Origin of the sequence: Thermoactinomyces vulgaris, assembly GCF_005886755.1 — a bacterium.
Lineage (GTDB): Bacteria > Bacillota > Bacilli > Thermoactinomycetales > Thermoactinomycetaceae > Thermoactinomyces > Thermoactinomyces vulgaris.
On the sequence record NZ_CP039710.1, the window covers coordinates 20,001 to 74,641 of the forward strand.

Here is a 54,641-nt window from a genome sequence, read left to right on the forward strand (position 1 = left end):
GTCCTTCATCGGCTCCTGGCGCCAAGGCATCCACCGTGTGCCCTTAGTAGCTTACCCTACTGGCTCTCTTGGAGATTACTTCTCCCGGTGATTGCAACTTGACAAGCGACGTGTGAAGATTCTCGTCAAACGAGCTTCTTCAACCTCGTCTTGCTTCTTCCATATCTCATTTTCAAGGTGCGTCGTTTTTTCATTGTTTCCATCGCCTCGCGGCGACATTTAGTAATATATCATGCATAAAAAATAAATGCAACCCTTTTTTTGTTCTTTTTTATTTCCTATAAAAAATTGTTGCCAGCAAATGAAAATCCGCCAGAAAACTGGCGGATTACTGGCTATAAGGAAGGAATTTCCCAATCAATGGGATCCTCATTTATTTTTTGTAATATCTCATTGGTTTTAGAAAAAGGTTTGCTTCCAAAAAAACCTTTCCGGGCAGAAAAAGGACTGGGATGCGCCGACTCAATCACATAATGCCGCTTGGTATCGATCCATTTTTTCTTCTCTTGGGCATGTCTTCCCCATAAAATAAAAACAACCGGCTTTTCACGTTCATTCAGTTTTTTTATCACTTGATCGGTAAATTGTTCCCAGCCTTTCCCTTTATGTGAATTCGGCTTTTTCTCTCTCACCGTGAGCACCGTGTTTAACATCAGAACCCCTTGTTTCGCCCATTTTTCCAAATAGCCGTGATTTGGAATATCATAACCCAGATCATCATTCAATTCTTTAAAGATGTTTTTCAAAGAAGGCGGTAATTTTACGCCTGGTTTCACGGAAAAGCTGAGCCCGTGCGCTTGTCCCGGACCGTGATAAGGATCCTGGCCAAGGATCACCGCTTTTGTATCCTGGTAAGAAGTTAATTGCAATGCAGAAAAAATATCTTCTTTTTTCGGATAAACAACCTGCTCTTGATACTCTTCCATCACAAATTTCCACAGTTTTTCAAAATACGGCTTTTCAAACTCTTCCCGCAACACGTTGCCCCAGTCAGTATTCAAGACTTCAACCATTCAGTTTTTCCTCTCCACTTTCTATAATATTTCTATTTGTTTATTTTAAACGGAATTTCTTCCCCTGCAAAGAAAAAAACAAAAAACCTCTGTTATCTTTTGATAACAGAGGTTTCCGTGTATTCCTTCGTATTCCTTCAAAACTAAAGAGTGTGAGACATGACTCTTTGAAACGTTTTTGCTCGAAATGAGCTCCTTAGAAAGGAGGTGATCCATCCCCACCTTCCGGTAGGGATACCTTGTTACGACTTCACCCCAATCATCTGCCCCACCTTCGGCGGCTGGCTCCTAAAAGGTTGCCTCACCGACTTCGGGTGTTGCAAACTCTCGTGGTGTGACGGGCGGTGTGTACAAGGCCCGGGAACGTATTCACCGCGGCATGCTGATCCGCGATTACTAGCGATTCCGGCTTCACGCAGGCGAGTTGCAGCCTGCGATCCGAACTGAGACTGGCTTTTTGGGATTGGCTCCCCCTCGCGGGTTCGCTGCCCTTTGTACCAGCCATTGTAGCACGTGTGTAGCCCAGGACATAAGGGGCATGATGATTTGACGTCATCCCCACCTTCCTCCGGCTTTCACCGGCTGTCTCGTTAGAGTGCCCATCCGAAATGCTGGCAACTAACGACAAGGGTTGCGCTCGTTGCGGGACTGAACCCAACATCTCACGACACGAGCTGACGACAACCATGCACCACCTGTCACCGCTGTCCCGAAGGAAACCTCCATCTCTGGAGGGGTCAGCGGGATGTCAAGCCCTGGTAAGGTTCTTCGCGTTGCTTCGAATTAAACCACATGCTCCACCGCTTGTGCGGGCCCCCGTCAATTCCTTTGAGTTTCAGCCTTGCGGCCGTACTCCCCAGGCGGAGTGCTTAATGGGTTACCTTCGGCACTGAGGGGCGTAGCCCCCCAACACCTAGCACTCATCGTTTACGGCGTGGACTACCAGGGTATCTAATCCTGTTTGCTCCCCACGCTTTCGCGCCTCAGCGTCAGTTACAGGCCAGAGAGCCGCCTTCGCCACTGGTGTTCCTCCCGATCTCTACGCATTCCACCGCTACACCGGGAATTCCGCTCCCCTCTCCTGCACTCAAGCTGACCAGTTTCAGGTGCCGCTCTGCGGTTGAGCCGCAGCCTTTCACACCTGACTTAATCAGCCGCCTGCGCGCGCTTTACGCCCAATAATTCCGGATAACGCTCGCCCCCTACGTATTACCGCGGCTGCTGGCACGTAGTTAGCCGGGGCTTTCTCCTTGAGTACCGTCAACCTTCCAGGCTGTTCGCCTGGAAGGAATTCTTCCTCAAGAACAGAGTTTTACAACCCGAAGGCCGTCCTCACTCACGCGGCGTTGCTCCGTCAGGCTTTCGCCCATTGCGGAAAATTCCCTACTGCTGCCTCCCGTAGGAGTCTGGGCCGTGTCTCAGTCCCAGTGTGGCCGATCACCCTCTCAGGTCGGCTACGCATCGTCGCCTTGGTGAGCCGTTACCTCACCAACCAGCTAATGCGCCGCGGGCCCATCCGCAAGTGACAGCCGAAGCCGCCTTTCCCCTTTTCCCCATGCGGGGAAATGGCCTATCCGGTATTAGCCCCGGTTTCCCGGAGTTATCCCGGTCTTGCGGGCAGGTTGCCCACGTGTTACTCACCCGTTCGCCGCTGGATCCTCATCCCGAAGGATGATTCTCCCGCTCGACTTGCATGTATTAGGCACGCCGCCAGCGTTCATCCTGAGCCAGGATCAAACTCTCCAAAAAAGTTTGATGTGAACTCTCAAGAATTAACGAGTCATGTCTTCACTCTTCAGTTTTCAAGGAACACTTCATTTCGCTTTATGTTTGCCGCTCTCTCGCGGCGACAAATACGATATTATCACCTTCACCGACATAAGTCAACACTTTTTTAAAAATAAAATCGAAAAAAATGGCGGGGACCTCAAAATCCCCGCGACCAAGCGGCCAACTCAATCCATTTCATATCTTTTCCCATTGATTTCAAAACTGGAAGAGATCCGGGCATTTAATGAATTGGAAACCGAGCAATACTTCTCAACGGAAAGCTGTACAGCCCGACGGACTTTTTCTTCGGGAAGATCCCCTTTTAACACATAATGCATGTGCACTTTGGTGAAGCGGCGGGGATGATCTTCTGCCCGTTCCCCTTCCACCTCCATTGCGAATCCTTCCACATTTAAACGCATCTTCCGCAGAATATCGACAATATCAATCGCGGAACAGGTTCCTACTGCCGACAAAACCATTTCTGTCGGTCGGGGGCCTTTGTTTTCCCCGCCGACTTCCGGTGCGGCATCCATTGTCACCGTATGTCCGGACGGCGTTTCCGTTTCAAACCGCATCTTTCCTTGCCATGTCACATTCACTTTCATTTCTATTCCTCCTAGGATATTCCATATATAATCAAGGCCGCCTCAACAACAGCCGCTAAAAACAGCAGTACCACAATGGCCGTAAGATTGGGCACCAGCCGGCTTCGAATCCTTTTCCATTCAGCAATGCTGGCCTGCATCCGTTCGCTTGAAAAGACCGATAAAACCCGCCTCAACACTGCCATTCCCAAATGAATCCCCAAACCGGCAGCCATAAACAATGCCGGCAATTCCATAATACCATGGGGCAAGATCGACTGGACAAAGATGGCCCAGGGATTTTGTCCCGAATCATGGGATGCGACGTGAAGGGTGGTTCCCAACAGCATTCCGTTCATCAGCATGGCCGAAAAGGGATAGATTCCGAAAAACAAAGCGCCCAATAAAATGATCATCATCGTGGCAAACAAGTTATTCAGAAAGATCGAGACAAATGCATTCAAAAACGTCGGCTGACTTTGGATGGATTGCACCACTTTTTCAATTTCCTCAAACACCCCGGCTTGTTTCAGAAAGGTTGTCAACGAATCCCCTTGGAAGTAACCGGTCACGGCACTGGTGACAAACACGACAGCCATCATCGTAAAATATCTTCTTTCTTCACGAATGGCGGACCACCACTTTTTCATATTTCCACTCCTTTTTATGGACAAACAATCATAACCCTCGTCCTCACGCATACATTTAGGATAGATGTTGATTCGGGGGAGGGACCGACACAATGAATTTTTTTCTTGTGCTTTCAGGCAAACGTCTGAAACGGAGTATTCTTATCCTTCTTGTTCTATTCTTTGCAGCCGGGATCTTTTATGCGGAAAACAAAAACATTCAGGTCTTTGTGCCGCTGGATCCGGGCCCGTCTGCGATTTACAGCGTTGACACAGATAAAAAACAAATCGCCTTAACCTTTGATATCAGCTGGGGGGAAGAACGCACCGGCCCCATTTTGGACGTTTTGGAACAAAAAGGGCTGAAAAAAGCGACGTTCTTCTTATCTTCTCCGTGGGCAGAAAGCCATCCCGACCTGGTCAAACGGATTGTGAACATGGGGTATGAAATCGGAAGCCACGGTCACCGGCATGATAACTACAGCCAATACAACGAAGAACAAATTCGCACTCAAATTTTAAAAGCAGACCAGATTTTGCAAAAAGCCACAGGCAAAAAACCGAATCTGATCCGTTTTCCGAACGGGGACTTTGACAAAAGGGTCCTCAAGATTGCCGACAGTCTCGGTTATAAAACCATCCAATGGGACACCGATTCCCGCGACTGGATGAATCCCGGGAAAGATGAAATTGTCAAACGTGTTTTAACCAAAGCCCATCCCGGAGACATCGTTTTGTTGCACGCCAGCGATTCTTGTCGCCAAACCCACGAAGCTTTGCCGGAAATCATTGACGGGTTGCGATCGAAAGGATATGAATTTGTCACGGTGTCTGAATTGATCTCCGGTTCCGAGGTGGATACCCAATCCGTTGAATAACGTTGCACCTACATAAGCATAGCATAAGATCAGCGTTTTCCCCATGAAAAAAGAGTCGATTCCGTTCGCTTGAACGGCAACCGACTCCTTTATTTTTTCTTTTTCTGTTTATGGGTGTTTTTTGCACCGGCCTTCGTGCTCTTGGCAAACTTCCCCTTCTTCCCCCTTTCAGCGGGCGAAGGTTGCACCCACCGGTGCAGCTGCAAAATTTGCCATGCATTGCAAACCAAAAGAACCAACACCGTGTGCATTATGATCAGAAGCGGGACTTCCCCTTCCTTGGGATTGATGGAAGGAATCGCTTCAATCGTTGTTGCGGCGATGACAAAAAAAAGCGTGGGTATGTATGCGCTTTGATTCGTCCACTTTTGTTTCAGGCCGGCAATCAGGATGGCCGACAAAACAATGACCGTGGGAACGAGCAAGTGGAGCCAGAATTCTTCTCCCTGATATTTCGCGAAATTCAAGTACAGCAAATTTCCGGTCAGAATCAGGATCAATAAAAGCATCACCGTGTCATAAACTGTCTTTTTTCTTAACAATCCCTTGGCCAACCAATTAAACACCAGATAGGCAAAGAAGCCGAGTTCCGCAACGGCCGCCAGGGTCAAGCCAAGCAAAAGCTGACTGGTCAAGGAACCGAACAACACTTCACCCGCCGCCTGTTCAAAAAGAAAACCCAAAATAATTGCCGTAACACATCCGAGGATCAGTGTCGAGAAAAACCAATAAATCAATTTCCTTAAAGTCATAACGGTCTCTCCTGTTTTGTTTTCTTAACCGATTGTACCAAAATTGATTCTGATTTGACAGTCAGGCATAAAGCCTCCGGCAAACTCGCATATTAAAAAAGAGTAAGCTCGCGAAACGGAGGAACAAAGAAGATGCAGAAGATAAAATGGATCGTAGCAATCATCCTTCCTGTGTTGACGGTCGTATCATGCAGTTCCAATCAGTCCCAGCCATCCGAGCCGGATTATCAAAAAATCAAGGAAATCACGCTGGACGTATTGCATACGGGAGAAGGAAAAAAAGTGCTGGAGGATCTGATGCAGGAGCCTGAATTCAAACAAAAAATCATGATGAAATCGCAAGAAATGGAAAAGGCTCTGGCCCAATCCCTTACCGATGCCAAAATGAAAAAAGAGTGGGAAACCATTTTGCAAAAGCCGGAAGTGGCCAACAATTTGTTTCAGGTCACGGAAGAACAAAACAAAAAGCTGATGAAAACCTTGTTGAAAGACCCGGAATATCAAAAAATGCTGATCGAGATCTTCAAAGATCCGCAAATGTCCAATCAAATCCTGCAAATCCTGAAAAGCCAGCAATACCGGGAAGAAACCAAAAAAATCATGGAAGAACTGATCCAAGTGCCGAGCATCCAGAAAAAGCTCGGTGAACAAGCCCAAAGCAAAAAACAAGACAGTCAAGAAGGCGGCGGTGAAGACGAAGGCGAACAAGGTGGCGGCGGCAATCAGGAAGGCGGACAGTCCCAACAATAATGAAGAGGCGGTGAAAACCGCCTCCCGTTATCCGGCAACCGGTGCCTTTTCCAACAATTTTTCAGCCAAATCCCCGTACCTTTTGCCATTGGGGTGATCGGCATCATAGATCGCCGGGGCAAAATCCGGATCATCCATGTCTTTATACTCCGGAGCCCCGAGCGGAATCTGGGCCAACAGATCCACTTTTAACTCTTCGGCCAACTTCTTGCCTCCGCCGTGGCCGAAGACGTATTCCCGCTCCCCGTATTTATTTTGGTACCAGGACATGTTCTCGACGACGCCGAGAAGCTCATGTTTGGTCGTATTCAGTGCCATGGCACCTGCCCGTGCAGCAACAAACGCCGCCGTTGCGTGGGGAGTCGTCACGAGGATTTCTTTGCTTTGCGGGATCATTTGGTGAATGTCCAGCGCCACGTCCCCCGTTCCCGGAGGCAAATCGATCAACAAATAATCAAGGTCTCCCCAGTAAACTTCACTGAAGAAGTTTCTCAGCATTTTCCCCAACATGGGTCCGCGCCAAACCACCGGCGAATTGTCTTGAACAAAAAATCCCATGGACATGACTTTCACGCCGAAACGTTCCACAGGCAAAATCATCTCACCAATCACCACGGGACGCGTTTCGATGCCCATCATGTCCGGAACGCTGAATCCGTATATATCGGCATCAATAATGCCCACTTTTTTCCCTTTCCGGGCCAATGCCACGGCCAGATTCACGGTCACGGTCGATTTTCCGACACCGCCTTTTCCGCTGGACACGGCGATAAACTGCGTGTTGGAGGAAGGATCCAACAACGGGGGAACCTGGCTCTGGCGGTCTTTCTGTCCTTCCTGGCGCAAACTTGCCGCCAGTTTTTGCCGTTCTTCATCTGTCATCGATCCGAAGCACACATTCACCTTTTCGGCTCCCAGCTGATAAATGGCCTTCTCCACATCTTCCTGGATTTTAAATTTTAAAGGGCAACCCTGAATGGTCAAAATTACATCCAGCGAAACTTCTTTCCCTTTTATCCGGATATTTCGAATCATGTCCAATTCGACAAGACTTCGGTTAATTTCAGGATCTTTCACATTTTTTAATGCTTCTAATATTTTTTCCTGGGTTAGCATGGCTGACACCTCAATCGAAAGCGATTTCTTGTCCATTATAACACACTACTGATCAACGATTGGAGGTGGTTCTTTTCCTGTGTAATATTGGAGAATCCCCAGATAAATGGATGCCGCCACTTTTTTTTGGTACTCCGGCTGCGACAAAAGTTCGGCTTCCGCGGGGTTGGACAAAAACCCAACCTCCACCAAAGCCGTCGGAACCGGGGAATGATTCAAAATATACACATCCCCTTTTTGTTTCGCCAAACGCTTGGTGTTGCCCAGCTGTTTCACCAATTCAGACTGGATAAAAACCGCCAGCCTTTTGTTTTCTTCTTTCGCCGGATGATAGAACGTTTGGGCTCCTGACCATCTGGGCGAAGGAATGGCATTCAAATGGATGCTGATCAAAGCATCCGCTTTTTTCTCTTTGACCAAATGAATCCGGCGCATGAGATCCTCTGCTTTCCGGGAACGGAGCCTGCCTGTGTCCGGGGAAGCCAGATCCCGGTCACTCTCCCGGGTCAGATAAACCAAGGCCCCTGCTTCTTGCAAATAATCCCGCAAATAAAAAACCATTTGCAATGTGATGTCTTTTTCGATGAGCCCGGACTCGCTGACCGCTCCTCCGTCCGCTCCCCCGTGCCCGGCATCCAATACAATGACTTTTCCGTTTAATGGCATGGACCATGTGGATACAATAAGATTTTTCGACATGAAAAACAAAGCCGGCAACAGGAGCAAAAGCAAAACGATTCCCGCCCACACCCAATGTTCTTTCAACCATTTTTCCATCCATTTCGCCTCACTTGATTAAACCTGTCTATCTTCATGTATATGGGCGAAACGGACAGTTATGTACAAACCATCGCTCACTCACTCCAGCCTTGCTGGAACCAGATGCGGCTCAATTCTTCCAGCAAAATCATCACCGATTGCACATTCCATTCATCCAACCACCGGAAGATGGAAAATTCCTTCACCAGTTGATCCGTCAATTGGCGGCATATTTTTTCGCGGTTGGTGATAAAAACATCCACCGGGTCGTTTTGGGTGACGATCAGGCAAAGCGATTCGGACAGAGAAATCGTTTTCTGCTCCGGTTGGTTGTTTTGGGGAGTACGGGAAGCAGCATCAACCGGTTGGGAAAACGTCACTTTTCGCCTCCCCGCCTTTTTCCGCTCGATCATCCCGGCCGCATATGATTCAAAAACCATGCGGTACACCAATTCCAACAACATAATTTTGCGCAACTCGGGCCAATAATGGGTAAACGGGTCTACAAAATCTTCCTTGATTTTTTTCAATTGGGACCAGGGAAACTGATTCAATGCTTTTAACCGAATTTGTTCTTCTCTTTTAATCTGCCATTCATCCCAGTAAAAAATTTGTGCCACCGGTGGTTTGCTCCTTTGTCCAAACTCTCTTTTTCTTCATTCTTGACAAAGAAATGTAAGAAAAAACAAGAACCGGGAAAGAACAGCAGATTGCCTCCGGAAAGAAAAGCGGATCCAACCTCTGTGGATTCCGGGCAAACCATCCTGGCTCAGCCGAAAGTGACATCCAAAATCATCATCACAACAAAACCGACCATCAAGCTCATGGAGGCCAGGTCTTTATTCCCTCTTTCCTGCGAGCTTGGAATCACTTCTTCCGCCACCACAAAGATCATCGCGCCCGCCGCAAAACCTAAGGCATAGGGCAACAGCGACCCGATGAACGTGACAAAAAATGCGCCGATGACGGCGGCAACGGGTTCAACCATTCCCGAGAACTGTCCGTAGAAAAAACTCTTTCTGCGGGACATTCCTTCTCCCCTGAGCGGCATGGAAACCGCAATTCCTTCGGGGAAATTTTGGATTCCAATCCCGACGGCAAGTGTCACGGCGGCTGCCAGAGAAGCTTCCGTTCCCCCGCCTGCGATGGAGCCGAAAGCAACCCCCACCGCCAGTCCCTCGGGAATGTTGTGCAACGTGATGGCAAGCACCAACAAGGTGCTTTTTTTCACTTCCTTTGAAAAATAACCTTCCGCTTGGCCGAGGGGCGCGTTTGGGTGGAGATGGGGCAATATTTTATCGATGGCCCCCAAAAAAAACCCGCCGGCCATAAAACCGGTTGCCGCCGGGAACCAATCGGCAATCGCATGGCCCCGGGACATTTCAATGGCCGGGGACAACAGCGACCAATAACTGGCGGCAATCATCACGCCTCCTGCAAACCCCAACATGCTGTCCATCAACTTTTCGTTGAACGTCTTGGTAAAAAAAACCAGAGAAGCTCCCAATGCGGTCATGAACCAGGTGAACAACGTGGCAATCAAAGCCTGCATCACCGGATGAAGAGCATAAAACGCGTCAAACATGGCGAAAAGCAAACTCCTTTATGCGTTTTACTTAATAAATCCCCGAAAAATCATGAAGGTATTCCTGCTTTAACAAAGAACAAACACCGATGTTCCACACAGAAACCTTTTGTTTGAAGAAGAATTTAATGATAAAACCGTCTCTCAATTTTTTGTTTTATGCCGTGAGGAGGGAAATGCAATGTCGGGGATTCAAGCGGTAATTTTTGACTTGGATGGCACACTGATTGACAGCGAGCCCAATTATTTTGAAGCGGAGAAAAAGTTGTTGGCGGAATACGGAATCACCGGTTTTGACTTTGAGATGAAAAAGCCGTATGTGGGCATTAGCACAAAAGAAATGCTGGAAGATTTGAATAAAAAGTACCCTTTTTCAGATCCCGTCGATGTGTTGATCGAGAAAAAGAACAGGGTTTACACACGTTTTTCCTGTAATGAAAAAGTTTTTGCACATCCTTCAGGAAAACAAGGTTCCATTGGCCCTGGTTTCGGGGTCTTCACCGGACATCATTGAGGAGATCTTGTCGGTGACCCGGTTGTCCCCTTTCTTCGATGCGGTGGTTTCTTCGGAAAATGTCAAGAAAGGCAAGCCGGAACCGGATGTGTTTTTGGAAGCCGCCAGACAGCTCGCCATCCGCCCGGAACACTGTTTGGTGGTGGAGGATTCCCCATACGGGGTTGAGGCCGCCAAACGGGCCGGAATGTATTGTGTGGCGATTCCTTATCTGGCGGAAAAGCCTTTGCCTGACGGTTTCCAAAAAGCCGATTACCTTGTCAAAGAGGGAATGCGCTGTTTTTCGGCTGAAAAAACTTTTGCGTGGTTGAGACAAATCGCCATTCTTCATGAGAAATCAAAGGGAACTCCTTTGGAGCAAGGAAGTTCTTTTAATACGTTCCCCTGATTTCCATCTTTCCGAAGCCATCAGTAAGGATCCGCTTCATGGCTTTTCTGCACGGCTTCTTTGGTTGCCTGGTTGGCGGAAAGCGTCCCTTGGCCAAATTTGGTGCGTCCGGCTTCACGTCCCGGCAGCGTGATTTTTTCTCTTTCTTGCTTTGCCAACTCTTTCATTTTCTTTTCAATTCCTTTCTTCACACGACGCCCGTAATCTTCGTCCGCCTTTGTAAAGTGTTCAATCATTGCATCCTGAATCCGCTTGTCACAAACCGCAAGCGCATCCGACAAGTTTTTGATCAATTCGTCACGCTCCCAGTCTTCAAAACTCCGGTATGTCTGTCCCGCTTGTCCGTAATCGTTTGTACGCTCAATCGGTGCACTCATTGCGGCTGCATTGTACATCGGCTGATGCGGAACGCTTCCTTCTCTGGCGGCTTCTTCCAGCCCCCCCAGCAAAGAAGGTTCGTAATTGATATGCGGATTTCCACCGGATTCACGGGGGTCACGGCGATCCATTTGACCCCGGTGCTGATTGGTTCGGATCGGAACCCTCGGGGCATTCACCGGTAATTGTAAATAGTTGGCCCCGATGCGGTAACGCTGGGTGTCCGAATAAGAGAACGTGCGTCCTTGCAACATTTTATCGTCGGAAAAATCCATTCCGTCCACCAGCACTCCGGTTCCGAACGCCGCCTGTTCAATCTCTGCATGAAAGTCCACCGGGTTTCGGTTTAGCACAAGCCGGCCGACTGGCAGCCACGGGAACTGATCCTCCGGCCAAAGCTTTGTGACATCCAGTGGATCAAAATCAAGTTCGGGATGGTACCCGTCCTCCATGATTTGGACAAACAACTCCCATTCGGGATAATCTCCCCGCTCGATGGCTTCATACAGATCTTGTGTCGCATGTTCCACGTTTTTCGCCTGGATTTTTTCCGCCTCTTCCTGCGTCAGGTTTCGGATTCCTTGTTTTGGTTCCCAGTGATACTTCACCAGAACCGCTTTTCCTTTGTCATTGACCCATTTGTACGTATTTACCCCGGAACCTTGCATGTGCCGGTATGTTGCGGGAATCCCCCATGGGGAAAAGAGAAACGTAATCATGTGAATGGATTCCGGTGAACGGGCAACAAAATCAAACATCCGTTGAGGATTTGGCACATTGGAAACAGGATCCGGTTTAAAAGCGTGAATCATGTCCGGAAATTTCATGGGATCACGGATAAAGAAAATTTTAAGATTGTTCCCGACCAAGTCCCAGTTCCCATCCTCCGTATACATTTTCACTGCAAATCCGCGTGGGTCCCTGGCTGTTTCCGGTGATCCTTTTGCACCGGCCACGGTGGAAAAACGAACCAATACGGGGGTTCTTTTTCCCGCTCCGGAAAACACTTTGGCACGGGTATACTTTTCAACCGGTTCATCCCCTACTTTCCCGTAGGTTTCAAAATATCCAAATGCTCCGGTGCCACGTGCATGCACCACCCGTTCCGGAACTTCTTCCCGGTCAAAGTGAGAGATCTTTTCGATGAAATGATAATTTTCAAGGGTTGCCGGTCCCCGGTTTCCAATCGTTTTAATGTTTTGATTGTCAAAAACCGGATGCCCTTGGCGGGTGGTCAGTATTCCGCGAACGATTTTATGATTCATATCATCTTTCCCAGACAAATCAAGCTCCTCCTTTGAAAATGGATTCACCCCTATTTTCAATCCAAACCGAATTTTTATTCGCTTTCATCCATGCTGCGGCCATTGTCGTAAAAACCGGAAAAGGAATGGAAAACACGGCGGCTGCCACCGCCTTGGCCATCGAGAAGTACCATCCTGTTGCCATCATCAACCAAGGAACCGATCCATTCACATGGAAACCGATGGACCAGATGGCCTCGGAAGGCAGTGCCGGGGAAGTCAAGAGCGCGGAAAAGATCCGTTATTATGAAGACGATCCGAAATTGCTGAAAGCGGCTCTGTCCGTCAAAGACAAATACAAAAACGGCAAAGTGGTGGAAGGCACCATCGGTTCGGCCGACCTTTGGAACAATGAGGTGAACCGGATCCAATAGTATCATGAAAAATACGGAACCTCCGTCGAGGAAATGGAAAGCGCCTCCGCCGCGCAAATTGCCGATGCCTATGGGGTTCCGTTCTTGGGTATGTCCAACAATAAGACAAACGCGGGAAAATACCACCTTGATACCGCTGAAACCTTGTGTATCATGTGGTAAACGAATATATTTCCACGCTGAAAAACAAATAATCCCGTTGTGAAAGAGGCGTATGGATGGTTATTTCACCCACAGGCCTCTTTCTCTTAAGTGTCCATCACCGACTTCCCTCCGTTTCCCCATATATCGCAAAAGGAGAATCAATGATGAACAAACCCCGGATTTACCAAATGAGTTTTTCAAAAATTGATCCCCTGTATGTAAAAAAAAGCGGAGAAAAAAAGGACAAACCAAAGAAGAAGTCGATGAAATCATCCGTTGGTTGACAGGATAACGCCAAGAAGAATTAGAGGCGCACTTGGAAAAACAAACTGACCTTGAGACCTTCTTTTTGGAAGCTCCTCAATTGAATCCTTTGCGGTTCTTGATCAAAGGGGTGATCTGCGGTGTCCGGGTGAAAGACATCGAAGAACCAACAATGCAGGAAATTCGCTACTTGGATAAACTGATCGATGAGTTGGCCCGTGGAAAATCAATGGAGACCATTTTGCGCACATGAAAAACGAAGAAGCACTGATTCCAAAAAGGAGCAGTGTTTCTTCGTTTTGGTTTGAATGTAAAAAACCCTTTCCCGGACAATTCGGGAAAGGGCCTTGTAAACGTTGAGATATAAAGCTTAACGTTTGGAGAATTGGGGTGCACGGCGAGCGCCTTTGAGACCGTATTTTTTACGCTCTTTCATCCGTGGGTCACGTGTCAGGAAACCGGCTTTTTTCAAAGCTGGACGAAGTTCCGGATCAACTTTCAACAAAGCCCGTGCAATTCCGTGACGAATGGCTCCGGCTTGTCCTGTGAAGCCGCCGCCATGAACATTGACCAGAACATCATAACGATCTTGTGTATCCGTCAGCACCAACGGTTGGCGAACAATGGCTTTCAAGGTTTCCAAACCAAAATAATCATCAATGCTGCGGCCGTTGATCACGATTCGTCCATCTCCGGCAACGAGGCGAACTCGAGCGACCGATTCCTTACGGCGACCGGTTCCGTAAAATTGAACTTGTGCCAAATCGGTTACCTCCTTTTATTATCCACGCAGTTCCCACTCAACCGGCTGTTGTGCCTGATGAGGATGCTCGGAACCTGCATATACTTTTAATTTTTTGAGTTGCTTGCGACCAAGGCTTCCTTTTGGAAGCATTCCTTTGACTGCCAATTCGATCATACGTTCCGGATGTTTGTCACGCATTTCGTGTGCCGGAGTCGCTTTCAATCCGCCCGGATAACGGGAATGGCGGTAATAGATCTTTTTGTTCCATTTTTTACCGGTCAATTCAATTTGACTTGCATTGATCACAATCACGAAATCCCCGGTATCGACATGCGGGGTAAACTCAGGCTTATGTTTTCCGCGAAGCAATGCCGCAACTTCCGATGCCAAACGACCCAAGGTTTTGCCTTTGGCATCAACCACATACCACTTCCGTTCCACTTCATTGGGTTTCGCCATATAGGTGGTACGCATCCGTATTCCCTCCTCTATCAACAAACGGTAAACCGTTAATCATTTTCAAGTTTTAGAAGCATTTATCAGTGACTGATTTTGCGCCGAACATAACTCCACCGGGGCATGGAGTGGAAAATACCAAGCGTTATAATATCGCAAATGAGGTGCGATGTCAAGAAGGAGACGCGGTGGGATCGGAATTTTTCCAAGGTGTATAGCCGACTTTGACCAGGACCAGTCCTTCCGGCGGAAACGTGGGTCCCGCTTTTTGCCGGTCTTTTGCCAGAATGATTCCGGGAACCGCCTCCGGCCGGATTCTCCCTTTCCCGACTTCCACCAGCGTCCCTGCGATAATCCGCACCATATTATAAAGAAAACCGTTGCCGGTCACTTCGATGGCCAATCCGCCCGGCTCCTTTTCCAAGCGGCATTGGTAAATCGTGCGGACCTTATCTTCGATCTCGGTTTTGGCGGAACAAAAAGAGGTGAAATCATGGGTGCCCACCAGATGATCCGCCGCATCCTGCATTTTCCCCACATCCAACGAAACCGGGACATGAGTGCGAAACCGGCGCTCAAACAAATCGGGGATCGGCCTCAAATCCAACCGGTAGCGGTATGTTTTCCACTTTGCGCTTTTTCGGGCATGAAAGTCCATGGGGACTTCTTCCGCCGAAAGGGCCAATACATCCCGCGGCAAGGTACGCCTTAAGATATAAGGATATTTTTCAACCGGGATCGGACTGGAAGTCATAAAATGACAAACTTGGTGAAGGGCGTGAACCCCCGCATCGGTCCTGCCGGAACCATGAACCGAAACCGCCTCACCGGTCATCTTCCGCAATGCTTCTTCCAGTGTCCCTTGAATCGTTCTTTGTCCAGGTTGGCTTTGAAAACCGGAAAAATCCGTTCCGTCGTAAGCGATGACCAGTTTAATCTTTTTCAATCCGGGCTTTGCACCTCCCTATTGGCGAAAAATCCACACAATGCCCCCCAACAGGATCAAGACGGCAACCAGCCACCCATCCCTCCAGGTGAGCTGAAGCCGGCGCCATTTCGTTCTCCCTTCCGCTCCCCGGTAACATCTGGCTTCCATGGCCAGTGCCAGATCTTCCGCTCTCCGAAAAGAAGACACAAATAACGGGATGAGGATCGGAAAATATTTTTTCAACCGTTTCAGCAGATTCCCCTCTCCAAAATCCACTCCGCGCGCCATTTGCGCCTTGCGGATTTTCTCCGTTTCCTCCCACAGCGTCGGGATGAACCGGAGTGCGATGGACATCATCAAAGCCAATTCATGTGCGGGAACCCCGACTTTTTTAAACGGAGACAAAATCTTTTCAATCCCGTCCGTCAAGTCCATCGGAGACGTCGTAAACGTGAGCAGCGAAGCAATGGAGACCAGCAAGGAAAGCCGGCTGGCAATGATCCCGGCTTGGCGGATGCCCTCTTCATAAACGGTGATGAAAGAAAAAGACAAGACCACATCCCCGCCTTTGTTCATCCATAAATGCAAAAAGGAAGACAACAGAATGATCCAAAGGACGGGTTTCAGTGCGCTGAAAAAAAGCTTGTATGAAATCCCGGCCGCACGGACGGCGGCAAGCGTGAACAAAAGGAACACTATGCTCGGCAAAACAGCTTCCAAAAAGAAAACATAAATCATAAAGACAAAAACAAATCCCAGTTTGGCCCGGGGATCCAGCCGGTGAACAAAAGAATCGCCGGGAAAATAGGACCCCACCACAAACCCTTTCATTTTGCATTCACCCCGGAAGCAAACCGTTTTTCCAAAGCTTTTTCAAGCGCATCCAAGGTAAAAATGGATAAAGGAAGCGGCGGATCCAGTTTCCGGTTCATTTTCAGGATCAACTGCGTGACATGCGGCAATGCCAAAGAAAGTTCCTGCCACTTTTGCTCCCGGCTGAACACTTCTTCCGGCGTTCCGGACAAGACCAGCTTTCCATCTGCCAGCACAAACACCCGGTCGGCACAGCGCACGACGTGATTCATGTCATGGGTCACCAGGACAATGGTTTTCCCCTGCTGATGCAGCTTTTTAAGCAAAGCAAACAGCTCTTCTTCCCCTTCCGGATCCAATCCGGCCGAGGGCTCGTCCAGAATCAGTATATCCGGTTCCAAGGCCAAGACCCCGGCAATCGCCACCCTCCTCATCTGTCCGCCGCTTAAGTGAAAAGGAGAACGATCGCATAATTCCGGCGCAAGCCCGACCAAGTCCATGGCCCATCGGACCCGGCGACTTCGTTCCGGTTCCTCCACCCCCCGGTTTTTCAAGCCGAAGGCAATATCAGCCGCTACGGTTTCCGCAAATAACTGGTGTTCCGGATATTGAAAAACCAACCCGACATGCCGTCTGAGGGCCGATCCCGATTGGCTCCGGGCGTCCCAAACCAGGTCCCCCACTTGGACGTGTCCCGCACTGGGGCGGATCAGCCCGGCGATACACTGGATCAATGTCGATTTTCCAGAGCCGGTTCCACCGACCACAGCAGCAAAACTCCCTTTCGGAATGCGAAGGCAAACCCGGGACAAAGCTTCTCTCTCAAAAGGAGTATTCGGCAAATATTTCACGCTCAGGTCTTGGATAACAATCTCCATATTTCACTCACCAGATCTTCTTTGCCGGTGATCTCTCCCAGCGGCCAGCCTTTTTTCTGGAGCCGGTGTTTCAACTCCACTTCGAGCGGAACCGCCAAACCCCATTGTTTCAAACAATGTGCCCGGGGATACAATTGCTTCACCGGTTGATCCAACTTGCATTCTCCCTGATGCATGACAATCACTCGATCCGCCTGAAAAGCTTCTTCCGCGGAGTGGGTGATGTGAATAATGGTGGTTCCCCGATCATTTAACGATTGCATCAAATGGAGCAACGTCCTCCGTCCAACCGGATCAAGCATGGACGTGGATTCATCAAAAATGATCACATCCGGTTCCAACACCAGCACTCCGGCAATGGCCAATCTTTGCTTCTGTCCGCCCGAAAGGTGATGGGGCTGTACGCGTTCCAACCCCTGAAGTCCGACCGCTTTCACCGCTTGATCGATTTTGTTTTTCATTTCCGGACGCGGAACACCGATATTTTCCAATCCGAAGGCAATATCGTCTTCCACGGATGTCGCAACGATTTGGTTATCCGGGTTTTGAAACACCATCCCGACTTTCCGGCGGATATTCCACAGATCTTCTTCCGACCGGGTATCCATGTCCGCCACCCGGACCCGGCCCTTTACCGGAAGCAACAATCCGTTTGCCAACCGGGCCAGTGTGGACTTGCCGGAACCGTTACTTCCGACAATGCTCACATATTCCCCGGAACCAATGGAAAGCGAGACATCTTTCAACACCCAAGGGGAATCTGATTCCTGTTCGTAACGAAACCATACTCGTTCATACTGAATGATCGGTTCCATTTTTTCTCCTTAAAAGAAAAAAGGGTAAACGTCAGGACCAAGTGCTGGATCCTGCCTCACCCTTTCCAACAAAAAAAGATTATTTTACCAATTCAAGGAAGACCATGGGTGCACCGTCTCCACGGCGAGGTCCTAATTTGAGAATGCGTGTGTAACCACCATTCCGGTCTTCATAACGGGGAGCAATCTCATCAAACAGCTTTTTCACTGCGTTCACTTTTTGATGTGTGACTTCTTCTCCCTCTTTCACCGTGTAAGAACGATCGGTACGCACATAGGCAGCGGCTTGACGACGTGCGTGCAAATCGCCGCGCTTTCCGAGCGTAATCATTTTTTCAACGATCGAGCGCACTTCTTTTGCTTTTGCTTCCGTGGTTTCGATGCGTTCATGAATGATCAGATCGGTAACCAAGTCACGAAGCATTGCTTTGCGTGCGCTGCTGTTTCTGCCAAGTTTTGCGTATGCCATGCTTTTCCCTCCCCCTTCAGAGATTAGTCTTCTTTACGCAAAGACAAACCAAGCTCAGCCAATTTGCTTTGTACTTCTTCCAAAGATTTGCGTCCAAGGTTACGCACTTTCATCATGTCTTCTTCCGTTTTTTGCGTCAGTTCCTGAACCGTATTAATGCCGGCCCGTTTCAGACAGTTATAAGAGCGAACCGAAAGGTCGAGCTCTTCGATTGTCATTTCCATGACTTTTTCTTTCTTGTCTTCCTCTTTTTCAACCATGATTTCCGCGTCTTTTGCTTCTTCGGTCAAGCCGACAAACAACATGAGATGTTCGTTCAGGATTTTCGCACCAAGGCTTACCGCCTCGTCCGGTTTCAAGCTTCCATCGGACCATACTTCCAATGTCAGCTTATCATAGTTGGTGACTTGTCCAACCCGTGTGTTCTCCACTTGGTAGTTAACCCGTTCAATCGGCGTGTAGATCGAATCGACCGGAATCACACCAATCGGTTGATCTTCACGTTTGTTTTTATCAGCAGATACATATCCGCGGCCACGATTCGCCGTCATCCGAATGCGCAAATGAGCATCATCACTCAATGTGGCAATGTGCAAATCCGGGTTTAAAATTTCCACATCGCTGTCCGCGCGAATGTCGCCTGCGGTTACATCTCCAGGGCCTTCCACATCGATCTCCAAGATTTTTTCTTCATCCGAATGAATCTTCAGAGCCAACTGCTTCAAGTTTAAAATAATTTCCGTCGTATCTTCCACAACTCCGGGAATTGTGGAAAACTCATGCAATACCCCATCTATCTGGATGGAATTAACGGCCGCTCCTGGCAATGAAGAGAGCAGGACACGGCGCAGAGAGTTGCCCAGGGTAGTGCCGTATCCGCGTTCAAGAGGTTCCACCACAAATTTTCCATATCGATGATCTTCACTGATCTCCACAGCTTCGATCTTCGGCTTTTCAATTTCAATCATACGGCTCACAAACCCTCCTTCAGAACGTCGCGTTCCGGGCGAAATCCAACCTCATGATTGCACGGATTTGGTATAACAGGATAAAAGAATTAGTCTTATCCAGTATACACCATCTCATGCAAAAATAAACAATGGAACAGATTGGAAGCAAAAATTAAACACGGCGACGTTTCGGCGGACGACATCCATTGTGAGGGATTGGTGTTACGTCTTTGATCAGACTTACTTCCAAACCTGCCGCTTGCAAAGAACGAATCGCTGCTTCACGACCTGCTCCCGGCCCTTTCACCAGAACATCCACAGATTTCATTCCGTTTTCCATCGCTACTTTCGCAGCTTGTTCCGCAGCCATTTGAGCTGCAAAAGGCGTGCTTTTACGGGAACCTTTGAATCCCATCGTACCGGAGCTTGCCCATGCAACGGTGTTTCCGCGCGGATCGGTAATTGTTACGATGGTGTTGTTAAAAGTGGAACGAATGTGAGCCGTACCGGCTTCAATGTTTTTTCTTGCACGGCGTTTGACACGTTGAGTTGTCGTTTTACGTTTAGCCACAATTTTCCCTCCTTGCTATTCTTATTTTTTCTTGTTCGCTACAGTGCGGCGAGGACCTTTGCGTGTGCGTGCATTCGTTTTGGAGCTTTGACCGCGAACAGGCAGCCCGCGACGATGACGAATTCCGCGATAACATCCGATTTCGATCAACCGTTTGATGTTTAATGCCACTTCACGACGAAGATCCCCTTCGATGACCAGGTTTTTGTCAATGAAGCTGCGCAATTTTGCTACTTCATCTTCCGTCAGGTCACGAACCCGGGTATCCGGATTAACACCCGTCTCTTTCAAAATTCTTTTCGATTGGGAACGACCGATTCCGTAGATATAAGTGAGGGCAATTTCTACGCGTTTTTCACGTGGTAAATCGATTCCGGCAATACGCGCCATACTTTACACCTCCCGTCATTAACCTTGTTTTTGCTTATGCTTCGGATTTTCACAAATTACCATGACTGCCCCTTTGCGACGAATCACTTTGCATTTTTCGCAAATGGGCTTCACTGAAGGTCTCACTTTCATTTCAGCACCCTCCTGTCTTAAGCGTCTTTCAGCAACTGCTCACAGGTCTTTACTTGTAACGATAAGTGATCCGTCCACGGGATAGATCATAAGGAGAAAGTTGAACAGTTACTTTGTCTCCCGGCAAAATACGAATAAAGTGCATGCGAATCTTTCCGGAGACATGGGCCAGAACTTCATGACCATTTTCCAACTCTACACGAAACATCGCATTCGGTAAAGGTTCTTTTACAATCCCTTCTACCTCGATCACATCTTCTTTGGCCATCGATTCACACTCCTTTATGCTCTTTCTTGAGCAAATATTGGTTCAGGGCGTATCGTAACTTCGCATTATCCACTCGACGATACTTTTTTAAATCAGCTGCGATCTCCTGATTAATCGTATTCGTCACTTGAATGTGCTTGACATTCTTCTTTTTCGGGCATTCCATCTTTCGCCGGTCCCCGTCCGCCAGAAGAACGAAATACGGTTCTTGACAGCCGACCACGATTGCGAAGTTCCCTGCATCACGTCCGCGCAAAATGCGTACAATCTGTCCGGGACTCGGGAGACAATCCACATCTGTCACGTCCATCACCCTTCACCTGGATTACGCTTTGGTCAGAATCTCATAGCCGTCATCTGTGATCGCGATGGTATGCTCAAAGTGCGCGCAGAGAGAACCATCCACCGTTACGACCGTCCAATTGTCAGAAAGTGTTTTGACAAACCGTTTCCCATAGTTGACCATCGGCTCGACCGCAATGGTCATTCCGGATTTCAAACGGGGGCCTTTTCCGGAAATCCCGTAATTCGGGATGCTCGGACCTTCATGTAAGTTCCGGCCCACACCATGCCCGACATACTCCCGTACGATGGAAAAACCGGCTTCTTCGGCAACGGTCTGGATGGCATGCGAAATATCACCCACTCTGGCCCCGGCTTTGGCCTGCTCCAGTCCTTTATATAAAGATTCTTCCGTAACCTTCAGCAATCTTTCCGCTTCCGGACTGATCTTTCCAACCGGATAAGTCCAAGCCGAATCTCCGTGATATCCTTCATAACATGCACCGATATCCAGAGAGATAATATCTCCTTCTTTTAATTCGCGGTTTCCAGGAATCCCGTGTACCAACTCATCGTTGACGGATGTGCAGATACTGCCTGGAAAGCCATTATACCCCTTAAAGGAAGGCGTCGCACCATATCCGCTAATCACTTTTTCCGCCAGCCGGTCAAGCTCTTTGGTGGTAATCCCGGGCTGAATGGCCTTTTTTAACTCCTGATGAGTCAAATATACGATCTTTCCGGCTTCTCTCATGCGTTCGAGTTCATTGGCCGATTTGATGATAATCATGACTTCGCCCCTCGAATCACGGACATAATCTCTTTGGTTACATCTTCGATCGGCTGCTTCCCATCGACACGATGAAGTTTGCCAGTTGATTCATAATAACGCAGTAACTTTTGGATCTGCTCCATGTTGATTTTGAGACGTTCTTTCACTGTCTCAATTTTGTCATCATCCCGCTGGTAAAGTTCTCCGTTGCAGCGGTCACAAACTCCATCCACTTTTGGCGGAGCAAAAACGACATGATAAGTCGCGCCACACTCGCGGCAAATGCGTCGACCCGTCAGACGTTTCAGGAGTTCCTCCTCATCAACATCAATATAAATCACATAATCGATGGGACGATTCAACTCTTTCGTCAATTCATCCAGTGCTTCAGCTTGCGGAACCGTTCTGGGAAAGCCATCCAACATAAATCCGTTTGCACAATCATCTTTGCCCAAACGTTCACGCACAATACCGATCGTCACCTCATCAGGGACCAATTTTCCCTGATCCAGGTAAGTTTTTGCCTCCAGGCCAAGCGGCGTTTCCTCTTTCACTGCCTGGCGGAACATATCTCCGGTCGAAATATGCGGGATCTTCAACTCATCAATAATGTGCGCTGCTTGCGTCCCTTTCCCGGCCCCGGGTAAGCCCATGAGTACAATATTCATCAATATCCCTCCCGGTTCAACTGTCTACGGGTTTGGTCCGCACTTACAGAGAAAAATGGATTTGCATGCCCATATCATAGCCCCGGAAATCAATCCGGGGGATGGACAATGCTCATTTATGCATAAACCCTTTATAATGGCGTCTGATCAACTGACTTTCGATCGTTTTCATCGTTTCAAGTGCCACACCGACCACGATGAGAAGCGAGGTTCCACCAATCTGAACGGTACTGGGCAGACCCGAAAAGTTGATGAAAAAGATCGGCAAAATGGATACGGCTGCCAAAAACACAGAACCTGTCAAGGTTAAGCGATTCATCACCTTGGTCAGGTAGGTCGAAGTGTTTTTTCCAGGCCGGATCCCCGGAATAAAGCCGCCATTTTTCTTCATCTGATCAGCCAATTGAATCGGATTGATTTGCACGAAAGTGTAAAAATAAGAGAATCCGATGATCAGGATGACGTACAGAACCATCCCCAAACCAAATTGGGTGTAGGTGAAATTGGCCTGAATCCAATCAGCAACCGGATGTCCTTGCCAGAAGCTGGCGATCGTCACCGGGAACATGAGCAAAGCCAGTGCAAAGATCACCGGAATCACGCCGGCTGCATTGATTTTCATCGGAATGTGCGTCGACTGACCGCCGTACATTTTACGGCCAACCACCCGTTTGGTGTACTGTACCGGAATTCTGCGGACACCTTGTTGAATGTAAATGACCCCGATCACAACCAGGATCACGACCAGCAAAATTCCAACGGCTTTCAAAATTCCAAGGAACAGTTGGTCTTCCTGAACAAACAATGTGTTGTAAATCGCACCCACATGAGACGGGATGGCAGCCACAATTCCGGCAAAAATCAAAATGGAAATTCCATTTCCGATTCCTTTTTCCGTGATTTGTTCGCCCATCCACATCAAAAATGCGGTACCCGCTGTCAGTGTGAGAGAAATCAAAGCATAGGACCAAACGCTTTGGTCTTCAATAAAGCCGGTAATATAACGGTTGAAACCAATGGACAATCCGATGGATTGAATCAATCCCAACACAATCGTAAAGTAGCGGGTAAACTGTGCCAATTTACGGCGACCCACTTCACCTTCCTTCGCCCATCGTGCAAAGGCCGGAATGACATCCATCGTCAAAAGTTGCACAATGATCGAAGCAGTGATGTAGGGCATAATCCCCATCGCAAAAATGGAGAAGTTCGTGAAAGCTCCCCCGGAAAACGCATTGATGAGACCAAAAACACCTTGTGCTTGATCCATCAACATTTGGAGAGCCTCGGCGTTAGTGTTCGGAACCGGAATAAAACTTCCGATCCGAAATATCACTAACATCATCAAAGTATATAAAATACGCCGACGAAGATCTTCCACCTTAAAGATATTGCCCAGGTTCCGAATCATTAGATTACCTCCGTCGCTCCACCAGCGGCGTTAATTTTCTCCTGCGCTGAAGCAGAGAATTTGTGAGCTTTTACAGTCAGCTTTTTCTCCAGTTCGCCATTGCCAAGAACTTTCAATCCGCTTTTCAGGTTTTTAACAACGCCTTCTTTAACCAAGAGTTCCGGTGTCACAACGGTTCCTTCTTCAAAACGGTTCAACGTGTCCAAGTTGACGATCGCGTATTCCACACGATTCGGGTTTGTAAAACCGCGTTTCGGCAAGCGGCGGTAAATCGGCATTTGACCCCCTTCAAAACCAGGGCGTACACCGCCACCAGAACGTGCATTTTGTCCTTTTTGACCACGTCCCGAAGTTTTTCCCTGACCCGCTGCAATACCACGTCCAAGGCGTTTTTTCGCTTTACGAGCGCCGGTAGCTGGCTTTAATTCATGCAATTTCATCCCTCGCACCTCCTCTTCAGCATGTCATCCCAAAATCACTCATTGATTTCTTTGACTTCTACCAGGTGTTGCACCTTGTTCAACATCCCGCGAATCGCCGGATTGTCTTGATGCGTAACGGTTTGTTCACGTTTTTTCAAACCCAGCGTACGCAAGGTTACGCGTTGGCTTTCCGGGCGGCCGATCATGCTGCGCTTGAGGGTAATCGCCAGTTTTTTAGCCATGGTCATCCCCTCCTTATCCCAACAGTTCCTCTACGCTTTTACCGCGCAGTTTTGCTACGTCTTCCGGACGTTTCAAGTTTTCAAGTCCATTCAGTGTAGCGCGTACCATATTGATCGGGTTGTTTGAACCTGTCGATTTTGTCAGAATGTCACCAACACCCGCAGCATTCAACACGTCACGCACAGGACCTCCGGCAATAACTCCGGTACCTTTCGATGCCGGCTTCAAAAGAACTTTCCCGGCACCAAAACGGCCGATCATTTCGTGCGGAATCGTGCTTCCCAAAAGGGGCACACGAATCATATTCTTTTTCGCATTCTCAATTCCTTTGCGAATCGCTTCCGGTACTTCAGCCGCTTTTCCGATCCCTGCGCCAACTTTGCCTTTGCCGTCGCCGACAACGACAAGAGCGCTGAAACTGAAGCGACGTCCGCCTTTTACAACTTTTGCCACACGGTTAATGCTAACCACTTTTTCGATAAACTCTGATTGCGCAGCATCTCTTTTGCGCGGCTTTTCTTGTTTGCTCAAAAGTCCAGACCTCCTTCCCGTGCTCCTTCAGCCAAAGCTTTCACACGACCATGATAGATGTATCCACCGCGATCAAAAACCACTTTATTGAATCCTTTGTCCGCAGCTCGTTTCGCAATCAATTTGCCGACTTCGCGTGCCGCATCCACTGTTCCGCCATTGACACCTTTTTCTTTGATTTCTTTATCCAAGGTCGAAGCAGCTGCCAATGTGTGTCCGGCCATGTCATCAATCAATTGAGCGTAAATGTTTTTGGAAGAACGGAAAACATTCAAACGAGGACGCTCAGCGGTACCAAACACTTTGTTGCGAACACGCAAATGGCGTTTTTTCCGTCTCTCGTTACGACTTACTTTACGAATCACGGTCTAGTTCACTCCCTTCTTGATCATGCTACGGTTTACTTCCCGGTTTTCCCTTCCTTACGACGAATCACTTCATCGCTGTACTTGATTCCTTTGCCTTTGTAAGGCTCAGGCACACGGACTTTCCGGATGTTGGCGGCCATTTCACCAACAACTTGTTTGTCGATCCCTTTGACTACGACTTGTGTTTGGGAAGGGACGTCAATCTCGATTCCATCCATCGGAGTAATCTCCACCGGATGAGAATAACCGACGTTTAAGACCAGTTTGTTTCCTTTTTTCTGAGCCCGATAACCGACACCAACCAACTCAAGAGTTTTGGAGAATCCTTTGCTTACGCCTTCCACCATTCCGGCGATCAAGCTGCGGGTGGTTCCGTGTAAAGCACGGTAGGTCCGATGGTCGTTCGGACGTTCCACCACGACTTGATTCTCTTCCACCTTGATGCTGATATCGGAATGGAAGTCACGGGACAAGGTGCCTTTCGGGCCTTTCACGGTAACCTTGTTCCCTTCAACGTTTACTTCAACCCCGTTTGGGATTTCAATCGGTTTTTTCCCGATACGAGACATCACATTCACCTCCATCCGTAAACCAATTACCAGATATATGCAATGACTTCTCCGCCGACTTTTTGCTCACGGGCTTCTTTGTCCGTCAAAATCCCTTTGCTGGTGGACAAAAGAGCGATGCCCAAGCCACGCAAAACACGCGGAATTTCATTGGCTTTTACATAAACGCGCAACCCGGGTTTGCTGATCCGTTTCAATCCGGTAATCACTTTTTCATTGTTTGGTCCGTACTTCAAGAAAATCCGAATAATGCCTTGTTTGTTGTCTTCGATATATTCCGCGTCGCGGATAAAACCTTCACGTTTCAAGATCTCGGCGATTTCCCGTTTCATACGGGATGCCGGAAACTCAACACTTTCATGACGAACCATATTGGCATTCCGAATTCTTGTCAGCATATCTGCAATCGGGTCTGTCATCACCATGTGAAACCCTCCTTCCTATCCTATTACCAACTTGCTTTTTTCACGCCGGGAATCTGCCCTTTGTAGGCCAATTCTCGGAAGCAAATACGACACAGACGGAACTTACGCATCACCGAATGCGGGCGACCGCAACGTTCACAGCGCGTATAAGCACGAACTTTGAATTTCGGTTTGCGTTTCGACTTCACGATCATCGATTTTTTGGCCAAGTGATTCCCTCCCTTCAAAGTTTTGCCGTCCCGTTATTTGCGAAAAGGCATTCCCATCAATGCCAACATTTCACGCGCTTCTTCATCCGTATCGGCTGTCGTCACGATCACGACATCCATTCCACGAACTTTGTCCACTTTGTCGTAAGAGATTTCCGGGAAAATCAATTGCTCTTTCAAACCGAGGGTGTAGTTTCCGCGTCCGTCAAAGGATTTCGGAGACACCCCGCGGAAATCGCGAACCCGTGGCAGAGCCACATTGATCAGTTTGTCAAGGAAATGATACATCCGTTCACCACGAAGCGTTACTTTTGCACCAATGGGCATTCCTTCACGGAGTTTAAATCCGGCAATTGATTTTTTCGCCCGTGTCACAACAGGCTTTTGACCGGAAATCAATGTGAGGTCTTCCACTGCACCGTCCAAAGCTTTGGAGTTTTGTACAGCTTCACCCACACCCATGTTGATTACGACTTTTTCCACTTTGGGTAATTGCATGGTTGATTTGTATCCGAATTTTTTCATGAGGGCAGGAGTTACCTCATTGATATAGTGCTCTTTCAAGCGTGCTGCCATCAGGGTTAACCTCCCTTCATCAAACATTACTTGTCAAGAATTTCTCCCGATTTTTTCGCATAGCGCACTTTTTTCTTCTCGCCGTTTTTGCCTTCCACAAACTTGTAACCGACACGGGTCGGCTCTTTGGTTTTCGGATCTTCGATCATCACATTGGACACATGAATCGGTGCTTCCTGTTCAACGATCCCGCCTTGTGGATTGGCTTGGGTCGGGCGAGTGTGCTTTTTGACCATGTTGACACCTTCAACCAGCACACGGTTTTCTTTCGGCATTGCTTTAATCACACGGCCGCGAGTGTAAACTTTTTTGCCATCTGCGAAGTACGGAGCTTCTTTACCTCGCATCACAATGACCATATCACCCTTTTTGATGTGCATACCGGGCACCTCCTTACCTGCAGAAGTGTTCTGTTTTCATCTTCATGAAATCCTTAGAGTACTTCCGGTGCTAAAGAGATGATTTTCATGAAGTCGCGGTCACGCAGCTCACGGGCAACGGGTCCAAAAATCCGTGTACCGCGAGGGCTTTTATCATCTTTGATCACAACCGCGGCGTTTTCGTCAAAACGGATGTAAGAACCGTCCGGACGACGTACGGAACGGACCGTGCGTACCACCACGCACTTCACGACATCCCCTTTCTTGACAACGCCACCGGGTGTAGCTTGTTTTACAGAAGCCACAATCACATCACCGATACCGGCCGATGCTTTTTTCGATCCACCAAGTACACGAATGCACATTACTTCCTTCGCACCAGAGTTATCTGCCACACGCAAACGTGTTTGAGGTTGAATCATGACATTCCCTCCTTCCCGCTTCAATCATGCGCTTGTCATTAAACAATCACTGCTTCTTCAACGATTTCAACCAAACGCCAGCGCTTATCTTTTGAAAGCGGACGTGTTTCCATGATTCGTACAACATCCCCGACTTTTGCACGGTTTTCTTCATCATGCGCTTTGAACTTTTTGGTGTATTTCACGCGCTTCCCGTACAACGGATGCTTTTTGTAGGTTTCAACAGCGACGACGATCGTTTTATCCATTTTATCGCTGACCACTTTGCCGACACGTACTTTACGGCGACTTGTGCGCTCGTTCATCCCTGTTTCCTCCTTTCAATCCCTAGTTCGCGCTCCCGTAACACGGTTTTACAACGGGCAATATCCTTGCGAACCTGACGCAACCGGGCCGGGTTTTCCAATTGACCGGTTGCCGATTGGAAGCGGAGGTTAAACAGCTCTTCTTTGTACTGTGCGAGCTTTTGCTCGATTTCGGCGGTGGTCAATTCAATCAGCTCTTTTGCTTTCATTCGTTACCACCCGCTTCTTCACGTTTTACAAATTTGGTTTTGATCGGAAGTTTGTGAGCTGCAAGACGAATCGCTTCACGGGCCACTTCTTCCGGAACCCCTGCTACTTCAAACATCACTTTGCCAGGTTTCACAACCGCCACCCACTTTTCGGGCGAACCTTTCCCGCTTCCCATCCGTACTTCGAGGGGTTTTTGAGTGATCGGTTGATCCGGGAAAATTTTAATCCACACTTTCCCGCCACGTTTCATGTAACGGGTCATGGCAATACGGGCAGCTTCGATTTGACGGTTGGTGATCCAAGCCGGTTCAAGCGCTTGTAAACCATATTCACCGAAAGCGACTTCCGTACCGCCTTTTGCCCTCCCTTTCAAACTGGGGCGATGTGGACGGCGGAATTTCACGCGTTTTGGCATCAGCATAGGTTACTCGCCTCCTTCCGCTGCTCCTTCTTTATTTTTTTGCGGCAAAACTTCGCCACGATAAATCCATACCTTCACACCAATCCGGCCGTATGTGGTGTGTGCTTCGGCAAAACCGTAGTCAATATCTGCACGCAATGTGTGAAGCGGAACCGTTCCTTCGCTGTAACCTTCACTGCGTGCAATGTCTGCACCGCCAAGACGGCCGCTCACCAAAGTGCGAACCCCTTTTGCACCAGCACGAACCGAACGCTGAATGGCTTGCTTCATCGCACGACGGAACGAAACACGGCGTTCCAGTTGTTGTGCAATGTTTTCAGCTACCAGATATGCATCAAGCTCCGGGTTTTTCACTTCGCTGATATTGATGTGAACTTTCTTGCCGGTCAATTTTGTGAGAGCCTGACGAAGTGCTTCCACCTCAGCTCCACCTTTACCGATCACCATTCCGGGTTTCGCGGTATGAAGGGTAATGTTAATGCGATTTGCAGCACGTTCAATCTCAATTCCAGACACCGCTGCATCTTTCAGGCGTTTTTTGATATACTCACGGACTCGAATGTCTTCGTGCAAGAGATCTGCATAGTCTTTATCCGCATACCATTTGGATTCCCAGTCGCGGATCACGCCGACACGCAGACCCACCGGATTTACCTTTTGACCCAAAGCTTCATCCCTCCTTATTCAATCATTCTTTTTCAGAAACAACTACCGTAATGTGGCTTGTGCGTTTGTTGATACGGCCCGCGCCACCCCGAGCACGTGCAATGTAACGCTTCATCGTCGGCCCCTCATCTACGAAAGCTTGCTCTACATAAAGACGATTGGTGTCCATATTGTAGTTATGCTCCGCATTCGCTACGGCGGAATTCAACACTTTCTCAATAATCGGAGAGGCGGCACGAGGAGTAAAGCGTAAAATGGCAAGTGCCTCTTCTACAGATTTGCCGCGAATCAAGTCAATCACCAGACGTGCTTTACGGGGAGTGATCCGCACGTAACGAGCAACTGCTTTTGCTTTCATCATTTAACCTCCTCTCTTAACCGAAACCTCTACCGTCTTTTCGTTTTCTTGTCATCACCGGCATGCCCTCTGAAGGTCCGGGTCGGTACGAATTCACCCAATTTGTGGCCCACCATGTCTTCTGTCACATAAACCGGCACATGTTTGCGCCCGTCATGCACAGCAAACGTATGACCCACAAATTCGGGGAAAATGGTGGAACGACGAGACCATGTTTTGATCACACGTTTTTCGTCTTTTTTGTTCAGTTCTTCCACTTTTTTCAAAAGATGTGCATCGGCAAATGGCCCTTTTTTCAAGCTGCGGCCCATAAGTTCGACCTCCCTTCGAGTGAGGCTATTTCACAGCCTTTATTTACTTTTACGGCGACGAATAATATATTTGTCAGACTGCTTGTTTTTCTTGCGGGTTTTGTAACCCAGCGTCGGTTTCCCCCACGGTGTAACCGGAGATTTGCGTCCGATCGGTGCACGACCTTCCCCACCACCATGCGGGTGATCCACCGGGTTCATCACCGAACCGCGAACCGTCGGCCGTTTACCCATCCAACGAGAACGTCCGGCTTTACCCACACGGATCAATTCATGATCAATGTTTCCTACTTGACCAATCGTTGCACGACAGGTGAGAAGGATCATCCGGGTTTCACCGGAAGTCAGGCGAATGATCGCATATTTTCCTTCTTTTCCGAGCAATTGTGCAGAAGCACCTGCAGCACGCACCAATTGACCGCCGCGGCCCGGTTTCATTTCGATGTTGTGAATCACCGTACCCACCGGGATGTTTTTCAGCGGCAAGGCGTTTCCGACACGAATGTCCGCATCCGGACCGGAAACCACGGTCATTCCGACTTTCAACCCGTGCGGTGCCAGGATGTAGCGTTTTTCACCATCTTTATAATGGATCAGTGCAATGTTTGCAGAACGGTTCGGGTCGTACTCGATTGTGGCAACTTTGCCAGGAATGCCATCTTTATCACGTTTAAAGTCAATGATACGGTATTTCCGTTTATGTCCCCCACCTTGATGGCGGACCGTTAATTTCCCTTGATTGTTGCGGCCGGCTTTTCTCACCAGCGGAACAACCAATGACTTTTCCGGCTTATCCGTCGTAATCTCATCAAATGCCGAAACGGTCATATGACGACGGGACGGGGTCGTTGGCTTAAAAGATTTAATAGCCACTGCTCTTTCCCTCCTTCTTGCTTAAAATCAAACCTCGAATACTTCGATGGCCTTGCTGTCTTCCGTGAGCGTTACAATCGCTTTTTTCCGTTCGGGTCTGCGACCGCTGTAACGACCGTAACGTTTCACTTTTCCTTTTACGCGCATCGTGTTTACTTTATCCACTTTCACGCCGAAGATCTCTTCGATCGCTTTTTTCACTTCCACTTTGTTTGCGCGAGGATCCACTTCAAATACATATTTCTTTTCTTCCATCAGGTCTGTGGACTCTTCGGTGATGACCGGTCGACGAATAATGTCACGTGGGTTTTTCACTGGCCAAACACCTCCTCAATGCGATTCACAGCCCCGCGGGTGAGAATGAGTTTGTCATGATAAAGCACATCAAGAACATTCAAGCCTTCAGCCGGGATCACTTTCACTCCCGGAATGTTACGGGCGGACAGCTCTGCATTTTCTTCCACTTGATCTGCAACGATCAACGCTTTGCGATCCACACCCAGGTTTTTGAGGACTTGAACCATCTCACGGGTTTTGGGCTGTTCCATTTTCAATTCATCCAGAACGATCAGCTCGCTGTCGTTCACTTTGGAAGAAAGCGCCGATTTGATGGCGAGTCGCCGTACTTTTTTCGGCAATTTGTATGCATAGCTCCGTGGTTGCGGACCAAACACGGTGCCACCGCCAACCCACAACGGGGAACGAATGCTGCCGTGACGTGCGCGTCCGGTTCCTTTTTGTCTCCAAGGTTTTTTGCCGCCACCGCTCACAGCCGCACGATTTTTGGTTGCATGGGTACCGCGGCGCAAGGATGCTTGTTGCATGACAACGGCTTCGTGCAACACAGCTTCATTCGGGGTGATGCCAAAAACACTTTCAGAAAGCTCAATGTCCCCGACTTGCTTACCGCTCATATCTAAGACCGTTAACTTTGGCATGGATGCTCCTCCTTTCTTCACTCAATCAATTGCCTGCTTTCACAGCAGATTTGATCACAACATAACCGTTTTTCGGTCCCGGAATGGCGCCTTTGATCAAGAGCAGATTTTTCTCGGCATCAACACGAACCACTTGCAGGTTTTGTGTTGTCACCTTGTCTCCGCCCATGCGTCCGGGCAATGTTTGTCCTTTAAACACACGGCTCGGACCAACCGCACCCAAAGAACCGGGTCTGCGATGATAACGGGAACCGTGGCTCATCGGACCGCGGGATTGATTATGCCGTTTAATGGCACCGGCAAATCCTTTCCCTTTGGATGTACCTGTGACATCCACGATGTCCCCTTCGGAGAAAATATCCGCTTTGATGGTGCTTCCCAATTCATACTCATCCAAATTCACACCGCGAATCTCTTTGATGAATTTTTGGGGTTTGACGCCGGCTTTTTTCGCATGACCGAGTTCCGGCTTGTTTGCACGATGTTCTTTCTTTTCGTCAAAACCGAGTTGAACGGCCTCGTATCCGTCGGTTGCGACTTCTTTTTTCTGCAACACGACACAGGGACCTGCTTCAACCACCGTAACCGGAGTGACCACTCCGTCTTCATTGAAGACCTGAGTCATCCCGACTTTTCTACCGAGAATCCCTTTCACTTTGCACACCTCCTGCCATTACAGAATCAGAGATTACAATTTGATTTCGATATCGACACCAGACGGAAGATCCAATCTCATCAACGCATCCACTGTTTGCTGAGTTGGATTCATGATGTCAATGAGACGTTTATGAGTGCGCATTTCGAATTGCTCACGAGAATCTTTGTATTTGTGAACCGCGCGCAAAATCGTATAAACCGATTTTTCCGTCGGAAGCGGGATCGGGCCGGAAACACTGGCGCCTGTCCGCTTGGCGGTATCCACGATTTTTACCGCAGATTGGTCCAAAATGCGGTGATCGTAAGCTTTCAACCGAATGCGAATCTTTTGTTTTGCCATCTTTACCCCTCCTTCTCGCCCATTTTGAAAATGAACTTCTCCACGAAAATTTCCCGCCCGGCCATGGCAAAGGGGCCGGGTGTGTCGGCAACCTTTCGCTTCATCGCGTTCATGACAACATTCACGATTATAAAGAAAAAACAATAGATATGCAAGTTTTTTTCTTGTTTTGATTGCATCGGGGAGCCATTGTCCCATTTTTGATGAAAAAGTCCCGGAATAAAAGAGTACGGGAACCATATGGCAATTTCCTGCCGGGCGTCACGGTTTGGCTTTTTCCGATTCCCGTGCACGACGGAGAAATGCCGCAATCCGGCCGGCGGCTTGCTCGGCGTCTTTCCGGTTCGTGATGGCAATGCTTGCATGACTTAATACATACTGACGCCTTCTTTCAAAAAACAACCCTTTGATCTCTTCCATCGTTTTGTTTTGCAAAACCGGCCGGTTGTCACGGATCCGCGGATAACGTTCCTTTTTCCAATATTCCCAGGATACATCGAGGAAAACGACCAGGCCGTGTTCCAGGCAGACACGGCGCACCTCTTCCTGCAAATACGCACCGCCGCCAAGGGAAAGCACCTTCCTTTGCTCCCCCGCACACAACCTGACGATCAGATTCCGTTCCTGCCGCCGGAACCAGGCTTCCCCTTTGCGGGCAAAAATTTGCGGGACAGACATGTGAAGCACTTTTTCCAATTCCCGATCCGTATCCACAAAATCAAAGCCCAACCTCCCAGCCACCTGCTTCCCGACCGTTGTTTTTCCCGCTCCCATAAAACCAATCAGCACAAGATTTCGCTCCTGACACGAAAGACCATCCGGTTCCTTCATCTCCGCTTTCACCCTTTTCCCGCCAGTGCTGAACCCGTCAGAAGAAAGATCGGCACAGTTTTCCGGATTCCATCCAATCTCTTCCATCCAGGCCCTTTTAATTAACTAAGAGTATAAAGCGCACCCGCAAACCGTGTCAATCTTCGCCCCAGGTATACTTTCGAATGACCGGCAACAGATTTTGGACCTCTTCAACCGGCATTTGTCCCGGAGCAGAACATCGCGATCCGGCGGCAAACGTGACGGCGGACCCGTATTGCCAACCCGCCAGCCGGGTCATCGTCCCCAATCCGCCCATCGACATGGTGATTAAGGGAATTCGCACATGATGCCGCGCTTCTTCGGTTGCTCCCATTAAAACGATCACATCCTTGAAAGTGACGGGCATCACGGCCACTTTGGCAATATCCGCCCCGAACTCCCCGGCTTTTAAGATTTTATCAACCAGCACTTCTTTTGATGGAGTCTGAGCAAAATCATGGAAAGACAAAATCAAGCGGACCCCGTACTCTTTGGAAACGTTGCGGATAACCGGGATGTTCCGCTCATCCCACAACTCGTGGTCAATCAGATCCACCTGACGGGTTTGACAGACCCGCTTCATCAGGCTGATTTTTTCTGAATCCGTCAATGGGATGGGTTGCCCCCCTTCTTTTTCGGAGCGAATCGTGAACAAAAGCGGAATCTCCCCGATCATCCCCCTCATGTGCTGAACAACATCCAACACCTTTTCCGGATCGCTGATCTCTTGAAAAAAGTCCGCCCTCCACTCGATCAAATCCGGCTTTTTCCGACAAAGTTCCCTTGTCTGCTTCAGGATCTCATCCGCATCTTTGCCGACCACTGGGACACAAATACATGGCTGTCCGCCCCCGATTTCAACCTTTCGGACCGAAACGACCGTTGGCGAAATATTCATTCACCCTTCACACTCCTCTCCGCCTCTCTGCCTTTTCAGGCTGGATGCATGCGTATTGAATTTACTATACTATATCCACCCTGAAGAAAAAAACTTGCATACCGGATGATGGTGTACCCGTCCCGTTTAAAACCGCATCCGCCTCCATCGATGCCCCAAGCAACCATTCCACCGCACATTCCAAAGCAAGGAGCCGCACATCCGTGGTTTTCGGCCATAAAAAAACCGCTGCCTGATTTCAGGCAGCGGTTGTGCCAAATCCACCATTGATATTACTCAATGATTTGGGTAACGGCACCTGCACCAACGGTACGTCCACCTTCACGGATAGCGAAGCGGGTACCATCTTCAATAGCAATCGGTGCAATGAGTTCAACTTCCATTTCCACGTTGTCACCAGGCATGCACATTTCAACGCCTTCCGGCAGTTTGATAACACCGGTTACGTCCGTGGTGCGGAAGTAGAATTGCGGACGATAGTTGGAGAAGAACGGGGTATGACGTCCACCTTCTTCTTTGGACAATACATAAACTTGTGCTTTAAATTTGGTGTGCGGGTTTACGCTTCCCGGTTTTGCGAGAACTTGACCACGTTGGATTTCTTTGCGGTCAATACCACGCAACAATGCACCGATGTTGTCACCAGCTTCAGCGCTGTCGAGCAACTTACGGAACATTTCAATTCCGGTTACAACCGTTTTGCGGGTTTCATCCAAACCAACGATTTCCACTTCGTCACCTGTGTTCAGGACACCACGCTCTACACGACCGGTAGCAACGGTACCACGACCGGTGATGGTGAACACATCTTCCACAGGCATCAAGAAGGTTTTGTCGGTGTCGCGTTCCGGAGTCGGAACATATTCGTCGACGGCTTTCATGAGTTCGAGAATCGGTTGAGCATCTTCTCCGGTCGGATTTTCCAGAGCTTTCAATGCAGAACCGCGGACAACCGGAATGTCATCTCCCGGGAACTCGTACTCGCTGAGCAACTCGCGAACTTCCATTTCAACAAGCTCGAGAAGCTCTTCGTCGTCCACCATGTCGCATTTGTTCAAGAATACAACGATGTACGGAACACCCACTTGGCGGGACAGCAAGATGTGCTCACGGGTTTGCGGCATCGGACCGTCAGCTGCGGAAACAACTAGGATGGCTCCGTCCATTTGGGCAGCACCCGTGATCATGTTTTTCACGTAGTCAGCGTGACCCGGGCAGTCAACGTGAGCATAGTGACGGTTTTCGGTTTCGTACTCAACGTGAGCGGTGGAGATGGTGATTCCACGTTCTCTTTCTTCCGGAGCTTTGTCGATTTGATCGTAAGCTTGTGCTTCAGCACCACCGGTTTGAGAAAGAACGGTTGTGATTGCAGCGGTCAAAGTGGTCTTACCATGGTCAACGTGACCGATTGTTCCGATATTTACGTGCGGTTTTGTACGCTCGAATTTGGCTTTAGACATATCGAATAATCCTCCCTTTACTTAGGAATCAGTAATATTTTAATAGATTTATTGGAATCAGGGAAGCGGACATTTTTCCGCTTCTCCAGGTAGTTTAGCAGGGTTTGCCATTAAGCGCCAGTTGCTTTTTTGACAATTTCATCCGCGATGTTTTTCGGCACTTCTTCATAATGGTCAAACACCATTGTGAAGACACCGCGTCCTTGCGTGCGGGAACGCAACGTGTTTACGTAACCGAACATCTCGGCAAGCGGAACCATCGCACGGATGACTTGGCCTCCGGAACGGGATTCCATTCCTTCCACACGTCCGCGGCGCGAGTTGATGTCACCCATGACATCTCCCATGTATTCCTCCGGAACCACGACTTCCACTTTCATGATAGGTTCGAGGAGAACCGGGTTACATTTGTCCTTGGCTGCTTTCAACGCCATGGAACCTGCGATTTTAAAGGCCATTTCTGACGAGTCCACATCGTGGTAAGATCCGTCGAAGAGTGTCGCACGGATGTCCACCAACGGATAACCCGCCAACACACCGTTTTGCATGGCTTCTTCGATTCCGTTTTGTACGGCCGGGATGTATTCTTTCGGTACAACCCCACCGACAATTTTGTTGACAAATTCAAAGCCGGCACCTTCTTCAAGCGGTTCGAATTCGATCCATACATGACCGTATTGACCGCGTCCACCGGACTGACGCACAAATTTCCCTTCCACTTTTGCGGAAGAACGGAAGGTTTCTTTGTAGGCAACCTGAGGTGCACCCACATTCGCTTCCACTTTGAATTCGCGTTTCAGGCGGTCAACGATGATGTCCAGGTGAAGCTCTCCCATTCCGCTGATGATGGTTTGACCCGTTTCTTCATCCATTCTCGTTTTGAAGGTCGGGTCTTCTTCAGCCAGTTTGGAAAGAGCCACTGCCATTTTATCCTGGTCGCTTTTGGATTTCGGTTCAATGGCAATGGAGATCACGGGTTCCGGGAATTCCATCGATTCCAGGATGATGGGGTGTTTTTCATCACACAGGGTTTCACCGGTGGTGGTGTCTTTCAGTCCCACCCCTGCAGCGATGTCACCGGAATAAACCGTGCTGATCTCTTCACGGTGGTTTGCGTGCATCTGCAGGATACGCCCGATGCGTTCACGTTTTCCTTTGGTTGAATTCAGCACATAGGAACCGGAATCCAATGTACCGGAATATACACGGAAGAACGTCAATTTTCCTACATACGGATCTGTCATGACTTTAAAAGCCAACGCTGCAAACGGCTCGTCATCTCCGGATTTGCGGCTGGCTTCGGTGCCATCCGGCAACGTTCCTTGGATGTCCGGCACGTCGAGCGGGGACGGCAAATAATCCACGACAGCATCCAACAACAATTGAACCCCTTTGTTTTTGTAGGAAGAACCGCAAAGAACCGGCGTGATTTCTACGTTACATGTTCCTTTGCGGAGTGCCGCTTTGATTTCATCAACAGTCAATTCTTCCCCTTCGAGGTACTTCATCATCAACTCTTCATCCAACTCAGCGACCGCTTCCACCAATGCAGTGCGGTATTCTTCCGCTTTTTCCTTATACTCTTCGGGAATTTCGCGGGCCTCGGAACGAGTTCCCAAGTCATCGAGGTAAAAGATCGCATTCATGTTGATGAGGTCGATGATGCCTTCAAACGTATCTTCAGCGCCGATCGGCAACTGAATCGGAACGGCATTGGCGTTCAAACGTTCACGCATTTGCTCAACGGCACCGTAGAAGTCAGCACCGATGATATCCATTTTGTTTACGTAAGCAATGCGGGGAACGTGATAGGTGTCAGCCTGACGCCATACCGTTTCGGATTGCGGCTCTACGCCACCTTTCGCACAAAAAACCCCTACAGCTCCATCCAATACACGCAGAGAACGCTCAACTTCCACGGTAAAATCAACGTGACCCGGAGTATCGATGATGTTAATCCGATGTCCTTTCCACTGAGCCGTGGTTGCGGCGGAAGTAATGGTGATTCCGCGCTCCTGCTCCTGTTCCATCCAGTCCATCGTGGCGGCACCTTCATGGGTTTCCCCGATTTTGTGCACACGACCGGTATAGAACAGAATCCGCTCGGTGGTCGTTGTTTTACCTGCATCAATGTGAGCCATGATTCCAATGTTACGTGTATCTTGTAAGGAGAATTCACGGGCCATCGGAAATTTCTCCTTTCATGTCGGCAAATTTAGATTACCAGCGATAATGTGCAAAAGCACGGTTTGCTTCTGCCATCCGGTGTGTATCTTCTTTCTTCTTCACTGCAGCTCCTGTGTTGTTTGCTGCATCCATGATTTCGTTGGCCAAACGCTCTTCCATGGTCTTCTCGCTGCGAAGACGGGCATAGTTCACGAGCCAACGCAAACCAAGGCTGGTACGGCGCTCCGGCTTGACTTCAACCGGCACTTGGTAGTTGGCACCCCCAACACGACGTGCCTTTACTTCCAATACTGGCATTACGTTTTTCAGTGCTTGTTCAAACACTTCCATCGGATCATTTCCGGAACGCTCGCGGATGATATCAAAGGCATTGTACAAAATGCGCTGAGCAACTCCTTTTTTTCCGTCATACATCAGCCGGTTGATCAGACGGGTAACCAGTTTGCTGTTGTAAATCGGATCCGGCAGCGCATCCCGACGAGGTACTGGGCCTTTACGCGGCATGCTTCTCCCTCCTTTTTATCCCATTTTGTCAAATCTTATGCTTCATTATTTTTTCGGGCGTTTGGTACCGTATTTGGAACGGCCTTGTTTCCGGTCGGTCACTCCGGCCGTGTCCAAAGCGCCACGCACAATGTGGTAACGCACACCAGGCAAGTCTTTAACACGTCCGCCACGAACCAAAACCACGGAGTGTTCTTGCAGGTTATGGCCGATTCCCGGAATGTACGCCGTCACCTCGGTTCCGTTTGTCAAACGGACACGGGCATATTTACGCAAAGCGGAGTTCGGCTTTTTCGGCGTCATCGTGCCCACACGGGTACATACTCCGCGTTTTTGCGGTGCACTTTGGTGTACAACCTCTTTTCTCAGCGTGTTGTAGGTGTATTGAAGCGCTGGTGATTTGGATTGAGATTTTTTGCTTTTACGACCTTTACGCACGAGCTGATTAATTGTCGGCATTCTTCAGGCACCTCCCTTTGGCGCGGATTTAACTTGTTCACAAGACCACAGATCCAGGTGTTCCATCTGTGGTTATAAAAATGGGAACGACTTATGTTTCAGGAGGCCAGCCGCGCAATCACCCTGCGCGGCCAACCGTTTATATCGTCGCTCACACTTCTTTCAAAATCGCTGCCGTCGCTGCGCCGACTTCAATGCCGCAAGCTTTTCCGAGCTTTTTCATGGAGTCGACATGTTCCGCAACGATTCCTTTCTCTTTGCAAAGCATAACAATCGGTTCTGTGATTCGCGGATCCGCATCATCAGCCACAAACACCCGGGTGACAATCCCCTGTTCGATGGCTTTCTTCGTTTGCTTGGCACCAATCGTTAACGAATTTGCTTGTTTCACTTTTTCATAAGACATGCTTGCTGCCCTCCAAAGTGAATAATTTACATCCAAGCACACGAGGATATATTACCACCATGAATGAGCAAAGTCAATAAAAAACACTATTCAATCGTTACCTTTTCCATCTCCTGTTTGTCGCTGTCCCCGACTTCATTCGCCAACTTGTATCCCATGGAACGGTAACGATCCATACCGGTACCGGCCGGGATCAATTTCCCGATAATCACGTTTTCTTTCAATCCCAACAGACGATCCACTTTTCCTTTGATGGCGGCATCGGTCAAGACGCGGGTTGTTTCTTGGAACGATGCTGCCGACAGGAAGGAATCGGTCTCCAGTGAAGCCTTGGTGATTCCGAGCAGAACCGGACGGCCCACTGCCGGATCCCCGCCCGACAACAGTTCTCTCCGGTTGGCATCTTCGTAATCGTGAATATCCACGATGGACCCCGGCAACAAGTCCGTCGTTCCAGCATCGGTGATCCGGACTTTGCGCATCATTTGGCGAACCATGACCTCAACGTGTTTATCGTTAATTTCAACCCCTTGCAAGCGGTACACTTTTTGTACCTCGCGCAAGATATAATTTTGAACCCCGCGGGCGCCTTTGATGCGGAGCAGATCTTTCGGGTCCACCGAACCTTCGGTCAGCTCCACACCGGCTTCCACAACATCACCCACGTCCACTTTCAGCCGTGCGCCGTACGGAACGACATGAACTTTGGATTCCACCGCTCCTTCAATTTCGATTTCACGGCGATCCTTGGTTTCGCGGATGTCTTTGACCGTACCGGCAATTTCACTGATGACCGCCTGACCTTTTGGATTCCGGGCCTCAAACAGCTCTTGAATCCGTGGCAAACCTTGGGTGATGTCGTCTCCGGCCACCCCGCCTGTATGGAACGTCCGCATCGTCAGCTGGGTTCCGGGTTCACCGATCGATTGGGCGGCAATGATTCCGACGGCTTCACCGACTTCCACCGGCGTACCCAAGGCCAGGTTGCGTCCGTAACATTTTTTGCACACCCCGTGTCGGGTCCGGCATGTCAGCACCGAACGGATGACTACTTCTTCGATGCCAGCATCCACAATTTCTTTGGCGATGTCTTCATCGATCAATTCATTCCGGCGGACAATCACTTCACCCGTTTCCGGATGACGAACCGTTTGGAAGGAAACCCGTCCCACGATCCGGTCATACAGTTCCTCAATCACTTCATTGCCTTCGGCCAGTTTGGTCACGGAAATTCCTTTATCCGTACCGCAGTCGTCTTCACGCACAATCACATCTTGAGCCACGTCGACCAAACGGCGGGTCAAATAACCGGAGTCTGCCGTTCTGAGGGCGGTATCCGCCAAACCTTTCCGTGCACCGTGTGTTGAAATAAAGTACTCCAACACGGTCAGCCCTTCACGGAAGTTGGTACGAATCGGCTGTTCAATGATCTTACCGGCCGGGTTTGCCATCAGACCGCGCATTCCCGCCAGCTGGGTGATTTGCGACACGTTCCCCCGCGCACCGGAGTTGGCCATCATATAAATGGGGTTGAATTTGCCCATATTCTTCATCAGGACGTCCGTGATTTGGTCTTTGGCCTGGCTCCAGATCGAAATGACGCGTTCATACCGTTCATCGTCGGTGATCAGACCGCGACGGTATTGCTTGAGGACTTTTTTAACCTCTTCGTCTGCCTTGGCCAGAATGTCTTTCTTTTCTTCCGGAACCGTGACATCGGAAACGGAAATCGTGATTCCCGCTTTGGTGGAATACTTGTATCCCAACTCTTTGACTTTGTCCAGAACCTCAGAGGTCACCGTTGTTCCAAAACGGCGGAAACACTCGGCAATAATCGTTCCGAGGTGTCCTTTTTTCAAAGCGGACGGTTCCTCTATATTCTGGATGAATTCTTTCACGTTGGTTCCTTTTTCGAAAATGAAATACTTGTCCGGAGTGCGTACCAGGTTTTCTTTGGAAGGTTCATTGATATACGGGAAATCTGCCGGGAAAATTTCGTTGAAAATCAATTTCCCGACGGTTGTCACCAAGAGTGCGTCCTTTTGCTTTTCCGTAAAGACGTTTTTGCCCACGTTTTTCGCCGGAATCGCAATCCGCGAATGCAAAGTGACATAACCGTGATCGTATGCATTGATCGCTTCGGAAATGGAGTAGAACACACTTCCTTCTCCGGGATCGTTTCTTTTTTCCAGCGTCAGATAGTAAGAACCGAGAACCATGTCTTGTGAAGGCGTGACTACCGGTTTGCCGTCTTTCGGGTTCAAAATGTTTTGTGCCGCCAACATCAACAGACGGGCTTCCGCTTGCGCCTCAGCCGAAAGGGGCACGTGAACCGCCATTTGGTCCCCGTCAAAGTCCGCGTTATAAGCCGTACATACGAGCGGGTGCAAACGGATGGCACGCCCTTCGACCAAGACCGGCTCAAACGCTTGGATTCCCAGACGGTGCAACGTCGGCGCACGGTTCAACAGAACCGGATGCTCTTTGATCACGTCCTCCAAGACATCCCAAACTTCGGGATGGACGCGTTCCACTTTCCGTTTAGCACTTTTGATGTTGTGGGCCAGCCCTCTTGCCACCAACTCTTTCATGACAAACGGTTTAAAGAGCTCCAAAGCCATTTCCTTGGGCAAGCCGCATTGGTACATTTTCAAGTGGGGTCCGACGACGATTACCGAACGGCCGGAATAGTCGACCCGTTTTCCGAGCAGGTTTTGACGGAAACGTCCTTGTTTCCCTTTCAACATATGCGACAACGACTTCAGCGGGCGGTTTCCCGGACCGGTCACCGGACGACCGCGACGGCCGTTATCGATCAAGGCGTCGACCGCTTCCTGCAACATTCTTTTCTCGTTTTGCACGATGATATCCGGAGCACCCAAATCCAGCAAACGTTTTAAGCGGTTGTTCCGGTTAATCACCCGGCGATACAAATCGTTCAGGTCGGAAGTGGCAAACCGTCCGCCATCCAGTTGGACCATCGGTCTCAGTTCCGGAGGAATCACCGGCAAAACATCCAAAACCATCCATGCCGGATCATTTCCGGAGGTGCGGAATGCTTCCAGCACTTCCAAACGTTTGATCGCACGGTTGCGTCTTTGCCCTTGTGCGGTTTGCAGTTCCTCTTTCAGTGCCTCGACTTCTTTATCCAGATCAATTTCGGAAAGCAACCGTTTGATCGCTTCGGCCCCCATCATGGCTGTAAATGCGGAACCGTATTTTTCGCGGTAAGTACGGTATTCTTTTTCCGACAACAATTGTTTTTTCTCCAGCGGGGTCGATCCCGGATCCACGACCACGTAGGAAACGAAGTAAATCACTTCCTCCAGTGAACGGGGAGACATATCCAGAACCAGACCCATCCGGCTGGGAATTCCTTTGAAGTACCAAATATGGGAGACGGGTGCGGCCAATTCGATATGCCCCATGCGTTCGCGGCGCACTTTCGAACGGGTTACTTCCACACCGCACCGGTCACAAACAACCCCTTTATACCGGACCCGTTTGTACTTTCCGCAGTGACACTCCCAGTCTTTGGTCGGACCAAAGATTTTTTCACAAAACAAGCCTTCTTTTTCCGGCTTTAACGTACGATAGTTGATCGTTTCGGGTTTTTTCACCTCACCACGGGACCAGGAACGGATCTTCTCGGGCGAGGCGAGACCAATTTTCATAAATTCAAAGTTATTTACATCGAGCATTGGGCGATTCCTCCCTCAGGATTCATCCCGTTGTGCGTAAGGAGAGCGTTTCACACGCTCCCCCTTTCGCACTACGAAGAAGAGTTGGATTTATTGCCTTCATCGACCGACAAATCAAATCCTAACTTTTCATTGGCCGGTTCATCTTCTTCATCCAGTTCGCGCATCTCAATTTCCTGCTCATCGCCGGCAAGGATCTTGACATCCATACCCAAGCTTTGCAGTTCTTTGATGAGAACTTTGAATGATTCGGGAACACCCGGCTCTGGCACATTTTCACCTTTGACAATCGCTTCATACGTTTTCACACGACCGACGACATCGTCTGACTTCACAGTGAGAATTTCCTGCAAGGTGTGGGCTGCACCGTAAGCTTCCAGCGCCCATACCTCCATCTCACCGAACCGCTGACCGCCAAACTGCGCTTTACCTCCAAGCGGTTGCTGGGTAACCAGTGAGTACGGTCCGGTTGAACGGGCGTGAATTTTATCGTCAACCATGTGAGCCAGCTTGATCATATACATAACCCCGACCGTGACGCGGTTTTCAAACGGTTCACCCGTCCGGCCGTCGTACAGGATGGTTTTCCCGTCCCGGCTAAGTCCGGCCTCTTCCAACGTGTCAAAGACATCGTTCTCGGTCGCACCGTCAAAGACCGGTGTCGCCATATGAAGCCCCAAAGCTTTTGCAGCCATCCCAAGGTGGACTTCCAGAACCTGTCCGATATTCATCCGTGACGGAACCCCGAGCGGGTTCAACACCACTTCAACCGGCGTGCCGTCGGGCAAAAACGGCATGTCTTCTTCCGGCAGAACTTTTGCGATAACCCCTTTGTTTCCATGGCGTCCCGCCATTTTGTCCCCTTCGGAAATCTTCCGTTTTTGGGCGATGTACACGCGAACCAGTTGGTTGACGCCAGGCGGCAACTCATCTCCGTTTTCCCTGGTAAACACTTTTACATCGACAACGATTCCGGATTCTCCATGGGGAACGCGCAGTGAGGTGTCGCGAACTTCCCGCGCTTTTTCACCAAAGATGGCGTGCAACAAGCGCTCTTCCGCGGTCAGTTCGGTCATTCCTTTCGGAGTGACTTTCCCCACGAGGATGTCGCCGGGTTTGATTTCAGCCCCCACGCGGATGATTCCGCGTTCATCCAGATTTTTCAGCGCATCTTCCCCGACATTGGGAATATCCCGTGTGATTTCTTCCGGTCCCAATTTGGTATCCCGTGCTTCGCTTTCGTATTTTTCAATGTGAATCGATGTGTAAACATCTTCTTTCACAAGCTTTTCACTTAACAAGATCGCGTCCTCGTAGTTGTAACCTTCCCACGTCATGAACGCGACAACCACATTTTGTCCCAGGGCCAATTCCCCTTGTTCGGTTGAAGGACCGTCCGCCAGCGTGTCACCGGCTTTCACTTTCTCCCCGTACTTGACAACCGGACGCTGGTTGATGCAGGTTCCCTGGTTGGAACGGGCAAACTTCGTCAGCTTGTACTTGTCGATGTCCCCTTCAACCACGCGGCCGTCCACTTCTTCCTCATGGCGGACCCATACTTCATCCGCTGTAACCCGCACAACGGTGCCGGGCCGTTTGGCACGAATCATGACCCCCGAATCCCTGGCGGCAATATGTTCCATGCCGGTCCCGACAAACGGTGCTCTCGGGCGGAGCAACGGAACGGCTTGACGCTGCATGTTCGATCCCATCAACGCACGGTTGGAGTCGTCGTTTTCCAAGAATGGAATACATGCCGTTGCCACCGACACGACCTGTTTCGGGGAAACGTCCATGTAATCGACCCGATCCCGCGGAACGGTAATCGTTTCATCTTGGTAACGGACGGTCACCGTTTCATGGGCAAAGGTTCCATCCTCGTTCAGTTCTGCGTTGGCTTGGGCAACATAGAAATGGTCTTCTTCATCCGCAGTCAGATAATCAATTTGATCCGTCACCTTTCCGGTTTCGGGATCGACCCGGCGGTAAGGCGTCTCGATAAAGCCGTACTCATTGACCCGTGCATATGTCGATAAAGAGTTGATCAGCCCGATGTTCGGACCCTCAGGAGTTTCGATCGGACACATCCGACCATAGTGTGAGTGGTGAACGTCACGCACTTCCATCCCTGCGCGCTCCCGGGTCAAACCACCGGGACCCAAGGCTGACAAACGGCGTTTATGCGTCAACTCAGCCAGCGGGTTGGTCTGATCCATGAATTGGGACAACTGGCTGCTGCCGAAAAACTCTTTGATCGCGGCAATCACCGGACGAATGTTAATCAGCGCTTGCGGTGTGATGGCATTGGCATCCTGGATGGACATCCGTTCACGTACCACACGCTCCATCCGGGACAAACCGATCCGGAATTGGTTTTGCAACAATTCCCCGACGGAACGCAGACGGCGGTTTCCGAGATGGTCAATGTCATCCGTTGAGCCAACCCCGTGCAACAAGTTGATAAAGTAGTTAATGGAAGCCAAAATATCCGCAGCGGTAATGTGTTTGACCGAGTCATCCACTTCCCCGTTCGAAATGACTTTGATCACTTTTCCGTCTTCCAACGGGGAGAAAATATTGATGGATTGCAACTCAATCGTTCCGTCTTCCGGCACGCCTCCACGCACTTTGTAGGACTTGTAACCGTATGCCTTTTCCCCGGTGAGATAAGGCATCAACTTGTCCAACACGCGGCGCTCCAAGACTTGTCCGGCTTCGGCCAAAATTTCGCCGGTTTCCGCATCCACAATGGGTTCAGCCAGTTTTTGATTGATCAAACGGTTTTTGATATGCAGTTTTTTATTGATTTTATAGCGTCCGACACTTGCCAAGTCATACCGTTTCGGGTCAAAAAATCTCGCATAAAGCAGACTGCGGGCATTTTCCGCGGTTGGCGGTTCACCCGGACGCAAACGTTCATAAATTTCAATCAGCGCTTTTTCAGTATTCCCCGTGTTGTCTTTATCCAGGGTGTTGCGGATATACTCGTCATCCCCCAACAACTCGAGGATTTCCGCATCACTGCTGAATCCGAGCGCACGCAAAAGAACCGTCACCGGAATTTTCCGTGTACGATCAATGCGAACATAAATGATATCTTTGGCATCGGTTTCCAACTCAAGCCAAGCGCCACGATTTGGAATTACTGTGGCAGTATAAGTCGGTTTCCCGTTTTTATCGACTTTCGTGTTATAATACACACTGGGCGAACGAACCAATTGGCTTACAATGACTCGTTCTGCGCCGTTGATGATAAAGGTTCCGGTTTCTGTCATGAGCGGGAAGTCACCCATAAACACTTCCTGTTCCTTGACTTCACCGGTTTCTTTGTTGATCAGGCGAACTTTCACGCGCAACGGTGCTGCATAGGTAACCTGGTGATCTTTTGCTTCCTCCACGGTATACTTGGGTTCGCCCAAGCTGTAATCGATAAATTCCAACACCAGATTCCCCGTGAAATCTTCGATAGGCGAAATGTCGCGGAACATTTCCCGCAAACCTTCATCCAAAAACCATTGGTATGACTTCAATTGAATCTCAATCAGATTCGGTAGTTCCAAAACCTCGTTAATGCGAGCATAACTACGACGTTGCCGACGACCACACGGGATCATTTTACCAGCCAAATAAACTCCCCCCTCGCACCCAGTCAAAACCGCTTTCCAGATGCGGTTGTCAAAGTAAAAAAAGAAAATGAGTGATATTGAACCTCATTTTTACCTAGAAGCAGTCTATTTACCTATTTTATCCAGTTGGATCGCGCAATAAACCAACCGGTTTTCACACAACCGTTTTCAATGATTCTATGAGTTCAAAGACACTTTCTGCAATTTAATACACTATCATAACGAAAATTTAGTGTCAATCTTTTCGTGAGCGGATAATGACATACCCTTTTTTCTTCCGGACCACATCCACATCTGCAAATAATTGTTCCAACTCTTTTTTGGCCGATTCCGCTCCCTGTTGCTTGCGGATGACGATCCACAAAGATCCCCCTGGATGAAGGGCAACAGACGCTTCTTTAAACAGACGGTAAATCGTTGATTTCCCCGCACGAATCGGCGGGTTTAACAAAATATGGTCAAATTTTCTGCCTTGCAATTGAGAGAACCCGTCGCTGACCAAAATTTCCACATGGTCATCCGCTTGATTCAAAGCTGCATTCGCTTTTGCCAGCTGAACAGCCCGTTCATTCACATCCACCATGGTCACTGCTACATCCGGAACCGTTTTGCTCACCGCAATTCCAACCGCTCCGTAGCCGCAGCCCAAATCAAGGACGGCGGATTCCGGTTCAATCTCGGCGCTTTCAATCAAAAGGCGGGTGCCAAAATCAATTCCCTTTTTCGAAAACACACCGGCATCCGTTTTAAACCGGAAAGATTCACCCGACAGAACGGCTTGGATTTCGCGCTCTTCACTTTTCGACTCAGGTTGACGGGAAAAATAGTGATCAGCCATGGATAACGGATCTCCTTTTTTGAAGAGAGGATCAGTCCTTCTCATCTCAAATTTCAGATCGTCTGCTTTAAAAAGAGAACCCGCCGACCGTATGACGACGGGTTAGCCGGATCCAAACGATTACTTAACTTCTACAGTAGCACCGGCTTCTTCGAGTTCTGCTTTGATTTTGTCTGCTTCTTCTTTGGAAACTCCTTCTTTGACCGGGGACGGAGCGTTGTCAACAAGTGCTTTTGCTTCTTTCAAGCCGAGGCCGGTAATACCGCGAACGGCTTTAATGACGTTGATTTTGGAGGAGCCTGCATTGGCAAGCACAACATCAAATTCAGTTTTTTCTTCAGCAGCATCCCCGCCGCCGGCAGCACCAGCCACTGCAACCGGAGCCGCAGCAGTTACACCGAATTCTTCTTCGATTGCTTTTACAAGATCGTTCAGTTCGAGAACGCTCATTTCTTTAATCGCTTGAATGATTTCTTCTTTAGACATAAAGGAAACCTCCTTGCATTCTGTTAGATATCAATAATTTTTTAAGCTTCGGCAGCTTCTCCATCTTTGTCAGCCACTGCTTTGACAGCCAGTGCAAAGTTGCGCACAGGCGCTTGCAACACGCTAAGCAACATGGAGAGCAAACCTTCGTAGGACGGCAGTTCTGCCAGTTCCTTGATTTCATCAAGGCTGACGGCTTTACCTTCCACCAAACCGCCTTTGATTTCCAGCTCCTTGTTCTCTTTGGCAAAGCCATGGAGAATTTTGGCCGGAGCCACTACATCTTCGTAGCTGAATGCAACTGCGGTTGGTCCGGTCAGATGCTCGGTCAGGTCGTTGGCGCCGACTTGTTCGCAAGCGCGGCGGGTCAGCGTATTTTTGAGCACCTTGAATTCAACGCCGGCTTCGCGCAACTGTTTGCGCAGCTCGTTCATTTGTTTTACATCCAAACCGCGATAGTCAGCTACAATGGTGCTTTTGCTCTTTTCCAGTTTTTCTGCGATTTCTGCGACAACTTGTTTTTTTCTTTCAATCGCTTTGGACACGCGGCACACCTCCTCATCAGGAGTTTTTAAAAATAGAAAAAGCCTCCGTAGACAGTCGAAGGCTTCCGTTACTCGTATGGATTCCGTGGAACACACCACATCCATGCATGTATCCTTACCTCGGTAGGATATTAAGCAGCAACTTCGGCACCTACTGTCTACGGTAAAAAGCTATATCCAATTATTGCGGATTCACCTCATCCGAAGCAGACACACTGCCACCGGCGAATCACATCATGACACGGATTATATCAGAAAAGTCATCACCGGGCAATACTTGTTCTCTTTATTGCCCCGTGCAAAAGATTTCCAGATGCAAAAATTAACGACCAACCAATTGTTGTGCGCTGACGGAAACGCCAGGTCCCATGGTCGAAGAAACGGTCACGCTCTTCATGTAGGTTCCTTTGGCAGCAGCCGGTTTGGCTTTCATCAAAGCGTCAGCCAACACTTGCAAGTTTTCACGCAATTGATCTGTCGTAAAGGAAACTTTACCGATCGCAGCGTGGACTATACCGGCTTTGTCGGCACGGTATTCAATTTTGCCGGCTTTGATTTCTTTTACGGCTTTCTCGATTTCAAAGGTAACCGTACCGGTTTTCGGGTTTGGCATTAATCCTTTCGGTCCCAGGATCCGTCCCAAACGACCGACTTGCCCCATCATGTCGGGAGTGGCCACAACCACGTCAAAATCAAGCCATCCTTGGCTGACTTTGTTGATCGTCTCTTCATCCCCGACATAATCGGCACCGGCAGCTTCAGCTTCTTTTGCTTTCTCCCCTTTGGCAAAGACGAGAACACGTTTGGTTTTCCCGGTACCATGCGGCAACACCACCGCACCTCTCACTTGCTGGTCAGCTTTTTTGGTGTCGATTCCCAAACGGAACGCTGCTTCAACCGTTTCATCAAATTTCGCAGTGGAAATTTCTTTCACAAGTTCCAATGCTTCTTGAGGGCTGTAGAGTTTTTCGCGGTCAACTTTTTTAAGCGCCTCAAGATATTTTTTGCCGTGTTTTGCCACGTTCATTTCCTCCTTTCGTGGTCTTAGCGGAAGATCCTCCCACAAGCTTCAAGCTGCTCGTGGCAGAGCAGCCCGGCTCTTCGCCCGATCAGTCTTCGATCTGAATGCCCATGCTTTTTGCCGTGCCTTCCACCATGCGCATGGCAGCTTCCACACTTGCGGCATTCAAATCGGGCATTTTCATTTCAGCGATCTCACGCACTTTATCCCGTTTAATGGTCGCTACTTTATTCCGGTTCGGTTCACCGGATCCGGATTCAATCCCGGCTGCTTTCTTCAAGAGAACGGCAGCTGGAGGAGTTTTGGTGATAAACGTAAAGGAACGGTCTTCATAAACCGTGATTTCAACCGGAATGATCAGTCCGGCCTGTTCAGCCGTGCGGGCATTGAACTCTTTACAAAATCCCATGATGTTCACACCAGCTTGACCCAATGCCGGACCTACAGGCGGTGCCGGATTGGCTTTCCCAGCCGGAATCTGCAGCTTGACCACTTTAATGACTTTTTTGGCCACGCGAATCCAACCTCCTTCAAACATGTGGTTTTCTCGGGTATTACCCTCCCACGGAAAGGCAAGCTCCCTTTCAGTCAGGCTTGCGCTCGCCCCAAAGATGGGGGTAACATACAACAAACAGTTATACTTTACCACACACAAAAAAGAAACGAAAGTTTTCGGTTCGCTAAATTTTTTCCACCTGGTCAAAATCCAGTTCAACCGGCGTCTCCCGGCCGAACATATTGACCATTACTTTGATTTTTGAACGGCTTGCATCAATTTCGTCAATTCTTCCGACAAAATTAGCGAACGGTCCTTCCTTCACTTTGACATTTTCGCCAATCGAAAAATCAACCGTCACCTTAGACTCTTCCATGCCCATTTGACGCAGGATGGCATCAACCTCATCCGGCATAAGGGGAGTTGGCTTGGACCCTGCCCCTGATGAACCCACGAATCCTGTCACTCCTGGTGTGTTTCGCACGACATACCACGAGTCGTCGGTCATAACCATCTCTACCAACACATAACCCGGAAAGACTTTTCGCATTACCGTTTTCTTTTTTCCGTCTTTGTGCTCGATTCCTTCTTCCATTGGTACAAGAACGCGGAAGATCTTATCTTGCATGTCCATGGAATGGACACGCTTTTCCAGGTTGGTTTTCACTTTGTTCTCGTAGCCGGAATACGTGTGAACCACATACCAATTTTTCTCCATTGCTCATCAGGGTTTGACCCCTGTCCCCCCCTTAAGAAATGACTGCTATTTAGTAATCAGTTTCACCAACTGATAAATCCCAGCATCCACGACAAAGAAAAAGACAGCCAAGAGTATCACAATCAGCAAAACCACAACGGTGTAGTTGAACATTTCCTGCCGGTTTGGCCAGCGAACTTTTTTCAGCTCCTGAATGCTTCCCCGGAAAAAGCCGGCTGTGCCGGAAACACTTTTCCGGACTCCACGTCTAAGGCCTTGAAAAGCAGCCATATTGTCACCCCCATCTTCTATCAAGCAGCTAAACCCTTATTACTTGGTTTCACGATGGATTTGATGCGAATTGCAACGCGGACAATATTTGCGTAATTCCATGCGATCCGGATGTTTGCTTTTGTTTTTGGTCAATGCATAATTGCGTGAACGACATACGGTGCAAGCCAGTGTAATGTTCACCCGCATCTTCCGACACCTCCTCTTCATCAAGTCGCCGTTCAAACGGAAGGAAACGATAGAAAATACCCAAATTACATTATCACACTGGCTCCCTGCTGTCAATGTAAAGCCGTTTGTAAAACCATTATTGACATAAATTTCGCTCATCAAAAATCAGTTTATAAAAAAGAAACCGGCCGGGAATTTTTGAACACTTTGTTAAAAAGCAAGCAATCCGCATGATTTTCCATACATTTTTTCAAAACAAAAAGGAATCATGATGTTTTTTGTCGAATCCAAACAAAAGAACAGGTACGAAACCTGTTCTTTTGTGAACCGGTGCTTTTGTTAATCATAAAGAAAGTTCACGCACTTCAAGGTATCTCTCTAATTTCCGTTTCACTCTCTGCAAGGCGTTGTCGATCGACTTCACATGTCGATTTAAGTCGACCGCGATTTCCTGATAAGAACGTCCGTCCAGATACAACATCAATACTTTCCGTTCCAAATCACTAAGAATTTTCGCTATTTTATCTTCAATATCATTATATTCTTCCTGGCTGATGTAGATCTCCTCAGGGTTTGATAGACTTCCGGGGATTTTATCCAGCAACGTCCTGTCCGTATCGTCGTCGTAAGCAGGCTTGTCCAATGAAACATAAGAGTTGAGCGGAATGTGTTTTTGTCGGGTAGCCGTTTTGATCGCTGTGATGATCTGGCGCGTGATGCATAATTCGGCAAATGCTTTAAACGAAGCCAGCTTGTCCCCCTTAAAGTCCCGAATCGCTTTAAATAGTCCAATCATCCCCTCCTGCACGATATCTTCGTGATCGGCTCCGATGAGAAAATAGGATCTCGCTTTCGCTCTGACGAAATTTTTGTACTTATTAATCAAATATTCCAGAGCCTGATGATCTCCCACGCGTACGCCATAAACCAGCTCTTCGTCGGCCATGTTTTTGTAATCAGCATTTCTGTCGTAAGTGACAAAATTACTGGATTGAAGATTTACACTCACCGCTTTCCCTCCCGACCAAGTAGCCTATAAACCCTTATATTAACCCACAGTAATGTTATTATATCCGAAGTGAAACAAAAACGTCAAATTTTAACCTATTTTTTCCTTCTCCATTTTTCAAATATCTGTTTGAGATCGATACTTATTCTTTCTTCCAAGGTGTTTCTTTGCTTTTGTTGCCTCTCCCGTTTCAATTTTTTGTTTAATTTCTCTTTTGCGATCCGGATCTCCTCCAACAGCTCCCTGGAAGAGATGCGGTAGGCCCCTTGTCCGAAAACCATCCGTTGCTCCAGATAATCGGACGTTGCCACATAAATGGAGCGGTGCGGGCTTTTATGCTTCTTGACAAAGCGTTCGATAAACTCATCCGCGGTTTCATCGCGACGGGTATAGTAAACCAGAATTTTCTCCTCGTCGGTTTTCACGTCAATCCCTGGTGTGGAATGCGCATCAAACACAAGATGGACCTGCCGGCCGGTCATCGCCTGATATTCAGACAAATCGCGAATCAATTGAACCCGTTCCTCTTCAATCGAAACCGGATTCCAGTGCACCCCCGACTTGGCACCGATCACGTTATACCCATCCACCACCAGCCATTCTTCGTGCTTAACCATCATTCATCCGGCAGCGCATGACTTCATACATGAGAATCCCCGCCGCAACCGATGCATTTAACGATGAAACCTTCCCTCTCATCGGGAGCTTCACCAAAAAATCGCATTTCTTTTTCAACAACGTGTGAATCCCGCGCCCTTCATTCCCGATCACCACGGCAACCGGCATGTTGTAATCAATCCCGGTATACTCCTGTTCGGCCGATCCGTCGCTTCCGACGAGCCAAACTCCCCGTTCTTTCAATTCATCGGCAACACGATTCAAATTGGTCACCCGGACCACCGGCACATGTTGCACCGCACCGGCCGAGGTTTTTGCCACCACGGAAGTCACCCCTGCCGCCCTCCGCTTCGGAATGATGACGCCATGCGCCCCCGAAGCATCGGCTGAACGCAAAATCGATCCGAGGTTGTGGGGATCTTCAATACTGTCCAAAAGCAAAAAAAAGGGTGCCTCCTGTTTCTGCTCCGCCCGCTTAAAAAGGTCTTCCAGCGAAGCGTACTCAAAGGCAGCGACTTGGGCAACGACTCCTTGATGGTTATTCCCTTCCGCCAATTGGTCCAAACGGGAACGGGGCACCCATTGGTACGGAACATTTTGTTTTTTGGCGTGTTCAATGATCTCATTCACGCTGAATTTGTTGATATTTTTTGCCAAAAGAATTTTTTCCACCGGGCGCCCGGACTTCAATGTTTCCAAAACCGCGTGTTTCCCGTATATCCAGTCAATCATTTTCCTTGTACCCCTTTTCGACAATCTCTATCGCTGAATTCATCAATTCATGCAAACGTTGTTCATCTTTTTTCAAATACAGGTAGCCCATCAACGCTTCCAATCCGGTGCTTTGTCTGTAATCCGTCACCTTTGCGTTTTTGGGGACACTTCCTGACTTGGCATTGCGGCCGCGTCTTAAGATGTCCCGCTCTTCTTCCGTCAGATCGTTTTCAATCGCTTTGTACACTTTGGCTTGGGCCAAAGCAGACACAAATTTGGCCGCCTCTTTTTGCAAGTCCTGAGGCCGGGCAATGCCGCGGGCCACCAGGTGATGCCGGATAAATATCTCATACACGGCATCACCCAGATAAGCCAGCAACAAAGGATTATATTCCCGCGGTGTTTTTGTCAGCGGTTGAAGCATTCCGAATATATTTTCACTCATTTTCTTCTCCATCGAACTCCTTGTGGTGTATCTTCCAGCACAATCCCGCGGGCCAAAAGCTGGTCCCGGATTGCGTCAGCTTTTGCAAAATCCCGGGCTTTTCGCGCTTTTTGCCTTTCTTCGATCAAGGCTTCCAGCTCCTGCTCCAGGCGGTCTTCCGATTCGGTTGTGACCAGGCCCAGAATTTCTTCCCCATGCGTTTTCAGCCAATCCAAGATTCCTTGAACCGTTTCCTTGGAC

General features: G+C 48.9%; 72 protein-coding genes, 2 rRNA genes, 2 pseudogenes and 1 other annotated feature (2 of these 77 cut by a window edge). Of the genes and pseudogenes, 6 read left to right on the forward strand and 70 right to left on the reverse strand.

Annotated features, from left to right (window positions below):
- From FA954_RS00140 to FA954_RS00160, 5 genes are all read right to left on the reverse strand, one after another.
- Positions 1-57, reverse strand: a 23S ribosomal RNA gene (locus FA954_RS00140); it reaches 2,879 nt to the left of the window's first position.
- Between the two features lie 278 nt (positions 58-335).
- The gene (locus FA954_RS00145) at positions 336-1,013 is read right to left on the reverse strand and encodes a uracil-DNA glycosylase (protein WP_037998456.1); all 678 of its coding nucleotides are present in this window, start codon (positions 1,011-1,013) and stop codon (positions 336-338) included.
- A 200-nt stretch (positions 1,014-1,213) separates the two neighbouring features.
- A 16S ribosomal RNA gene (locus FA954_RS00150) occupies positions 1,214-2,762 on the reverse strand.
- The 16S and 23S rRNA genes sit together here, the layout of an rRNA operon.
- Positions 2,763-2,968: 206 nt before the next feature.
- On the reverse strand, positions 2,969-3,391 hold the full coding sequence (locus tag FA954_RS00155; RefSeq protein WP_037997891.1) for an OsmC family protein: 423 nt from the start codon (positions 3,389-3,391) through the stop codon (positions 2,969-2,971).
- A gap of 11 nt (positions 3,392-3,402) precedes the next feature.
- Entirely contained in the window at positions 3,403-4,020 is a 618-nt protein-coding gene (locus FA954_RS00160; protein WP_175413156.1) for a stage II sporulation protein M, read from the reverse strand.
- A gap of 92 nt (positions 4,021-4,112) precedes the next feature.
- Here FA954_RS00160 and pdaB point away from each other — a divergent pair, with 92 nt between their 5' ends.
- Positions 4,113-4,877: a polysaccharide deacetylase family sporulation protein PdaB gene (gene pdaB, locus FA954_RS00165; protein WP_037997897.1), complete on the forward strand. Its 765-nt coding sequence runs from the start codon at positions 4,113-4,115 to the stop codon at positions 4,875-4,877.
- Between the two features lie 89 nt (positions 4,878-4,966).
- Here the strand turns inward: pdaB and FA954_RS00170 are convergent, their stop codons facing one another.
- Entirely contained in the window at positions 4,967-5,629 is a 663-nt protein-coding gene (locus FA954_RS00170; protein WP_049720828.1) for a KinB-signaling pathway activation protein, read from the reverse strand.
- Positions 5,630-5,761: 132 nt separating this feature from the next.
- On the opposite strand from FA954_RS00170, the gene gerD reads away from it, so the two are divergent.
- Positions 5,762-6,379, forward strand: a complete 618-nt coding sequence (gene gerD / locus FA954_RS00175; RefSeq protein ID WP_037997903.1) for a spore germination lipoprotein GerD — start codon at positions 5,762-5,764, stop codon at positions 6,377-6,379.
- Positions 6,380-6,406: 27 nt separating this feature from the next.
- Here gerD and FA954_RS00180 read toward each other — a convergent pair whose 3' ends face one another.
- From FA954_RS00180 to FA954_RS00195, 4 genes are all read right to left on the reverse strand, one after another.
- Positions 6,407-7,495, reverse strand: a complete 1,089-nt coding sequence (locus tag FA954_RS00180; RefSeq protein ID WP_049720827.1) for an Mrp/NBP35 family ATP-binding protein — start codon at positions 7,493-7,495, stop codon at positions 6,407-6,409.
- A 45-nt stretch (positions 7,496-7,540) separates the two neighbouring features.
- On the reverse strand, positions 7,541-8,272 hold the full coding sequence (gene cwlD / locus FA954_RS00185; RefSeq protein ID WP_037997909.1) for an N-acetylmuramoyl-L-alanine amidase CwlD: 732 nt from the start codon (positions 8,270-8,272) through the stop codon (positions 7,541-7,543).
- Positions 8,273-8,349: 77 nt separating this feature from the next.
- Positions 8,350-8,874 carry a hypothetical protein gene (locus tag FA954_RS00190; protein ID WP_037997911.1) on the reverse strand — a complete coding sequence of 175 codons (525 nt, stop codon included), beginning with the start codon at positions 8,872-8,874 and terminating at the stop codon, positions 8,350-8,352.
- Positions 8,875-9,023: 149 nt separating this feature from the next.
- Positions 9,024-9,839, reverse strand: a complete 816-nt coding sequence (locus FA954_RS00195) for a ZIP family metal transporter (protein WP_049720826.1) — start codon at positions 9,837-9,839, stop codon at positions 9,024-9,026.
- 181 nt (positions 9,840-10,020) lie between these two features.
- Here FA954_RS00195 and FA954_RS13930 point away from each other — a divergent pair, with 181 nt between their 5' ends.
- Complete coding sequence (locus tag FA954_RS13930) at positions 10,021-10,353, forward strand: HAD family hydrolase (RefSeq protein WP_069201566.1); 333 nt, start codon at positions 10,021-10,023, stop codon at positions 10,351-10,353.
- The gene (locus FA954_RS13935; protein ID WP_197052020.1) at positions 10,274-10,741 is read left to right on the forward strand and encodes an HAD family hydrolase; all 468 of its coding nucleotides are present in this window, start codon (positions 10,274-10,276) and stop codon (positions 10,739-10,741) included. Before FA954_RS13930 ends, FA954_RS13935 begins: the two co-directional genes overlap by 80 nt.
- A gap of 20 nt (positions 10,742-10,761) precedes the next feature.
- Here the strand turns inward: FA954_RS13935 and FA954_RS00205 are convergent, their stop codons facing one another.
- Entirely contained in the window at positions 10,762-12,384 is a 1,623-nt protein-coding gene (locus FA954_RS00205) for a catalase (protein WP_062843357.1), read from the reverse strand.
- A gap of 101 nt (positions 12,385-12,485) precedes the next feature.
- On the opposite strand from FA954_RS00205, the pseudogene FA954_RS00210 reads away from it, so the two are divergent.
- Together FA954_RS00210 and FA954_RS00215 are read left to right on the forward strand one after the other, a co-directional pair.
- Positions 12,486-12,991 (forward strand): annotated as a pseudogene (locus tag FA954_RS00210) (5'-methylthioadenosine/S-adenosylhomocysteine nucleosidase); the annotation flags it as partial.
- Positions 12,992-13,105: 114 nt separating this feature from the next.
- Positions 13,106-13,458 (forward strand): annotated as a pseudogene (locus FA954_RS00215) (DUF2200 domain-containing protein).
- 117 nt (positions 13,459-13,575) lie between these two features.
- Here FA954_RS00215 and rpsI read toward each other — a convergent pair.
- The 59 genes from rpsI to cysS all read right to left on the reverse strand — a co-directional run.
- Positions 13,576-13,968 carry a 30S ribosomal protein S9 gene (gene rpsI / locus FA954_RS00220; protein ID WP_037998380.1) on the reverse strand — a complete coding sequence of 131 codons (393 nt, stop codon included), beginning with the start codon at positions 13,966-13,968 and terminating at the stop codon, positions 13,576-13,578.
- 18 nt (positions 13,969-13,986) lie between these two features.
- Entirely contained in the window at positions 13,987-14,424 is a 438-nt protein-coding gene (rplM, locus tag FA954_RS00225) for a 50S ribosomal protein L13 (protein ID WP_037998383.1), read from the reverse strand.
- A 154-nt stretch (positions 14,425-14,578) separates the two neighbouring features.
- On the reverse strand, positions 14,579-15,352 hold the full coding sequence (gene truA / locus FA954_RS00230; RefSeq protein WP_037998387.1) for a tRNA pseudouridine(38-40) synthase TruA: 774 nt from the start codon (positions 15,350-15,352) through the stop codon (positions 14,579-14,581).
- Positions 15,353-15,370: 18 nt separating this feature from the next.
- On the reverse strand, positions 15,371-16,165 hold the full coding sequence (locus FA954_RS00235; protein WP_138614810.1) for an energy-coupling factor transporter transmembrane component T family protein: 795 nt from the start codon (positions 16,163-16,165) through the stop codon (positions 15,371-15,373).
- Positions 16,162-17,025: an energy-coupling factor transporter ATPase gene (locus FA954_RS00240; protein ID WP_037998348.1), complete on the reverse strand. Its 864-nt coding sequence runs from the start codon at positions 17,023-17,025 to the stop codon at positions 16,162-16,164. The genes FA954_RS00235 and FA954_RS00240 overlap by 4 nt, the downstream gene beginning before the upstream one ends.
- Complete coding sequence (locus FA954_RS00245; RefSeq protein ID WP_121874445.1) at positions 17,001-17,840, reverse strand: energy-coupling factor transporter ATPase; 840 nt, start codon at positions 17,838-17,840, stop codon at positions 17,001-17,003. The genes FA954_RS00240 and FA954_RS00245 overlap by 25 nt, the downstream gene beginning before the upstream one ends.
- A 79-nt stretch (positions 17,841-17,919) precedes the next feature.
- Entirely contained in the window at positions 17,920-18,309 is a 390-nt protein-coding gene (gene rplQ, locus FA954_RS00250; RefSeq protein ID WP_037998354.1) for a 50S ribosomal protein L17, read from the reverse strand.
- Positions 18,310-18,332: 23 nt separating this feature from the next.
- Positions 18,333-19,277 carry a DNA-directed RNA polymerase subunit alpha gene (locus FA954_RS00255; protein WP_049720822.1) on the reverse strand — a complete coding sequence of 315 codons (945 nt, stop codon included), beginning with the start codon at positions 19,275-19,277 and terminating at the stop codon, positions 18,333-18,335.
- Positions 19,278-19,431: 154 nt separating this feature from the next.
- On the reverse strand, positions 19,432-19,830 hold the full coding sequence (gene rpsK / locus FA954_RS00260; RefSeq protein ID WP_037997801.1) for a 30S ribosomal protein S11: 399 nt from the start codon (positions 19,828-19,830) through the stop codon (positions 19,432-19,434).
- Between the two features lie 21 nt (positions 19,831-19,851).
- Entirely contained in the window at positions 19,852-20,220 is a 369-nt protein-coding gene (gene rpsM / locus FA954_RS00265; RefSeq protein ID WP_037997804.1) for a 30S ribosomal protein S13, read from the reverse strand.
- An 18-nt stretch (positions 20,221-20,238) separates the two neighbouring features.
- Positions 20,239-20,352, reverse strand: coding sequence for a 50S ribosomal protein L36 (rpmJ, locus tag FA954_RS00270; protein WP_022738894.1), 114 nt, complete (start codon positions 20,350-20,352; stop codon positions 20,239-20,241).
- Positions 20,353-20,401: 49 nt separating this feature from the next.
- On the reverse strand, positions 20,402-20,620 hold the full coding sequence (gene infA, locus FA954_RS00275; protein ID WP_037997807.1) for a translation initiation factor IF-1: 219 nt from the start codon (positions 20,618-20,620) through the stop codon (positions 20,402-20,404).
- Between the two features lie 4 nt (positions 20,621-20,624).
- Positions 20,625-20,930 carry a KOW domain-containing RNA-binding protein gene (locus FA954_RS00280; RefSeq protein WP_037997809.1) on the reverse strand — a complete coding sequence of 102 codons (306 nt, stop codon included), beginning with the start codon at positions 20,928-20,930 and terminating at the stop codon, positions 20,625-20,627.
- 15 nt (positions 20,931-20,945) lie between these two features.
- A complete protein-coding gene (gene map, locus FA954_RS00285; RefSeq protein WP_037997812.1) occupies positions 20,946-21,692 on the reverse strand; it encodes a type I methionyl aminopeptidase in 747 nt (248 codons plus the stop codon).
- Positions 21,689-22,342: an adenylate kinase gene (locus tag FA954_RS00290; protein ID WP_037997815.1), complete on the reverse strand. Its 654-nt coding sequence runs from the start codon at positions 22,340-22,342 to the stop codon at positions 21,689-21,691. Before FA954_RS00290 ends, map begins: the two co-directional genes overlap by 4 nt.
- A gap of 112 nt (positions 22,343-22,454) precedes the next feature.
- Complete coding sequence (gene secY, locus FA954_RS00295; RefSeq protein ID WP_037997819.1) at positions 22,455-23,753, reverse strand: preprotein translocase subunit SecY; 1,299 nt, start codon at positions 23,751-23,753, stop codon at positions 22,455-22,457.
- A complete protein-coding gene (gene rplO / locus FA954_RS00300; RefSeq protein WP_037997821.1) occupies positions 23,753-24,193 on the reverse strand; it encodes a 50S ribosomal protein L15 in 441 nt (146 codons plus the stop codon). Before rplO ends, secY begins: the two co-directional genes overlap by 1 nt.
- A 35-nt stretch (positions 24,194-24,228) precedes the next feature.
- Positions 24,229-24,417, reverse strand: coding sequence for a 50S ribosomal protein L30 (gene rpmD, locus FA954_RS00305; RefSeq protein WP_037997822.1), 189 nt, complete (start codon positions 24,415-24,417; stop codon positions 24,229-24,231).
- Between the two features lie 13 nt (positions 24,418-24,430).
- Positions 24,431-24,898 (reverse strand): 30S ribosomal protein S5, encoded by a 468-nt coding sequence (gene rpsE, locus FA954_RS00310; protein ID WP_121874459.1) that lies wholly within the window; start codon positions 24,896-24,898, stop codon positions 24,431-24,433.
- 47 nt (positions 24,899-24,945) lie between these two features.
- Entirely contained in the window at positions 24,946-25,314 is a 369-nt protein-coding gene (gene rplR / locus FA954_RS00315) for a 50S ribosomal protein L18 (RefSeq protein WP_037997828.1), read from the reverse strand.
- A 35-nt stretch (positions 25,315-25,349) separates the two neighbouring features.
- Positions 25,350-25,886 (reverse strand): 50S ribosomal protein L6, encoded by a 537-nt coding sequence (gene rplF / locus FA954_RS00320; protein ID WP_037997831.1) that lies wholly within the window; start codon positions 25,884-25,886, stop codon positions 25,350-25,352.
- Between the two features lie 26 nt (positions 25,887-25,912).
- Entirely contained in the window at positions 25,913-26,311 is a 399-nt protein-coding gene (gene rpsH / locus FA954_RS00325) for a 30S ribosomal protein S8 (RefSeq protein ID WP_037997834.1), read from the reverse strand.
- A gap of 23 nt (positions 26,312-26,334) precedes the next feature.
- Positions 26,335-26,520 carry a type Z 30S ribosomal protein S14 gene (locus tag FA954_RS00330; RefSeq protein WP_037997836.1) on the reverse strand — a complete coding sequence of 62 codons (186 nt, stop codon included), beginning with the start codon at positions 26,518-26,520 and terminating at the stop codon, positions 26,335-26,337.
- Positions 26,521-26,553: 33 nt separating this feature from the next.
- Complete coding sequence (gene rplE / locus FA954_RS00335) at positions 26,554-27,096, reverse strand: 50S ribosomal protein L5 (RefSeq protein WP_037997838.1); 543 nt, start codon at positions 27,094-27,096, stop codon at positions 26,554-26,556.
- 26 nt (positions 27,097-27,122) lie between these two features.
- Entirely contained in the window at positions 27,123-27,476 is a 354-nt protein-coding gene (gene rplX, locus FA954_RS00340; RefSeq protein ID WP_037997839.1) for a 50S ribosomal protein L24, read from the reverse strand.
- A gap of 53 nt (positions 27,477-27,529) precedes the next feature.
- A complete protein-coding gene (gene rplN, locus FA954_RS00345; protein WP_037997843.1) occupies positions 27,530-27,898 on the reverse strand; it encodes a 50S ribosomal protein L14 in 369 nt (122 codons plus the stop codon).
- Positions 27,899-27,936: 38 nt separating this feature from the next.
- Positions 27,937-28,203, reverse strand: coding sequence for a 30S ribosomal protein S17 (rpsQ, locus tag FA954_RS00350; RefSeq protein ID WP_037997846.1), 267 nt, complete (start codon positions 28,201-28,203; stop codon positions 27,937-27,939).
- The gene (rpmC, locus tag FA954_RS00355; RefSeq protein WP_037997849.1) at positions 28,200-28,412 is read right to left on the reverse strand and encodes a 50S ribosomal protein L29; all 213 of its coding nucleotides are present in this window, start codon (positions 28,410-28,412) and stop codon (positions 28,200-28,202) included. Before rpmC ends, rpsQ begins: the two co-directional genes overlap by 4 nt.
- Positions 28,409-28,834: a 50S ribosomal protein L16 gene (rplP, locus tag FA954_RS00360; protein WP_037997063.1), complete on the reverse strand. Its 426-nt coding sequence runs from the start codon at positions 28,832-28,834 to the stop codon at positions 28,409-28,411. The genes rpmC and rplP overlap by 4 nt, the downstream gene beginning before the upstream one ends.
- 3 nt (positions 28,835-28,837) lie before the next feature.
- A complete protein-coding gene (gene rpsC, locus FA954_RS00365) occupies positions 28,838-29,500 on the reverse strand; it encodes a 30S ribosomal protein S3 (RefSeq protein WP_037997062.1) in 663 nt (220 codons plus the stop codon).
- Between the two features lie 22 nt (positions 29,501-29,522).
- Positions 29,523-29,858: a 50S ribosomal protein L22 gene (gene rplV / locus FA954_RS00370; protein WP_037997060.1), complete on the reverse strand. Its 336-nt coding sequence runs from the start codon at positions 29,856-29,858 to the stop codon at positions 29,523-29,525.
- 29 nt (positions 29,859-29,887) lie between these two features.
- Positions 29,888-30,169, reverse strand: coding sequence for a 30S ribosomal protein S19 (rpsS, locus tag FA954_RS00375; RefSeq protein WP_037997058.1), 282 nt, complete (start codon positions 30,167-30,169; stop codon positions 29,888-29,890).
- A gap of 39 nt (positions 30,170-30,208) precedes the next feature.
- On the reverse strand, positions 30,209-31,042 hold the full coding sequence (rplB, locus tag FA954_RS00380) for a 50S ribosomal protein L2 (RefSeq protein ID WP_037997056.1): 834 nt from the start codon (positions 31,040-31,042) through the stop codon (positions 30,209-30,211).
- A gap of 27 nt (positions 31,043-31,069) precedes the next feature.
- Positions 31,070-31,357 carry a 50S ribosomal protein L23 gene (rplW, locus tag FA954_RS00385; protein ID WP_037997053.1) on the reverse strand — a complete coding sequence of 96 codons (288 nt, stop codon included), beginning with the start codon at positions 31,355-31,357 and terminating at the stop codon, positions 31,070-31,072.
- Entirely contained in the window at positions 31,354-31,980 is a 627-nt protein-coding gene (gene rplD, locus FA954_RS00390; protein ID WP_037997051.1) for a 50S ribosomal protein L4, read from the reverse strand. The genes rplW and rplD overlap by 4 nt, the downstream gene beginning before the upstream one ends.
- Before the next feature lie 25 nt (positions 31,981-32,005).
- Complete coding sequence (gene rplC / locus FA954_RS00395; protein WP_037997081.1) at positions 32,006-32,605, reverse strand: 50S ribosomal protein L3; 600 nt, start codon at positions 32,603-32,605, stop codon at positions 32,006-32,008.
- 63 nt (positions 32,606-32,668) lie between these two features.
- The gene (gene rpsJ, locus FA954_RS00400; RefSeq protein WP_037997048.1) at positions 32,669-32,977 is read right to left on the reverse strand and encodes a 30S ribosomal protein S10; all 309 of its coding nucleotides are present in this window, start codon (positions 32,975-32,977) and stop codon (positions 32,669-32,671) included.
- A gap of 261 nt (positions 32,978-33,238) precedes the next feature.
- Entirely contained in the window at positions 33,239-33,808 is a 570-nt protein-coding gene (locus tag FA954_RS00405) for a shikimate kinase (protein ID WP_049720837.1), read from the reverse strand.
- Positions 33,809-33,944: 136 nt separating this feature from the next.
- Positions 33,945-34,727, reverse strand: coding sequence for a type I 3-dehydroquinate dehydratase (gene aroD / locus FA954_RS00410; RefSeq protein ID WP_138614811.1), 783 nt, complete (start codon positions 34,725-34,727; stop codon positions 33,945-33,947).
- A gap of 272 nt (positions 34,728-34,999) precedes the next feature.
- Positions 35,000-36,187, reverse strand: coding sequence for an elongation factor Tu (gene tuf, locus FA954_RS00415; protein ID WP_037997041.1), 1,188 nt, complete (start codon positions 36,185-36,187; stop codon positions 35,000-35,002).
- Between the two features lie 110 nt (positions 36,188-36,297).
- On the reverse strand, positions 36,298-38,373 hold the full coding sequence (fusA, locus tag FA954_RS00420) for an elongation factor G (protein WP_037997038.1): 2,076 nt from the start codon (positions 38,371-38,373) through the stop codon (positions 36,298-36,300).
- A 34-nt stretch (positions 38,374-38,407) separates the two neighbouring features.
- Positions 38,408-38,878 carry a 30S ribosomal protein S7 gene (gene rpsG / locus FA954_RS00425; RefSeq protein WP_037997036.1) on the reverse strand — a complete coding sequence of 157 codons (471 nt, stop codon included), beginning with the start codon at positions 38,876-38,878 and terminating at the stop codon, positions 38,408-38,410.
- Positions 38,879-38,923: 45 nt separating this feature from the next.
- Complete coding sequence (gene rpsL, locus FA954_RS00430; RefSeq protein ID WP_037997033.1) at positions 38,924-39,337, reverse strand: 30S ribosomal protein S12; 414 nt, start codon at positions 39,335-39,337, stop codon at positions 38,924-38,926.
- A gap of 151 nt (positions 39,338-39,488) precedes the next feature.
- Entirely contained in the window at positions 39,489-39,743 is a 255-nt protein-coding gene (locus tag FA954_RS00435; RefSeq protein ID WP_037997031.1) for a 50S ribosomal protein L7ae-like protein, read from the reverse strand.
- Positions 39,744-39,829: 86 nt separating this feature from the next.
- Positions 39,830-43,444 (reverse strand): DNA-directed RNA polymerase subunit beta', encoded by a 3,615-nt coding sequence (gene rpoC, locus FA954_RS00440; RefSeq protein WP_037997026.1) that lies wholly within the window; start codon positions 43,442-43,444, stop codon positions 39,830-39,832.
- Between the two features lie 71 nt (positions 43,445-43,515).
- Positions 43,516-47,058: a DNA-directed RNA polymerase subunit beta gene (gene rpoB / locus FA954_RS00445; protein ID WP_175413219.1), complete on the reverse strand. Its 3,543-nt coding sequence runs from the start codon at positions 47,056-47,058 to the stop codon at positions 43,516-43,518.
- A 247-nt stretch (positions 47,059-47,305) separates the two neighbouring features.
- On the reverse strand, positions 47,306-47,908 hold the full coding sequence (locus tag FA954_RS00450) for a class I SAM-dependent methyltransferase (protein WP_037997022.1): 603 nt from the start codon (positions 47,906-47,908) through the stop codon (positions 47,306-47,308).
- A gap of 120 nt (positions 47,909-48,028) precedes the next feature.
- Entirely contained in the window at positions 48,029-48,394 is a 366-nt protein-coding gene (gene rplL / locus FA954_RS00455) for a 50S ribosomal protein L7/L12 (protein WP_037997021.1), read from the reverse strand.
- 41 nt (positions 48,395-48,435) lie between these two features.
- Positions 48,436-48,939 carry a 50S ribosomal protein L10 gene (gene rplJ, locus FA954_RS00460; RefSeq protein WP_037997020.1) on the reverse strand — a complete coding sequence of 168 codons (504 nt, stop codon included), beginning with the start codon at positions 48,937-48,939 and terminating at the stop codon, positions 48,436-48,438.
- 26 nt (positions 48,940-48,965) lie between these two features.
- Positions 48,966-49,121: a sequence feature (ribosomal protein L10 leader region), on the reverse strand.
- 140 nt (positions 49,122-49,261) lie between these two features.
- The gene (rplA, locus tag FA954_RS00465) at positions 49,262-49,960 is read right to left on the reverse strand and encodes a 50S ribosomal protein L1 (protein ID WP_037997019.1); all 699 of its coding nucleotides are present in this window, start codon (positions 49,958-49,960) and stop codon (positions 49,262-49,264) included.
- Positions 49,961-50,048: 88 nt separating this feature from the next.
- Positions 50,049-50,474 carry a 50S ribosomal protein L11 gene (gene rplK / locus FA954_RS00470; RefSeq protein ID WP_037997076.1) on the reverse strand — a complete coding sequence of 142 codons (426 nt, stop codon included), beginning with the start codon at positions 50,472-50,474 and terminating at the stop codon, positions 50,049-50,051.
- 166 nt (positions 50,475-50,640) lie between these two features.
- Positions 50,641-51,174: a transcription termination/antitermination protein NusG gene (gene nusG / locus FA954_RS00475; RefSeq protein ID WP_037997016.1), complete on the reverse strand. Its 534-nt coding sequence runs from the start codon at positions 51,172-51,174 to the stop codon at positions 50,641-50,643.
- A gap of 45 nt (positions 51,175-51,219) precedes the next feature.
- Positions 51,220-51,444, reverse strand: a complete 225-nt coding sequence (gene secE, locus FA954_RS00480; RefSeq protein WP_037997014.1) for a preprotein translocase subunit SecE — start codon at positions 51,442-51,444, stop codon at positions 51,220-51,222.
- Between the two features lie 39 nt (positions 51,445-51,483).
- Complete coding sequence (gene rpmG / locus FA954_RS00485) at positions 51,484-51,633, reverse strand: 50S ribosomal protein L33 (RefSeq protein WP_037997011.1); 150 nt, start codon at positions 51,631-51,633, stop codon at positions 51,484-51,486.
- Positions 51,634-51,958: 325 nt separating this feature from the next.
- Positions 51,959-52,561 (reverse strand): RNA polymerase sporulation sigma factor SigH, encoded by a 603-nt coding sequence (sigH, locus tag FA954_RS00490; RefSeq protein ID WP_206760055.1) that lies wholly within the window; start codon positions 52,559-52,561, stop codon positions 51,959-51,961.
- A 158-nt stretch (positions 52,562-52,719) separates the two neighbouring features.
- A complete protein-coding gene (locus FA954_RS00495) occupies positions 52,720-53,241 on the reverse strand; it encodes an NYN domain-containing protein (RefSeq protein ID WP_037997007.1) in 522 nt (173 codons plus the stop codon).
- Entirely contained in the window at positions 53,234-53,974 is a 741-nt protein-coding gene (gene rlmB / locus FA954_RS00500; RefSeq protein ID WP_037997004.1) for a 23S rRNA (guanosine(2251)-2'-O)-methyltransferase RlmB, read from the reverse strand. The genes FA954_RS00495 and rlmB overlap by 8 nt, the downstream gene beginning before the upstream one ends.
- Positions 53,967-54,401 carry a Mini-ribonuclease 3 gene (locus FA954_RS00505; protein ID WP_231564633.1) on the reverse strand — a complete coding sequence of 145 codons (435 nt, stop codon included), beginning with the start codon at positions 54,399-54,401 and terminating at the stop codon, positions 53,967-53,969. The genes rlmB and FA954_RS00505 overlap by 8 nt, the downstream gene beginning before the upstream one ends.
- Positions 54,398-54,641: the end of a cysteine--tRNA ligase gene (gene cysS / locus FA954_RS00510; RefSeq protein WP_037997003.1), read on the reverse strand. 1,154 nt of this gene lie beyond the right edge of the window; only the last 244 of its 1,398 coding nucleotides appear in the window; its start codon lies off the right edge, out of view; it ends in the stop codon at positions 54,398-54,400. Before cysS ends, FA954_RS00505 begins: the two co-directional genes overlap by 4 nt.

What these genes read in the sequence shown, in the direction of transcription:
- FA954_RS00145 (WP_037998456.1), bottom strand. Translation starts at nt 1,013, where the DNA reads ATGGTTGAAGTCTTGAATACTGACTGGGGCAACGTGTTGCGGGAAGAG.
- FA954_RS00155 (WP_037997891.1), bottom strand. Translation starts at nt 3,391, where the DNA reads ATGAAAGTGAATGTGACATGGCAAGGAAAGATGCGGTTTGAAACGGAA.
- FA954_RS00160 (WP_175413156.1), bottom strand. Translation starts at nt 4,020, where the DNA reads ATGAAAAAGTGGTGGTCCGCCATTCGTGAAGAAAGAAGATATTTTACG.
- pdaB (WP_037997897.1), top strand. Translation starts at nt 4,113, where the DNA reads ATGAATTTTTTTCTTGTGCTTTCAGGCAAACGTCTGAAACGGAGTATT.
- FA954_RS00170 (WP_049720828.1), bottom strand. Translation starts at nt 5,629, where the DNA reads ATGACTTTAAGGAAATTGATTTATTGGTTTTTCTCGACACTGATCCTC.
- gerD (WP_037997903.1), top strand. Translation starts at nt 5,762, where the DNA reads ATGCAGAAGATAAAATGGATCGTAGCAATCATCCTTCCTGTGTTGACG.
- FA954_RS00180 (WP_049720827.1), bottom strand. Translation starts at nt 7,495, where the DNA reads ATGCTAACCCAGGAAAAAATATTAGAAGCATTAAAAAATGTGAAAGAT.
- cwlD (WP_037997909.1), bottom strand. Translation starts at nt 8,272, where the DNA reads ATGGAAAAATGGTTGAAAGAACATTGGGTGTGGGCGGGAATCGTTTTG.
- FA954_RS00195 (WP_049720826.1), bottom strand. Translation starts at nt 9,839, where the DNA reads ATGTTTGACGCGTTTTATGCTCTTCATCCGGTGATGCAGGCTTTGATT.
- FA954_RS13930 (WP_069201566.1), top strand. Translation starts at nt 10,021, where the DNA reads ATGTCGGGGATTCAAGCGGTAATTTTTGACTTGGATGGCACACTGATT.
- FA954_RS13935 (WP_197052020.1), top strand. Translation starts at nt 10,274, where the DNA reads ATGAAAAAGTTTTTGCACATCCTTCAGGAAAACAAGGTTCCATTGGCC.
- FA954_RS00205 (WP_062843357.1), bottom strand. Translation starts at nt 12,384, where the DNA reads ATGAATCATAAAATCGTTCGCGGAATACTGACCACCCGCCAAGGGCAT.
- rplM (WP_037998383.1), bottom strand. Translation starts at nt 14,424, where the DNA reads ATGCGTACCACCTATATGGCGAAACCCAATGAAGTGGAACGGAAGTGG.
- FA954_RS00235 (WP_138614810.1), bottom strand. Translation starts at nt 16,165, where the DNA reads ATGAAAGGGTTTGTGGTGGGGTCCTATTTTCCCGGCGATTCTTTTGTT.
- FA954_RS00240 (WP_037998348.1), bottom strand. Translation starts at nt 17,025, where the DNA reads ATGGAGATTGTTATCCAAGACCTGAGCGTGAAATATTTGCCGAATACT.
- FA954_RS00245 (WP_121874445.1), bottom strand. Translation starts at nt 17,840, where the DNA reads ATGGAACCGATCATTCAGTATGAACGAGTATGGTTTCGTTACGAACAG.
- rplQ (WP_037998354.1), bottom strand. Translation starts at nt 18,309, where the DNA reads ATGGCATACGCAAAACTTGGCAGAAACAGCAGCGCACGCAAAGCAATG.
- FA954_RS00255 (WP_049720822.1), bottom strand. Translation starts at nt 19,277, where the DNA reads ATGATTGAAATTGAAAAGCCGAAGATCGAAGCTGTGGAGATCAGTGAA.
- rpsM (WP_037997804.1), bottom strand. Translation starts at nt 20,220, where the DNA reads ATGGCGCGTATTGCCGGAATCGATTTACCACGTGAAAAACGCGTAGAA.
- rpmJ (WP_022738894.1), bottom strand. Translation starts at nt 20,352, where the DNA reads ATGAAAGTGAGACCTTCAGTGAAGCCCATTTGCGAAAAATGCAAAGTG.
- infA (WP_037997807.1), bottom strand. Translation starts at nt 20,620, where the DNA reads ATGGCCAAAGAAGATGTGATCGAGGTAGAAGGGATTGTAAAAGAACCT.
- FA954_RS00280 (WP_037997809.1), bottom strand. Translation starts at nt 20,930, where the DNA reads ATGGACGTGACAGATGTGGATTGTCTCCCGAGTCCCGGACAGATTGTA.
- map (WP_037997812.1), bottom strand. Translation starts at nt 21,692, where the DNA reads ATGATTATCATCAAATCGGCCAATGAACTCGAACGCATGAGAGAAGCC.
- FA954_RS00290 (WP_037997815.1), bottom strand. Translation starts at nt 22,342, where the DNA reads ATGAATATTGTACTCATGGGCTTACCCGGGGCCGGGAAAGGGACGCAA.
- secY (WP_037997819.1), bottom strand. Translation starts at nt 23,753, where the DNA reads ATGATTCGGAACCTGGGCAATATCTTTAAGGTGGAAGATCTTCGTCGG.
- rplO (WP_037997821.1), bottom strand. Translation starts at nt 24,193, where the DNA reads ATGAAATTGCATGAATTAAAGCCAGCTACCGGCGCTCGTAAAGCGAAA.
- rpmD (WP_037997822.1), bottom strand. Translation starts at nt 24,417, where the DNA reads ATGGCTAAAAAACTGGCGATTACCCTCAAGCGCAGCATGATCGGCCGC.
- rplF (WP_037997831.1), bottom strand. Translation starts at nt 25,886, where the DNA reads ATGTCTCGTATCGGGAAAAAACCGATTGAAATCCCAAACGGGGTTGAA.
- rpsH (WP_037997834.1), bottom strand. Translation starts at nt 26,311, where the DNA reads ATGGTGATGACAGACCCGATTGCAGATATGCTGACAAGAATTCGGAAT.
- rplE (WP_037997838.1), bottom strand. Translation starts at nt 27,096, where the DNA reads ATGGCAGCACGCTTGAAAGAGCACTATATCAATGAGGTAACTCCTGCC.
- rplX (WP_037997839.1), bottom strand. Translation starts at nt 27,476, where the DNA reads ATGCACATCAAAAAGGGTGATATGGTCATTGTGATGCGAGGTAAAGAA.
- rplN (WP_037997843.1), bottom strand. Translation starts at nt 27,898, where the DNA reads ATGATTCAACCTCAAACACGTTTGCGTGTGGCAGATAACTCTGGTGCG.
- rpsQ (WP_037997846.1), bottom strand. Translation starts at nt 28,203, where the DNA reads ATGAACGAGCGCACAAGTCGCCGTAAAGTACGTGTCGGCAAAGTGGTC.
- rpmC (WP_037997849.1), bottom strand. Translation starts at nt 28,412, where the DNA reads ATGAAAGCAAAAGAGCTGATTGAATTGACCACCGCCGAAATCGAGCAA.
- rplP (WP_037997063.1), bottom strand. Translation starts at nt 28,834, where the DNA reads ATGCTGATGCCAAAACGCGTGAAATTCCGCCGTCCACATCGCCCCAGT.
- rplV (WP_037997060.1), bottom strand. Translation starts at nt 29,858, where the DNA reads ATGAAAGCAAAAGCAGTTGCTCGTTACGTGCGGATCACTCCCCGTAAA.
- rpsS (WP_037997058.1), bottom strand. Translation starts at nt 30,169, where the DNA reads ATGGGCCGCAGCTTGAAAAAAGGGCCATTTGCCGATGCACATCTTTTG.
- rplD (WP_037997051.1), bottom strand. Translation starts at nt 31,980, where the DNA reads ATGCCAAAGTTAACGGTCTTAGATATGAGCGGTAAGCAAGTCGGGGAC.
- rplC (WP_037997081.1), bottom strand. Translation starts at nt 32,605, where the DNA reads ATGACTCAGGTCTTCAATGAAGACGGAGTGGTCACTCCGGTTACGGTG.
- rpsJ (WP_037997048.1), bottom strand. Translation starts at nt 32,977, where the DNA reads ATGGCAAAACAAAAGATTCGCATTCGGTTGAAAGCTTACGATCACCGC.
- FA954_RS00405 (WP_049720837.1), bottom strand. Translation starts at nt 33,808, where the DNA reads ATGAAGGAACCGGATGGTCTTTCGTGTCAGGAGCGAAATCTTGTGCTG.
- aroD (WP_138614811.1), bottom strand. Translation starts at nt 34,727, where the DNA reads ATGAATATTTCGCCAACGGTCGTTTCGGTCCGAAAGGTTGAAATCGGG.
- tuf (WP_037997041.1), bottom strand. Translation starts at nt 36,187, where the DNA reads ATGTCTAAAGCCAAATTCGAGCGTACAAAACCGCACGTAAATATCGGA.
- fusA (WP_037997038.1), bottom strand. Translation starts at nt 38,373, where the DNA reads ATGGCCCGTGAATTCTCCTTACAAGATACACGTAACATTGGAATCATG.
- rpsG (WP_037997036.1), bottom strand. Translation starts at nt 38,878, where the DNA reads ATGCCGCGTAAAGGCCCAGTACCTCGTCGGGATGCGCTGCCGGATCCG.
- rpsL (WP_037997033.1), bottom strand. Translation starts at nt 39,337, where the DNA reads ATGCCGACAATTAATCAGCTCGTGCGTAAAGGTCGTAAAAGCAAAAAA.
- FA954_RS00435 (WP_037997031.1), bottom strand. Translation starts at nt 39,743, where the DNA reads ATGTCTTATGAAAAAGTGAAACAAGCAAATTCGTTAACGATTGGTGCC.
- rpoC (WP_037997026.1), bottom strand. Translation starts at nt 43,444, where the DNA reads ATGCTCGATGTAAATAACTTTGAATTTATGAAAATTGGTCTCGCCTCG.
- rpoB (WP_175413219.1), bottom strand. Translation starts at nt 47,058, where the DNA reads ATGATCCCGTGTGGTCGTCGGCAACGTCGTAGTTATGCTCGCATTAAC.
- FA954_RS00450 (WP_037997022.1), bottom strand. Translation starts at nt 47,908, where the DNA reads ATGGCTGATCACTATTTTTCCCGTCAACCTGAGTCGAAAAGTGAAGAG.
- rplL (WP_037997021.1), bottom strand. Translation starts at nt 48,394, where the DNA reads ATGTCTAAAGAAGAAATCATTCAAGCGATTAAAGAAATGAGCGTTCTC.
- nusG (WP_037997016.1), bottom strand. Translation starts at nt 51,174, where the DNA reads ATGGAGAAAAATTGGTATGTGGTTCACACGTATTCCGGCTACGAGAAC.
- secE (WP_037997014.1), bottom strand. Translation starts at nt 51,444, where the DNA reads ATGGCTGCTTTTCAAGGCCTTAGACGTGGAGTCCGGAAAAGTGTTTCC.
- rpmG (WP_037997011.1), bottom strand. Translation starts at nt 51,633, where the DNA reads ATGCGGGTGAACATTACACTGGCTTGCACCGTATGTCGTTCACGCAAT.
- sigH (WP_206760055.1), bottom strand. Translation starts at nt 52,561, where the DNA reads ATGGCCGACGAAGAGCTGGTTTATGGCGTACGCGTGGGAGATCATCAG.
- FA954_RS00495 (WP_037997007.1), bottom strand. Translation starts at nt 53,241, where the DNA reads ATGGTTAAGCACGAAGAATGGCTGGTGGTGGATGGGTATAACGTGATC.
- rlmB (WP_037997004.1), bottom strand. Translation starts at nt 53,974, where the DNA reads ATGATTGACTGGATATACGGGAAACACGCGGTTTTGGAAACATTGAAG.
- FA954_RS00505 (WP_231564633.1), bottom strand. Translation starts at nt 54,401, where the DNA reads ATGAGTGAAAATATATTCGGAATGCTTCAACCGCTGACAAAAACACCG.